The organism is Nakamurella lactea DSM 19367, assembly GCF_000426645.1.
Taxonomy (GTDB): Bacteria; Actinomycetota; Actinomycetes; order Mycobacteriales; family Nakamurellaceae; genus Nakamurella; species Nakamurella lactea.
This window is the reverse complement of the sequence record NZ_KE384550.1, coordinates 195,747-253,417: the sequence shown is the minus strand read 5'-3', so window position 1 is coordinate 253,417 and position 57,671 is coordinate 195,747. Positions and strand designations below refer to the sequence as shown.

General features: G+C 69.6%; 47 protein-coding genes (2 of these 47 cut by a window edge). 28 read left to right on the top strand and 19 right to left on the bottom strand.

What is annotated here, in order from left to right:
• The 3 genes in view from argG to K340_RS0124725 are tightly spaced (at most 45 nt apart) and all read right to left on the bottom strand, a layout consistent with a single transcriptional unit that may run on beyond the window.
• A protein-coding gene (gene argG, locus K340_RS0124735) for an argininosuccinate synthase (RefSeq protein WP_029138664.1) crosses the window boundary here: on the bottom strand, positions 1-500 show its 5' portion. Its footprint begins 925 nt before the window's first position; the window shows 500 of its 1,425 coding nt (coding positions 1-500); the start codon lies at positions 498-500; the stop codon falls past the left edge of the window.
• Between the two features lie 45 nt (positions 501-545).
• Entirely contained in the window at positions 546-1,583 is a 1,038-nt protein-coding gene (locus tag K340_RS0124730; RefSeq protein ID WP_029138663.1) for a hypothetical protein, read from the bottom strand.
• A gap of 37 nt (positions 1,584-1,620) precedes the next feature.
• Positions 1,621-3,603 carry a VWA domain-containing protein gene (locus tag K340_RS0124725; RefSeq protein WP_029138662.1) on the bottom strand — a complete coding sequence of 661 codons (1,983 nt, stop codon included), beginning with the start codon at positions 3,601-3,603 and terminating at the stop codon, positions 1,621-1,623.
• A gap of 179 nt (positions 3,604-3,782) precedes the next feature.
• Between K340_RS0124725 and K340_RS34805 the strand changes: the two genes are divergently transcribed.
• The gene (locus tag K340_RS34805; RefSeq protein WP_051267579.1) at positions 3,783-4,352 is read left to right on the top strand and encodes a hypothetical protein; all 570 of its coding nucleotides are present in this window, start codon (positions 3,783-3,785) and stop codon (positions 4,350-4,352) included.
• A gap of 76 nt (positions 4,353-4,428) precedes the next feature.
• The gene (locus tag K340_RS33150) at positions 4,429-7,680 is read left to right on the top strand and encodes a BTAD domain-containing putative transcriptional regulator (protein ID WP_051267577.1); all 3,252 of its coding nucleotides are present in this window, start codon (positions 4,429-4,431) and stop codon (positions 7,678-7,680) included.
• Between the two features lie 14 nt (positions 7,681-7,694).
• On the opposite strand, the gene K340_RS0124710 is transcribed toward K340_RS33150, so the two are convergent.
• The 8 genes from K340_RS0124710 to K340_RS0124675 form a co-directional block, all read right to left on the bottom strand.
• A complete protein-coding gene (locus K340_RS0124710) occupies positions 7,695-8,519 on the bottom strand; it encodes an ABC transporter permease (RefSeq protein ID WP_029138661.1) in 825 nt (274 codons plus the stop codon).
• A complete protein-coding gene (locus tag K340_RS33145; protein WP_037366625.1) occupies positions 8,516-9,499 on the bottom strand; it encodes a daunorubicin resistance protein DrrA family ABC transporter ATP-binding protein in 984 nt (327 codons plus the stop codon). Before K340_RS33145 ends, K340_RS0124710 begins: the two co-directional genes overlap by 4 nt.
• Before the next feature lie 134 nt (positions 9,500-9,633).
• On the bottom strand, positions 9,634-10,221 hold the full coding sequence (locus K340_RS0124700) for an acyl-CoA-like ligand-binding transcription factor (RefSeq protein ID WP_037366623.1): 588 nt from the start codon (positions 10,219-10,221) through the stop codon (positions 9,634-9,636).
• A 7-nt stretch (positions 10,222-10,228) separates the two neighbouring features.
• Positions 10,229-11,773 carry an MFS transporter gene (locus tag K340_RS0124695; protein ID WP_051267576.1) on the bottom strand — a complete coding sequence of 515 codons (1,545 nt, stop codon included), beginning with the start codon at positions 11,771-11,773 and terminating at the stop codon, positions 10,229-10,231.
• A 69-nt stretch (positions 11,774-11,842) separates the two neighbouring features.
• Positions 11,843-12,997 carry an acyl-CoA dehydrogenase family protein gene (locus K340_RS0124690; RefSeq protein ID WP_029138658.1) on the bottom strand — a complete coding sequence of 385 codons (1,155 nt, stop codon included), beginning with the start codon at positions 12,995-12,997 and terminating at the stop codon, positions 11,843-11,845.
• A gap of 65 nt (positions 12,998-13,062) precedes the next feature.
• On the bottom strand, positions 13,063-13,827 hold the full coding sequence (locus K340_RS0124685; RefSeq protein ID WP_029138657.1) for an enoyl-CoA hydratase-related protein: 765 nt from the start codon (positions 13,825-13,827) through the stop codon (positions 13,063-13,065).
• A gap of 32 nt (positions 13,828-13,859) precedes the next feature.
• Positions 13,860-14,417 (bottom strand): nuclear transport factor 2 family protein, encoded by a 558-nt coding sequence (locus K340_RS34800; RefSeq protein ID WP_051267574.1) that lies wholly within the window; start codon positions 14,415-14,417, stop codon positions 13,860-13,862.
• Positions 14,418-14,508: 91 nt separating this feature from the next.
• On the bottom strand, positions 14,509-15,270 hold the full coding sequence (locus tag K340_RS0124675) for a 3-hydroxyacyl-CoA dehydrogenase (protein WP_029138656.1): 762 nt from the start codon (positions 15,268-15,270) through the stop codon (positions 14,509-14,511).
• Positions 15,271-15,387: 117 nt separating this feature from the next.
• Here K340_RS0124675 and K340_RS0124670 point away from each other — a divergent pair, with 117 nt between their 5' ends.
• From K340_RS0124670 to K340_RS0124650, 5 genes are all read left to right on the top strand, one after another.
• The gene (locus tag K340_RS0124670; RefSeq protein ID WP_029138655.1) at positions 15,388-16,176 is read left to right on the top strand and encodes an enoyl-CoA hydratase/isomerase family protein; all 789 of its coding nucleotides are present in this window, start codon (positions 15,388-15,390) and stop codon (positions 16,174-16,176) included.
• Between the two features lie 92 nt (positions 16,177-16,268).
• The gene (locus tag K340_RS0124665; protein WP_029138654.1) at positions 16,269-17,435 is read left to right on the top strand and encodes an acyl-CoA dehydrogenase family protein; all 1,167 of its coding nucleotides are present in this window, start codon (positions 16,269-16,271) and stop codon (positions 17,433-17,435) included.
• Complete coding sequence (locus K340_RS0124660) at positions 17,432-18,535, top strand: acyl-CoA dehydrogenase family protein (protein WP_161632181.1); 1,104 nt, start codon at positions 17,432-17,434, stop codon at positions 18,533-18,535. The genes K340_RS0124665 and K340_RS0124660 overlap by 4 nt, the downstream gene beginning before the upstream one ends.
• 86 nt (positions 18,536-18,621) lie before the next feature.
• Positions 18,622-19,599 (top strand): acyl-CoA dehydrogenase family protein, encoded by a 978-nt coding sequence (locus tag K340_RS0124655; RefSeq protein ID WP_029138652.1) that lies wholly within the window; start codon positions 18,622-18,624, stop codon positions 19,597-19,599.
• A gap of 19 nt (positions 19,600-19,618) precedes the next feature.
• Complete coding sequence (locus tag K340_RS0124650; RefSeq protein ID WP_029138651.1) at positions 19,619-20,782, top strand: acyl-CoA dehydrogenase family protein; 1,164 nt, start codon at positions 19,619-19,621, stop codon at positions 20,780-20,782.
• 65 nt (positions 20,783-20,847) lie between these two features.
• Here the strand turns inward: K340_RS0124650 and K340_RS33135 are convergent, their stop codons facing one another.
• Positions 20,848-21,720: an SDR family NAD(P)-dependent oxidoreductase gene (locus tag K340_RS33135; RefSeq protein WP_037366795.1), complete on the bottom strand. Its 873-nt coding sequence runs from the start codon at positions 21,718-21,720 to the stop codon at positions 20,848-20,850.
• Positions 21,721-21,803: 83 nt separating this feature from the next.
• Here K340_RS33135 and K340_RS0124640 point away from each other — a divergent pair, with 83 nt between their 5' ends.
• From K340_RS0124640 to K340_RS0124600, 9 genes are all read left to right on the top strand, one after another.
• The gene (locus K340_RS0124640; protein WP_029138650.1) at positions 21,804-23,024 is read left to right on the top strand and encodes an acetyl-CoA C-acetyltransferase; all 1,221 of its coding nucleotides are present in this window, start codon (positions 21,804-21,806) and stop codon (positions 23,022-23,024) included.
• Between the two features lie 39 nt (positions 23,025-23,063).
• Positions 23,064-23,522, top strand: a complete 459-nt coding sequence (locus K340_RS0124635; RefSeq protein ID WP_029138649.1) for a hypothetical protein — start codon at positions 23,064-23,066, stop codon at positions 23,520-23,522.
• Positions 23,523-23,662: 140 nt separating this feature from the next.
• Positions 23,663-24,547: an alpha/beta fold hydrolase gene (locus K340_RS0124630; RefSeq protein WP_245599723.1), complete on the top strand. Its 885-nt coding sequence runs from the start codon at positions 23,663-23,665 to the stop codon at positions 24,545-24,547.
• Positions 24,548-24,598: 51 nt separating this feature from the next.
• Complete coding sequence (locus K340_RS0124625) at positions 24,599-25,681, top strand: amidohydrolase family protein (protein ID WP_037366622.1); 1,083 nt, start codon at positions 24,599-24,601, stop codon at positions 25,679-25,681.
• Positions 25,682-25,758: 77 nt separating this feature from the next.
• Complete coding sequence (locus K340_RS0124620) at positions 25,759-26,910, top strand: amidohydrolase family protein (RefSeq protein ID WP_029138646.1); 1,152 nt, start codon at positions 25,759-25,761, stop codon at positions 26,908-26,910.
• Positions 26,910-27,347 carry a Rieske (2Fe-2S) protein gene (locus K340_RS0124615; RefSeq protein WP_084614937.1) on the top strand — a complete coding sequence of 146 codons (438 nt, stop codon included), beginning with the start codon at positions 26,910-26,912 and terminating at the stop codon, positions 27,345-27,347. Before K340_RS0124620 ends, K340_RS0124615 begins: the two co-directional genes overlap by 1 nt.
• 11 nt (positions 27,348-27,358) lie before the next feature.
• Positions 27,359-28,669 carry an NADH-ubiquinone oxidoreductase-F iron-sulfur binding region domain-containing protein gene (locus K340_RS33130; RefSeq protein WP_051267572.1) on the top strand — a complete coding sequence of 437 codons (1,311 nt, stop codon included), beginning with the start codon at positions 27,359-27,361 and terminating at the stop codon, positions 28,667-28,669.
• Between the two features lie 23 nt (positions 28,670-28,692).
• On the top strand, positions 28,693-28,971 hold the full coding sequence (locus K340_RS0124605; RefSeq protein ID WP_029138644.1) for a ferredoxin: 279 nt from the start codon (positions 28,693-28,695) through the stop codon (positions 28,969-28,971).
• On the top strand, positions 28,958-30,187 hold the full coding sequence (locus K340_RS0124600) for a TetR/AcrR family transcriptional regulator (protein WP_029138643.1): 1,230 nt from the start codon (positions 28,958-28,960) through the stop codon (positions 30,185-30,187). Before K340_RS0124605 ends, K340_RS0124600 begins: the two co-directional genes overlap by 14 nt.
• Before the next feature lie 2 nt (positions 30,188-30,189).
• Here K340_RS0124600 and K340_RS0124595 read toward each other — a convergent pair whose 3' ends face one another.
• The 3 genes from K340_RS0124595 to K340_RS0124585 form a co-directional block, all read right to left on the bottom strand.
• On the bottom strand, positions 30,190-31,758 hold the full coding sequence (locus tag K340_RS0124595) for a long-chain-fatty-acid--CoA ligase (protein ID WP_051267570.1): 1,569 nt from the start codon (positions 31,756-31,758) through the stop codon (positions 30,190-30,192).
• A 90-nt stretch (positions 31,759-31,848) separates the two neighbouring features.
• The gene (locus K340_RS33125; RefSeq protein ID WP_051267568.1) at positions 31,849-32,787 is read right to left on the bottom strand and encodes an acyl-CoA dehydrogenase family protein; all 939 of its coding nucleotides are present in this window, start codon (positions 32,785-32,787) and stop codon (positions 31,849-31,851) included.
• Positions 32,787-33,935 (bottom strand): acyl-CoA dehydrogenase family protein, encoded by a 1,149-nt coding sequence (locus tag K340_RS0124585; protein ID WP_029138641.1) that lies wholly within the window; start codon positions 33,933-33,935, stop codon positions 32,787-32,789. The genes K340_RS33125 and K340_RS0124585 overlap by 1 nt, the downstream gene beginning before the upstream one ends.
• Before the next feature lie 138 nt (positions 33,936-34,073).
• Between K340_RS0124585 and K340_RS34795 the strand changes: the two genes are divergently transcribed.
• From K340_RS34795 to K340_RS0124545, 8 genes are read left to right on the top strand one after another with little or no spacing between them, the layout of a single operon-like run.
• A complete protein-coding gene (locus tag K340_RS34795) occupies positions 34,074-35,081 on the top strand; it encodes a phosphotransferase family protein (protein ID WP_051267566.1) in 1,008 nt (335 codons plus the stop codon).
• 32 nt (positions 35,082-35,113) lie between these two features.
• Positions 35,114-36,109, top strand: coding sequence for a DUF7065 domain-containing protein (locus K340_RS0124575; protein ID WP_029138640.1), 996 nt, complete (start codon positions 35,114-35,116; stop codon positions 36,107-36,109).
• 44 nt (positions 36,110-36,153) lie between these two features.
• Complete coding sequence (locus tag K340_RS0124570) at positions 36,154-38,232, top strand: hydantoinase/oxoprolinase family protein (protein WP_029138639.1); 2,079 nt, start codon at positions 36,154-36,156, stop codon at positions 38,230-38,232.
• Positions 38,229-40,370, top strand: coding sequence for a hydantoinase B/oxoprolinase family protein (locus K340_RS0124565; RefSeq protein WP_029138638.1), 2,142 nt, complete (start codon positions 38,229-38,231; stop codon positions 40,368-40,370). The genes K340_RS0124570 and K340_RS0124565 overlap by 4 nt, the downstream gene beginning before the upstream one ends.
• A 5-nt stretch (positions 40,371-40,375) precedes the next feature.
• On the top strand, positions 40,376-41,089 hold the full coding sequence (locus K340_RS33115) for a PaaI family thioesterase (protein ID WP_161632180.1): 714 nt from the start codon (positions 40,376-40,378) through the stop codon (positions 41,087-41,089).
• Positions 41,086-42,741 carry an AMP-binding protein gene (locus K340_RS33110; RefSeq protein WP_051267562.1) on the top strand — a complete coding sequence of 552 codons (1,656 nt, stop codon included), beginning with the start codon at positions 41,086-41,088 and terminating at the stop codon, positions 42,739-42,741. Before K340_RS33115 ends, K340_RS33110 begins: the two co-directional genes overlap by 4 nt.
• A gap of 15 nt (positions 42,742-42,756) precedes the next feature.
• Positions 42,757-43,896, top strand: coding sequence for a thiolase family protein (locus tag K340_RS0124550; protein WP_029138637.1), 1,140 nt, complete (start codon positions 42,757-42,759; stop codon positions 43,894-43,896).
• 46 nt (positions 43,897-43,942) lie between these two features.
• Positions 43,943-44,422, top strand: a complete 480-nt coding sequence (locus K340_RS0124545; RefSeq protein ID WP_037366620.1) for a pyridoxamine 5'-phosphate oxidase family protein — start codon at positions 43,943-43,945, stop codon at positions 44,420-44,422.
• Here K340_RS0124545 and K340_RS0124540 read toward each other — a convergent pair.
• From K340_RS0124540 to K340_RS0124530, 3 genes are all read right to left on the bottom strand, one after another.
• Positions 44,409-45,503 carry a CaiB/BaiF CoA transferase family protein gene (locus K340_RS0124540; protein ID WP_037366618.1) on the bottom strand — a complete coding sequence of 365 codons (1,095 nt, stop codon included), beginning with the start codon at positions 45,501-45,503 and terminating at the stop codon, positions 44,409-44,411. The genes K340_RS0124545 and K340_RS0124540 overlap by 14 nt on opposite strands.
• 78 nt (positions 45,504-45,581) lie before the next feature.
• A complete protein-coding gene (locus K340_RS33105) occupies positions 45,582-47,738 on the bottom strand; it encodes a hydantoinase/oxoprolinase family protein (protein WP_051267560.1) in 2,157 nt (718 codons plus the stop codon).
• Positions 47,735-50,056, bottom strand: coding sequence for a hydantoinase B/oxoprolinase family protein (locus K340_RS0124530; RefSeq protein ID WP_029138634.1), 2,322 nt, complete (start codon positions 50,054-50,056; stop codon positions 47,735-47,737). The genes K340_RS33105 and K340_RS0124530 overlap by 4 nt, the downstream gene beginning before the upstream one ends.
• Before the next feature lie 215 nt (positions 50,057-50,271).
• Between K340_RS0124530 and K340_RS0124525 the strand changes: the two genes are divergently transcribed.
• Positions 50,272-51,816, top strand: a complete 1,545-nt coding sequence (locus tag K340_RS0124525; RefSeq protein ID WP_161632179.1) for an acyl-CoA carboxylase subunit beta — start codon at positions 50,272-50,274, stop codon at positions 51,814-51,816.
• 18 nt (positions 51,817-51,834) lie between these two features.
• Positions 51,835-53,463: an AMP-binding protein gene (locus K340_RS0124520; RefSeq protein ID WP_029138632.1), complete on the top strand. Its 1,629-nt coding sequence runs from the start codon at positions 51,835-51,837 to the stop codon at positions 53,461-53,463.
• On the opposite strand, the gene K340_RS0124515 is transcribed toward K340_RS0124520, so the two are convergent.
• The gene (locus tag K340_RS0124515; protein WP_029138631.1) at positions 53,444-55,039 is read right to left on the bottom strand and encodes an AMP-binding protein; all 1,596 of its coding nucleotides are present in this window, start codon (positions 55,037-55,039) and stop codon (positions 53,444-53,446) included. The genes K340_RS0124520 and K340_RS0124515 overlap by 20 nt on opposite strands.
• 78 nt (positions 55,040-55,117) lie before the next feature.
• Between K340_RS0124515 and K340_RS33100 the strand changes: the two genes are divergently transcribed.
• Both K340_RS33100 and K340_RS0124505 read left to right on the top strand, forming a co-directional pair.
• Entirely contained in the window at positions 55,118-56,965 is a 1,848-nt protein-coding gene (locus tag K340_RS33100) for a carboxyl transferase domain-containing protein (RefSeq protein WP_051267556.1), read from the top strand.
• 30 nt (positions 56,966-56,995) lie between these two features.
• On the top strand, positions 56,996-57,671 hold the start of the coding sequence (locus tag K340_RS0124505; protein WP_029138630.1) for a class I adenylate-forming enzyme family protein. Its footprint extends 941 nt past the window's final position; the window shows 676 of its 1,617 coding nt (coding positions 1-676); it begins with the start codon at positions 56,996-56,998; its stop codon lies off the right edge, out of view.

Here is a 57,671-nt window from a genome sequence, read left to right as displayed (position 1 = left end):
CCGAGTTCGGCGACGAAGTCGGCGTCGAGCCACGGCTTGTAGACCCGCAACTGCGGGTTGGCCATCAGGCCGTAGCGGTAGAACCGCTCGATGTCGTTGCCCTTGAAGGTGGATCCGTCACCCCAGATCGACACCCCGTCGTCCTGCATGGCCCTGACCAGCAGGGTGCCGGTCACCACCCGGCCGAGCGGCGTGGTGTTGAAGTAGGCCTTGCCGCCGCTGCGGACGTGGAAGGCGCCGCAGGCGATCGCCGACAGCCCCTCCTCGACCAGGGCGCTCTTGCAGTCGACCAGTCGGGAGATCTCGGCGCCGTACTGGCCGGCGCGACCGGGCACGGTGTCGATCTCCGGCTCGTCGTACTGCCCGAGGTCGGCCGTATACGTGCACGGCACCGCGCCCTTCTCGCGCATCCAGGCGACAGCCACCGAGGTGTCGAGGCCGCCGGAGAAGGCGATCCCGACTCGTTCACCGACAGGGAGGGAGGTCAGTACTTTGGACACCCTGCAACTATATACGACGTAGCGTATAGATATCCAACGCACCCGTCAGTCGACGTGCAGCAGCGGGATGCCGATGGCCACGGACAGGTCGCGCGCCGGATGGCCGTCCGCCGTCGAGGTGCCGCCGGGCACGGCGACGATGTTCACCGGGGTGCCGGCGACCACGCCGTGCCAGTCCTGGCGCTCGACCAGGGACTGCTCGATCCGGCTGCCGACCGCGGTGCGCACGGCCGGAGTCAGGAACGGCAGGCCGCTGCGGACCCACTCCGCGGCCGGTTGACCGGCGGCCGGGGTATCGGTTCTGGTGCGCAGGCGGAAGCCGATGGTCACGATCTGATCGTCGAAGGATTCGAAGTCGACGACCTGATTGTCGCCGGCCCGGTAACACGACGTCGCGCACCCGAAGCCGGCCGCGGTCAGCTGTCCGATCGCGTCGCTCAGCGTGGTCGCATAGTGGCCGCCGTCGAACGGCCAGCTGCGGTCCTGCAGGCCGGGAGTGCGCACCCGCAACGCGAGTGGCCACCCGGTGTAGAACGACAACAGCGACCAACTGGCAACGGACGTGCGCGCCTCATGAGTCAAGTACTGATCGTCCGGATCGGACGGCGGCAACGGGCGGTTGCCCATCAAGGTGTGCGGCCGCGCGTTCTCGACCAGGCCGGCGATCACGCTGCGCTGCTGTGGCCACAGCCGAAGAAACGAGGCGTCCAACAGGGTCCACATCCGGTCGGCCGCATCGGAGGACGGCAGGTCGATGTCGGCATATAGCAGGTCGCCGTTCGCGGCGACCTGCAGGTCGATCCGGACGCCACGATCGTCGCGGACGTCACCTCCGGCCGAACGACAGGCGATCTGCACGGCAGCGACGTTCCGACGCGGCTGCACGCACCAGTACCCGATTGATCGCAGTCCGGCGACCACCGTGCGGGCCTGGCCGGCGACAACGTCTTCGGTGGCGACCGAGGACTCGGACAGTCCGGCGTGGTCGTACGGGGCCGAGGGGCCGTTGACGGGGGCATGGGCCATCGTTACCCAGGTCGCTGCGATACCGCCGCCGAGCAGCACCACCACCCAGACGATCACCGCTGCTCGTCGGGTTCGCCACCTGCGATTCCCCACCTCAGCCCCCGGCCGACGGCGGCGCACCGGACCGCACGGTCCGGCGGCGGAGCAGCGCGACCAGCGCGGCGATCAGCAGGGCGGCGGCCGCGCCGGCCAACCCCCACACCCAGCCCGGCGTTGCCGACCCCGCGACACCGGCGGCATCCGCAGCGGTCCGGTCATCCGTCGCCATGGGGCTGACGGACGTCGGCGGGGTGCGGGTCCGGCCGGAATCCTCGGCCGGCAGGTACTGCGGGGCGGCTTCGGCCGCCTGCGGGTCGGTCGGGGTGGCAACGGTCAGGGTGAACGGCACGGTCAGCTGCGCCGCCTCGTCGGACGGCGACAGGCTCAGCACCAGGTAATAACTGCCGGCCACGGCGAAACCGCGAACCTTGTCGTCGTCGGCCGAGCGGTTGCCGTACCGCACCGCGGTCGCCGAACTGCCGTGCAGGCCCTGCGGCACCCCGTCGCCGTCGAGCTGGTAGCGGAACGATGACGATCCGTCCGCGCCGACCGCGACCGGGGCGCGCAGCGGGTTGCGCAGCTGCACCGACACCGTCTCGCTCGCCGCGTCGACCGGGGTGCCGACCCCGGTCGGCGTCAGCCGGTAGTTCAGCCGTTGCCCCCAGTCCAGCGGTACCGCGTAGAAGCGGGTCTCGCCGGCCACCAGGGTGTCCGAGATCGTGCTGCCGGGAGCCAGTCGGACGGCGGAGCCGAAATCGCTGCCTCCGGTGGCCGGCGCGACCTGCCCGCCCGGCTCCGGCGGGTCGAGATCGTCCTGCACCGAGCCCGGCTCCAGAGCGTCGTCGCCGGCCACGCCCGGCTCGGCCCGGAACTCCAGCTCCACCGGCAGTGCCGCACCGAACCGGTACTCGCCCAACCGTTCTGCCCGCAGGTACACCGGCGTACCGGCGTTGCAGGCCTCGGCCCAATCGTCACTGTCCGGTCGGACACCGCCGACCTGCGCGGTGAGCAGCGGCAGCGGGTCGGACCCACCGGGGGAGGTGGATCTCTCCACGGCCGGCAGGCACGGGTCATCGGCGCCGTTCACCAGCGTCAGTCGCAGGCCCAGGCTGTGGTAGTCCTCGCCGCGGACGTCGCCGATCAGCGTTGCCGAAGCCCACGGCGTCATCCCGGCGGCGAACGGAACCCGGTAGTACCGAACGGTTCCGCGCTTGGTCTCGCCGTCGGCGCTGTAGCTGCCGCGGGTGAACGAGCCGTCCAGATAGCTGCCCGGGGTCATCACCGGTGCGGCATCGGACGACTCCGGGGTGCCCTCGATCGGGATACCGGACGGACGCAGCGGCACCGGTTGACGCTGATAGCCCGCCGCCAGCGCGGGTCCGAGCTGGTCGGTGATGGTGCCGTCCGCGGGGTCCGCGTCGAGGTAGCGACCGCCGGTCGCGGCGGCGATGCAGCGCAGTTGGTCGGTGTCACCGCTGTCGGCGTCGATGCCGAGGACGTGGATGGTGAGTTCCGGTGCCACCTCGGCGAGTGCCCTGGCGGTGTCACACGGCTCGGGGGTGGCGCAGTAGTCGTAGCCGTCGGAGACCAGCAGGATGGTGCGCTTACCGGTGTCCGGCAGCGCGGCGGCGGCGGTCTGCAGCGCCTGTCCGATCGGTGAGTAGCCGGACGGCTCGATGGCGTCGATGGTGTCGCCGGCCGCGTCGGCATCCAGCGGCGCGACCGGCTGCAGGACCGAGACGTCCCGGCAGCCGAGGTCCCGTTCGGACGCGTTGGGCCCGGTGTTCGTGCCGTAGGTCTCGATGCCCAACCGGGCGTCGTCGGGCAGGGCGCCGATCAGCTGCCGGACAGCGGATCTCGCGGTGTCGATCCGTGGTCGGCCGTCGGCGTCGTCGAGCGCCATCGATCCGGACGCGTCCAGCACGATCATCAACGGGGCTCGGCCGGTGTCGTCCGGGTCGGGCGCGGCGGCGGCCAGGCCGGTAGACCCGCCGAACAGGCCGCCGGCCAGCAGCAATGCGGCGACAGCACGGCGCACGGCCGGAACCTCCTCGGATGCCAGGGCGACGGCCCCACCGTCGGTGGGGCTCTGATCACTATCCCGGTCGGGCGGGCCCCAGGAGGCAGAATCGGCGGATCGAGGTGGGGCCCGAGATCCGGGGGTATTCAGGGTCGGCCGGCCTGCTCGGCGGCGCCCCGGCACGTACCGTACACGGTATGACCGCACCCCAGGATCCGTCAGCGCAGAGCACCCCGGCGGCCGAATCCGCAGCCGCCTCCGAGGAGCCGTCAGACACCATCGAGCGGCCCGGCGAGCCGGACCACGGACCCGGTGACGAGGTGGTCGACGGTGAGGTAGTCGACGGTGAGGTGGTCGACGGTGGTGAGCAGCCTGACGAGGCGCCGGACGCCGCAGGGGATGACGGGGATGACGAAGCGGTGGATGCCGACCTGGTCGACGCCGCCCCGGGGGAGACGGCCGACGTTCCCGCGGAAACGTCCGCCGGCCAGGTCACCAGCCCCGTCGCCGCCCCGGTGGCGGCCCCGACCTTCGTCGCCCCGGTCGCGCCGCCCGCATTCGACTACACCGACGAAGGAGTGCCGACACTCGACTACGTCCGCGACAAGATCGAGGGTCGCTGGGGTACCGCGATGGGTAGCACGGAGCTGGCGCAGGAGTCCCAGGCCGGCCGAAAGCTGCAGGACGCCGCCGACGAACGCGCCAGGTTGGCCGCGGAGAAACTGGCCGAGCTCCGGCGCCAGGTCGACGGTGGCAGCAAGGGCTGACGCACGGCTGACGGGGACAACGGGCTGACGAGGATATTCGCCGAAGCAGCACCATCCGCTGTGCAACAGTGGTCGGGTGCAGGTCGGAATACTCGGGCCCCTGACGGTCGAGCTCGACGGTCGGGTCGTCCCGGTCGCCGGCGCCCGGCTGCGCGCACTGGTCACCCGGCTGGCCCTGGCGGCGCCGCGCGCGGTGTCTTCCGACGAGCTCGTCGACGACCTCTGGGGTGACGCGCCACCCGCGGATCGTGCGAACGCCCTGCAGTCGCTGGTGTCGCGGGCCCGCCGGGCCCTGGGGAGCGGGTCGATCCTGCAGGTCGGGAACGGCTATCGACTGGCCGCCGCGCGCGACGACGTCGACGCCCACCGGTTCTCCGCGCTGTGCCGGCAGGCAGCGCCGGAGGTCGCGTCGAATCCGGCTGCCGCCTCGGAGCTGCTGACGGCGGCGCTGCGGCTCTGGCGCGGTGAGCCGCTGGCCGATGCCGGGGCAGCGGACTACGCCCTGTCCCCGCGGCATCGACTCGGCGAGCAGAAGATCAATGCCGAGGCCGACCGGCTCAGCGCTGCCGTGACGCTCGGCGAGAGCGCGGCGGTGCTCGCCGAGGTGCAGGAGATCGCCGCGGCGAATCCCTTGTCGGAGAAGCTGATCGCCTTGCACATGCGGGCGCTGGCCGCCTCCGGCAGTCCCGCGGCGGCACTCGACGCGTACCAGCGGGCCAGGAGCTATCTGGCCGACACGCTCGGTGCCGACCCGTCATCAGAGTTGCAGCAACTGCACCTTGACCTGTTGCGCGGCAACGGAACGACGGACGTTTCCGCAGCCGCGCCGGCGCCAGCGCGGGACAACCTGCCGGTGGCGCTGACCGGGTTTGTCGGGCGGGCCGATGAATTGGCCAGGATCGACGTGCTGCTGGAGCAGTCCCGGCTGGTCACGGTGATCGGCCCGGGCGGGGTCGGCAAGACCCGGTTGGCGGTCGAAGTGGCCGCCAGCCGCGCCGATCGGCACCCGGACGGCAGATGGCTGGTGCCGCTGGCCTCGGTCACCGATCCGGCGGGCATCGTGCCGGCATTCCTGGACGCGCTCCGGCTGCGCAGCGCGCCGAGCATCGACCGGCCCGAGGGCGCGATCCGGGACGGCAGCGAGCGGCTGATCAGCGGGTTGCGTGCAGCGGACGCGCTGGTCATCGTCGACAACTGCGAGCATCTGATCGCCGAGGTGGCCGAACTGATCGCGGTGATCGTCCAGAATTGCCCTGGGGTGCACGTCCTGGCCACCAGTCGGGAACCGCTGGGTCTGCTGGGCGAGGCTTTGTATCCGGTGCCGCCGCTGGCGGTTCCGCCCGATACCCCGACCGTTGAGCAGGCCAGGCTCTCGCCGGCGGTACAACTGCTGGAGGCCAGGGCCGCTGCGGTCCACCCCGGCTTCGCAGTGACCCAGCAAAACCTGTCGGCCGTGCTGGAGATCGTCCGGCGGCTGGACGGCCTGCCGCTGGCCATTGAACTGGCGGCCGCCCGGCTGCGGTTGCTGCCCGCGGCGCAGGTGGCTGCGCTGCTCTCCGACCGGTTCCGGCTGCTCTCCGGCGGCAACCGGGCCGCACTGCCGCGGCACCGGACCCTGTGGGCGGTCGTCGACTGGAGCTGGGACCTGCTGGACGACACCGAACGTCTGGTGGCCGAACGACTCTCGGTGTTCGCCGGGGCGTGGACCGTGCCGGCAGCGGCGGCCCTGTGCGCCGGACTCGGGTTGGACCAGCCGGCGGTCAGGGACATCCTGCTGTCGTTGGCGGACAAGTCGCTGTTGGAGACACCGGACGGCGCGACGTTCCGGATGCTGGAGACGATCAGGGACTACTCCCTGGTGCGGTGCACCGAGAACGGCGGACTGGACGCCGCCAGGCGCGCCCATGCCGCGCACTACGACGACCTGACCCGGCGGCTGGCGCCCAGGTTGAGGAGCGCGGCACAGCCACAGGCGTTGGCCGATCTACAGGAGGCACACGCCGACATCGCCGACGCCATCAGGTATCTGACCGATTCGGGCGAGACGATCAGGGCCAGGACGGTGGCCGGCCGGCTGACCTGGTTCTGGATCATCACCGACCGCGGCTTCGAGCTCATCGAGCAATTGGGCGAACTGGCCAAGGTCGAGCCGATCAATGACCCGGTGGCCCTGACCCTGTCGGCGTTCTGCCTGATGGCCGACATGGCCGTCGGTGTCGAGATCGGTGACGTCGAGCAGCGACGCAGCCAGGCCGGCGATCTCGCCCGGCGGATGACGCAGGCCGGCCCACTGACCGGCTCCGCCGCCATGTTCGAAGTGTTGCTCTACTACTTCTCCGGCGATCTGCCGACCGCGATGACCCTGACGGACCGGCTGGTCCGACATGCCGCGGGCGGCTGGTCGCGGGGGACGGCCCACCTGATGTTCGCCATGTTCGCCGAGAACACCGGCGACCTCGAGGAAGTTCGCCGGCGGCTGGATTTGGCCTGGCGCGAACTCGACGGGCATCCGGACCGTTGGGCCAGGGCGGCATTGATCAACCTGCGCGGACGGATGCGCCTGCTGGACGGCGACCTCGATGGCGCGGTCGCGGACGCCGAGAGTGCGCTGACGGTCTCGATCGGGCTCGGCGCCAGGGACGACGAGCTGCAGACCCGGTTGCACCTGAGCCAGTTGTACGCGAGCCAGCAGCGGTTCGAGCTGGCCCACGAACAGATCGATCTGTTGGAGCAGATGTTCCTCCGCTCGGCCATCTCGTTCCCGTCGGCGATGGGCGGCTGGGAGGTGTCGGTGCCGGTCGGCCGGTTGGCGATCCTCGAGCTGCAGGCGGATGACGAGAGAGCCGGGCCGATCCGTGAGTACCTCGATGCCACCCTGGCCACAATGCCGCGCCCCGACGGTCATCTCGCGGCCATCGGCTGGTGCGTGGTGGCCATGTCGTGGGCGCGGATCGGCGAGCAGGACAAGGCGCTGCGGGCGCTGCGGTTCGGCTTCCCGATCGCGGCAGCCACCGACGACCGGCCGATCATCGCCACCTTCGGTGAGTCGGTCGCGGTGGTGGCGGCCGCGGCCGGTGCTGCCGAGGAGACGGCGGAGATCCTCGGCGCCGCAGCTCGGTTGCGCGGCGGGCAGAACGCCAACGACCCGGTGCTTGTCCCGGCATTCGCGTTCGCCCGGAAGGCGCTGGGCGACACCGCGTTCGATGCTGCCTACCAGCGCGGCCGGCAGCTGACCATGGAGCAGGCGATGGTCCGGATCGATCCGGCGACCGGGACGGCCGAACCGGCGGCCCGGGAATCCCGGACCGCCGGCTCGATATCGCGGTAGCTGCTGGGCTCTGCTCAGACCCGGCGCTTGTAGGCGCGCAGCGCCAGTGGCACGAAGACCACCAGCAGGCCTGCCATCCAGATCAGGGTCCACATCAGCGGGGTGGCCACCGGACCGCCGACCAGGAGCCCGCGTTCGGCGGATCCCAGCTGGGAGATCGGGTTCACGTTCACGAATCCACGTAGCCAGCCCGGCATGGTCGACGGATCGACGAAGGTGTTGGAGCCGAACGACAACGGCAGCACCAGCATGAACATGATGCCCTGCACGGCGCCCGGGGTGCGGGCCTTCATGCCGACCCAGACCGAGATCCAGCAGAAGCACAGCGCGAAGGCGATGGCGAGCGCGACACCGGCCACCGCCGAGATGAAGTTCGTCTCGATCCGGAAGCCCATCAGCGCGCCCACCCCGAGGGTGACGACCATCAGGATCAGGTACCGGACGATGTCGGCGGCGACGGCGCCCACCAACGGCACCGATCGGCCGATCGGCAGCGACCGGAATCTGTCGAAGACGCCCTTCTCGATGTCGGCATTCAGGTTCTGTCCCAGCGCGACTCCGGCCATTGCGATGGTCTGACCGAGCAGCGCCGGCAGCAGCAACTGTAGGTACTCGTGCTGGGAACCGCCGGCGATCGCCCCGCCGAAGACATAGGTGAACAGTGCCAGGAAGATCAGTGGCTGCAGGGTGACGTCGATCAACGCCTCTGGGGTGCGGATGGTCTTGATCAGGCTCCGCTTGGCAAGGGCGAAGATGTGCTTGAGATAGGCGCCGGGCGGCGCGCTGGGCGGTTCGGCGGCGACCTTCGCCGCGGTGGGTCCGTAGCTGGTGAGGGTCATGCCGCCACTCCTTTCGAGGTGGAGCCGGGAAGCTCTTCGGTGGTGTGCCCGGTGAGGGTCATGAAGACCTCGTCGAGGCTGGGCAGATGCAGGGACAGTTCGCTGACGCCGATGCCTTCCGCGGCAAGGCGTTCCACCGTCGGGGTGAGCACCGACTCGTCGGCGACCGGGACGGTGATGGTGTTGCGGGCGGACACCTCGGGAGCCGAGGTGCCGACGGCGGTGAGCACGCCGACGGCGCGTTGCACGTCAGCCGCGTCGTTGGTGCGGATCCGGATCCGGTGGCCGCCGATCACCCGTTTGAGCCCGTCCGGGGTGTCGTGGGCGATCACCCGGCCGGAGTCGATCACGCTGATCTCGTCGGCCAGTGCGTCGGCCTCGTCCAGGTACTGGGTGGTGAGCAGCACGGTGGATCCGTCACCCACCAGACTGCGGACGACGCCCCACATGTCCTCGCGCTTGGCGGGGTCGAGACCGGTGGTCGGCTCGTCGAGGAAGATGACCGATGGCCGGCCGACCAGGCTGGCCGCCAGGTCGAGCCGGCGGCGCATGCCGCCGGAGTAGTGCTTGGCGACCCTGCCGGCCGCATCGGACAGGTCGAACCAGGCCAGCAGTTCGGCGGCCCTGGCCCTGGCGTCCCTGGTGGACAGGTTGAGCAGTTGCCCGATCAGCACCAGGTTCTGGGTGCCGGTCAGATCCTCGTCGACCGACGCGTACTGGCCGGTGAGGCCGATGGTGCGCCGGACGTCGGCCGGGTTGGCCGCGACGTCGAAGCCGCCGACGGTCGCGTGGCCGGAGTCGGCCTGCAGCAGGGTGGCCAGGATCCGGATGGTGGTGGTCTTGCCGGCGCCGTTCGGGCCGAGCACGCCGAGCACGGTGCCCGGGCGGACGGCCAGGTCGACGCCGTCAAGGGCCTGGGTGTCGCCGAAGCGCTTGCGCAGGCCCTCGGCGACGATGGCGAAATCGGAATTGTGGGTCATGGTTGATCTCCTTTTCGGTACGGAGATCACGATGCCTGCCCCCGCTGGCAGCGCGCTGGCATCCCGCTGGCACGGCCCGAGGTAGCGCTGACAGTGGCTGACAGGCCGCTATCGGCGCAGGTCGCGGCGGGTGCCTACGCCTGCAGGCCGTGCTGCAGTACCGCCAGCGCGTGGTCGACCGTCTCGGCCAGGTCATCCGTGCCGCCGCCGGCGGCCCACCGCCGGAGCGCTGCGGTCATCGCCGCGGTCATCGCCGCCACCGTCACCGCGATGTCGAAGTCGTCGGCGTCGCGGCCGAGCCGTTCGGCCAGTCCCTCGGCGAACAGCCGCTCGGCGGCGTCCATGCCGTCCATCATCCTGGCCCGGACGGCCGGCACCCCGAGAGCCAGCTGCACCCGCTGATACACCTTGTCGCGGTCGGCCGCATCGATCGCCCGGAAGGTTTCGCGCAGCGCTGCCCTGGTAGCATCCAACGGGGCGAGATCGGCGCGCTGGTGCTGGATCGCGGCCAGCAGCATCGGGTCGTACTCGTCCTGCAGGACCGCATCTTCCTTGGTCGGGAAGTACCGGAAGAAGGTGCTGGGGGAGACGTCGGCCGCGGCGGCGATCTGCTCGACCGTTGTGGCCTCGTAGCCCTGTTCGGCGATCAGCCGGAGCGCCGAGTCCTGCAGTGCGCGGCGGGTCTTCGCCTTCTTCCGTTCGCGTAACCCCGGGGCGGTCATCCCTCGATCATTGCAGGTTCGCAGCGGGCGGTCCGGCCGGCAGCGCGACCGCGAGCAGCGCGGCGGTGGCCAGTGCGACCAGCGCGCAGGCGAGGGTGACGTGGTGCATTCCGGTGACGAAGGCCGTGCCCGCGGCCTGCCGCAGGTCGACGCCGGCGGTTCCGCCGAGCTGGTCGGCGACGGCGGCGGCGCCCTGCACCGACCCGCGGACGGCCGCGGCGGCGGCCGGCGGAACGGACGCCGCGGCACCGGTGACCCCGGCCAGGTAGGCCGAGCTGAGCAGACTGCCGAGCAGCGCGACACCGAGCGCGCCGGCGAGCTGTTTGACCGCGTTGTTCAGCGCGGTGGCGGTGCTCTCGGAGTCGGCGGGCAGCGAGCCGAGCATGGCGTCCATGGCGGGCGGCATGGACAGCCCGAAACCGAACCCCACCACGAACAGTCCGCAGAACAGCAACGGGTAGCCGGTGTCCACCCCGACCCACAGCAGCAGCACGCAGCCGGCGGCCGTCACCACCAGGCCGAGGCAGATCAGCACCCGGATGCTCAGCCGCCGCTCGGCGCGGGCGGCCAGTCCGGAGCCGATCACCAACGCCACCATCAGTGGCATCAGCCGGACTCCGGTGGCCAGCGCGTCCAGCCCGCGGACCGCCTGCAGGTACTGCGGGACGACGAAGATCAGGCCGAGCAGCACGAACGACGCCAGCGCGATGGCGACCGTCGGCCAGACGAACAGAGGGGTACGCAACAGCTCCCGGGACGCGATCGGTGCCATCGCCCGCCGCTCCACCGCGACGAATGCTGCCAGGGTGAGCACCGCGACGCCGAGACAGATCAGCGTCACCGCCGAACCCCAACCCGCGGTGGGCGCGCGGACGATCCCGTAAACCAGCGCGGTGAACCCGACCGCGGACAGGACCAGCCCGGCCGGGTCGAGCGGCCGGCGAGCGGTCTCCCGCGAGTCGGGGATCACGATCAGGCCGGCGACCAGCGCGACGGCCACCAGCGGCACGTTGATCAGCAGGGTCGAGCCCCACCAGAAATGGTTGAGCAGGGCGCCGCCGATCAGCGGGCCCAGCGGCATACCGAGTCCCATGGCGACCGTCGTCATCGCCACTGCCCGGCGGCGCTCGGCTGCGCCGAAGACCGTGGGAATGATCGACAGGGCCAACGGCATCACCGCCGCGGCGCCGAGCCCCATCACTGCCCTGGCGGTAATCAACTGTGCCGGAGTCCTGGTGAACGCGGCGGCCGCGGAGGCCAGCACGAAGACCGTCAGCCCGGCCGTCAGCACCCGTCGGCGACCGATCCGGTCGCCCAGCACGCCGGCCGGGATCAGGCAGACCGCGAACGCCAGGACGAAGCCGTTGACGATCCATTGCAGTTGACCGGTGCTCGCCCGCAGGCTCTCCGCGATCGGGGTCAGTGCCACGTTGAGCACCGTGGCGTCGAGACCGACGACCAGCATGGACAGGCAGAGCGTGCCGAGGATCCACCAGCGGCGGCGGTGCGCGCGGCTGGTGGCGATGGGCAGCAGCGGTTCGACAGCGGGCATGGCGACTCCTGACAGTGACTCTCGTTTGGGAGAGACTACCAAAAGAGAGTTACTGTCGTAAATCGCCGGTCACAGGCCGATGGACTTCGAGATCACCGTCTTCATGATTTCCGAGGTGCCGCCGTAGATGCGGGTGATGCGGGCATCGGCGAAGCGCCGGGAGATCGGATACTCGGCCATGTATCCGTAGCCGCCGTAGAGCTGCAGGCAGCTGTCCACCACGCGCCCCTGGAGTTCGGTGCAGAAGTACTTGGCCTTGGCGGCGTCGGCCGCGGACAGCTCCCCGGTGTTGAGGCGGTCGACGCAACGGTCGAGGTAGGCCTGCGCGATGTCGATCTCGGTGGCGATGTCGGCCAGCACGAACTTGGTGTGCTGGAAGGCCCCGATCGGGCGGCCGAAGGCGCTACGACCCTTCACGTAGCCGACCGTCTCGTCGAGGGCGGCCCGGGCCTCGGCGACGGCGGCTACGGCGATCGATGTGCGCTCCTGCGGGAGCTTCGCCGACAGGTAGTCGAAGCCCTGACCCTCCTCGCCGAGCAGGTTGGCCACGGGTACGCGGACGTCGGTGAACGACAGCTCGGCGGTGTCCTGGCTGTGCAGACCGAGCTTGTCGAGGTTGCGGCCGCGCTCGAACCCGGGCATGTCGCGTTCGACGACGAGCAGGCTGAGGCCACGCCGCCGATCGGCATCGTGCTGGCCGGTGCGGCAGGCGACGATGACGAGATCCGCATTGATACCGTTGGTGATGAAGGTCTTTGCCCCGTTCACCACGTAGTGGCCGCCGTCCCGCCGAGCGCGGGTGCGCAGGCCGGCCAGATCCGATCCGGCGCCGGGTTCGGACATCGCGATCGCGGTGATCTGCTCACCGGAGGCGATGCCGGGGAGCCAACGCCGGCGCTGCTCATCGGTGCTGTAGTGCAGGAAGTAGGGCAGGCAGATGTCGTTGTGCAGCGAGATTCCCAGGCCGGCGCCGCCGATGCCCGACCGGCCGATCTGTTCGCCCAGGACCTGGTTGAAACGGAAGTCGGCGGTGCCGCCGCCACCGAACTCCTCGGGTATCGCCATGCCGAGGAAGCCGCCCTTGCCGGCCGCGGTGAAGACCTCCCGCGCAACGATCCCCGCCCGCTGGTAGTCGTCGAGGTGGGGCAGCACGGAGCGGTCTATGAAGGTACGGAAGGCATCGCCGAAGTCGAGGTGCTCGGTGTCGAAGTGCTTGCGGTCCATGGTTGCTCTCTCGGATGTTGAACGATGCGGTGAGCTGGGACGGCGATCCACCGTCGCCGGCGGCGTCAGCGCCCGGTCCAGACGGGCGATCGCTTCTCGGCGAAGGCCCGCGCGCCCTCGGCGGCGTCCCGGCTGCCGAACACCCGCCTCAGACTGTTCCTGGCCAGGTCGTCCGCCCCGGCCGGATCGCCGCCGCCGACGAGTCGCATGGTCTTCTTGGTGGCGGCCACCCCCAGCGGCCCGTTGGCGCCGATCCTGGTGGCGTAGTCCTGCGCGGCGCCGAGTACCCGTTCCGGCGGCACCACCTGGTTGACCAGGCCGAGTGCGAGCGCCCGACGGGCGTCGATCGGATCGCCGGTGAGACCGAGTTCCAACGCGACGGTCAGCGGGATCCGGGCCGGTAGGGTGTATCCGCCGCCGCCGGCGAACAGCCCGCGCTTGACCTCGGGAAGGCCGAAGACCGCCGTCTCGGACGCAACCACCAGATCGCAGGCGAGTACCAGTTCGAAGCCGCCCGCGACCGCGGCCGCGTTCACGGCCGCGATGACCGGCTTGTCGAGCCCGCCCAGCAGGGACTCGAAGATGTTCGCGGCGTCGGCAGCGTCCGACCCGATGTCGTTGGCGGCGAACGCCTTGAGATCCATGCCGGCACAGAACGCCCGGTCGCCGGTGCCGGTGAGGATGACGGAGCGCACACCGTCGTCGGACCCGGCCCGGCCCAATGCCGCGGACAGCGCGGCGATGAGTTCGGGGTTCAGCGCGTTGCGTTGTTCGGGACGGTTGAGGGTCAGGATCGCCGTCGAGCCGACCCGCCGCTGTTCAAGGACCATCGGAAACCCGCTCTCTGACTCGCGTTCGACTCTCAGTCGAGGTCGGCGAACACCGTGTTGGAGGGGTCGGCCGAGCCGCGGCCGCCCTTGAGGAAGCCTTCCGGGGTGGGGACGACGTGCTGCCAGGGTTCGCCGAAGATGTCGTTGAGCGAGAAGTCGGAGGTGACGAGCCGACGCTTGATGCCCCAGACGTCGTTCTCCCGCACGAGGGAATCGACGTAGCGGCCGGACATCAGCGCCATCCGCACCTCACCGTCGTCGTCCCGATGCGGATGGATCGCCAGGAAGTAGGTCTCGGCGCGGGCAGTGTCGCCGTCGACCTCGATCAGGATGTTGGTGATGTGGTGATTGCCGACCACGTCCGGTAGCTGCCGGCCGCCGGCTGCCACGTGTTCGGCGAATATCGTGCCCGGCCCGTCGAACAGGCCGTGCTTGTCGGTCCCGCCCTCCGCGTACACCGACGCGATCCGGCCGGCACTGGACCGGTCGACGCCGCGGGCGTACCGGTACATCAACTGCCGGATCTCCTCGTGGTCGCGCAGCCGCCGAAGCTCAGCCAGTAGTTCCGTGGTGTCAGGGGTGTCGGCCATCCCGTGCTCCTTCGTCAGCGCTGGTCGGTGTCCGCAGACCGAGAGTATAACCAAATACTTGGTTGGCTACAGGGCAGGCTGACGACCCCGCCTACCTGGGAGCCATCCGGATGGCACCGTCGAGCCGGATCGTCTCCCCGTTGAGCATCGGGTTCTCAACGATGTGCCGGGCCAGCGCCGCGAACTCGGTCGGGTCGCCCAGTCGCGACGGGTGGGGGACCTGCGCCGCGAGAGCGTCGAGCATCTCCGGCGATGCCATCGCCATCATGGGCGTGCGGAAGGTTCCCGGTGCGATGGTCAGGACCCGGATCTTGCTGGACGCCAGGTCGCGGGCCAGAGGCAACGTCATGCCGGCGACGCCGCTCTTGGAGGCCGCGTACGCCGCCTGCCCGATCTGGCCGTCGAAGGCGGCCACCGAGGCCGTGTTGATGATGACGCCGCGCTCTCCGTCGACCTCATCGGTCTCCGAGATCGCCTGCGCACCAAGCCTGATCACGTTGAAGGTGCCGATCAGGTTGACATTCACCACGCGGACGAATTCGGCCAGCGGATGTGGCCCCTTGCGGCCGGCGGTGCGGATCGCGACACCGATGCCGGCGCAGTTCACCACGATGCGCAGGTCTCCCCGCGCCGTGGCAGCGGCGACCGCGGCCTCGACCTGCTCTTCGCTGGTCACATCGGCCGGGCAGAAGGCCGAGTCGCCGCCGAATCCCGCTGCCACGGCCTCGCCCGGCGAAGACGGCAGGTCGACGATGACGACGGTGGCCCCATGACGGTGCAGCGTTTCCGCCGTGGCCAGGCCCAACCCTGATGCCCCGCCGGTGACCAGTGCGACGGTGTTGTTGATGTCCATGCGATTCCCCTGACTCGTCCGAACCGGATGTCGGCTCTATTTGGCTGTCCGTGTCGGTGTGCAGGATAGAAGGTCGAGCGCGCCCAGCTGTCACCAAATATATGGTTGGCTACGTGCGTGAGTGAGAACGTGCTGACCGAGGAACAACCGGCCCCTGGTGTGTTGCTGGTCCGGTTGAACCGACCCGATCAGCTCAACGCCCTGAGCGCCGAGCTGATGGACGCATTGGAAGCCCTGTGGCGCGAGGTCGCGGGACGGCAGGATGTCCGGTGTGTGGTGCTGACCGGGAACGGCCGGGGCTTTTGTTCCGGGGCGGACACCGGGTTCTTGTCCGCGGATCGGGCTCCCCGCGGCGAAGGCGTCGACGGTGAGCTGTCCTTCCTGCCCGGCCGCACCCTGGACGTTCCGGTGATCGCTGCCGTCAACGGCGTCTGCGCCGGCGGTGGGCTGCACTTCGTCGCTGACGCCGACTTCGTCATCGCGGCGCACCGGGCGACCTTCCTCGACCCACACGTGGGTGTCGGTCAGGTCAGTGGGATCGAGCCGCCCTCGCTGGTGCTGCGGCTGCCGGTGCCGGTGATCGCCCGGATGGCGCTGCTCGGCACTGCCGAACGGCTGACCGCGCAACGGATGTACGAGCTGGGCCTGGTCACCGAGATCGTCGACACCAGCGACCGGCCCGAGGCCCTGGTCGCCAGGTCGGTGGAGTTGGCCACGGCGGTGGCCGCGGCCTCACCGGCGGCGGTCCGGGCGACCCGGCGCAGCCTGCGGCGGCTCACCGATGCCGCCACCGAGCCGTACCTGGCGGCCGGCTGGGCAGAGGTCCAGCAGCACTGGTCGCACCCGGATTCGGTGGAGGGCCCGCAGGCGTTCGCGGAGAAGCGTCAGCCCCGCTGGGATTCGTGAGGCTGCCGTGGTGACGGTTGTTCCCAACTGTATGGTTGACTTCGGCCGATTCCCGACCTAGCGTCGAGCTCAATGGAACCTGAGGATGAGGTATGAAGACCGTCATTGCCGACGAACAGCTGACCTTCCTGTCCGACCTCCGTGAATACCTCGACGGGCTCGACCCTGAACTCGTGGCGGCGGCACGGGCGGAGAACATCGAGGATCCGATGCAGCCGCGGACGCACTGTCAGGCGTTCCTGCGGCAGTTGGGCGAGGATGGCTGGCTGGGCATTTCGTGGCCGAAGGAGTTCGGCGGCCAGGGACGCACCGACATCGAGCACTGGCTGTTCGCCGAGGAGCTGTACAACCGGCGGCTGCCCAACGGTCTGCTCACCTTCAACGTTGTCGGTCCGACCATCATGTTGCACGGCAACCCCGATCAGCGGCGCGAGTACATCTCCCGGATCATGGACGGCGAGATCATCTTCGCGATCTCCTACAGTGAGCCGGACGCGGGAAGCGACCTGGCCTCGCTGCGCACCAGGGCAGTGGCGGACGGCGACGGATACCTGCTCAGTGGCCAGAAGATCTGGTCGACGGGCGCCTCGATCGCCACCCACCTGTGGGTCGCCGCACGCACTGGCCCACCGGAGGCTCGACACCGCGGGCTGAGCCTGTTCATCGTTCCGGCCGACAGCCCCGGGATCACCATCACCCCGATCATCACCCAGGGTGGTGAGCGCACCACCTCCATCTTCTTCGACGACGTCCGCGTTCCCGCCACCCAACGGGTTGGTGCGGAGAACGACGGGTGGAAGACGATCACCGCGGCGCTGAACTTCGAGCGGATGTTCTACCACAACGAACCGCGCTGGGAACTGCGCCAATTGGCCGAATGGGCCGACGGAGCCGGGCTGCTCGACGGCAGCACCGCTGAGTCCTACGAGCTGCAGACCGTGATGGGCGAACATGCGGTGGACGTCGAGGTGTGCCGGCTGATGGCGCTGCGCGGCGCGGCCATGCTGGCCGCCGGACAGGTTCCGTACGCCGAGGCCTCCACGAACAAGATCTGGTGGGGGGAGCTCCGGCAGAACATCTGCAGCACCGGACTGGACCTGATCGGCGCCGAGGGAACGGTGGTCGACACCGACGGGGCGCCGGCCAGCGGCCATCTGGTGCACGGGCTGATGTCGTCGCCGGTGTGGCGATTCGGCGGTGGCACCAACGAAATCCAACTCGACATCATCGCCAACCGCGGATGGGGAATGCCCCGATGAAACATCCCGACTACACCGACGACGAGACCGCCCTGGCCGATAGCGCCGAGGGGTGGTTGAAGTTCGTCGACAACGGGTATCTGAACAAGCAGGAACAGACCGACAACGGGTACGAGGAGCAGCGGTGGAGCGAGCTCACCGACCTGGGCTGGGCGAGCATCGCGCTGCCCGAACGGGTCGGCGGAGCGGCCGGGACCTTGGCGCAGGTCGGGGTGGCGCTGCGGGAATGCGGGCGCGCGGGCTATGCCACGCCGCTGTTGTCAACGGCCCGCGCGGTCACGCTGCTCGACCTCGTGCAAGGACGGGACACCGTCTTCGACGGGGTGTTGCGCGGGGTCGTCGCCGGCAATGCCCTGGCGCTGGTGGCGCCGCCGGACGGGCAGCTCGGCGTTCGCCCGGATGGCGACGGATACCTGCTGGAGGGTCGCGCATCGACCGTGGAGTGGTTGGCGCAGGCCGACTCCGCGGTGTTCGCCGTACCCGTGGCGAACACCGACGAGGTGCTCGTCGCCGTCCTGCAGACCGGCGGCCTCGACATCACGCCGGTCCCGAGCATCGACAACGAGCTGCAGGCAACGCTCACGCCGGGAGCCAGGGTCGGTGCCGATGTGCCCGCGGTGGTGGTTCCGGCTGCGGCAGCTGCCAGGGCGTTGGGCCGCGCCGACCTGTTGCGGGCGAGCTCGATGGTCGGCGGGTGCGAGGCGGTGCTGGACCTGACCGCCAAATATGCGTTGGAGCGTCACCAGTTCGGCCAGCCGATCGGAGCATTCCAGGCGGTGCGTCAGCATCTGGGCCGGATGTCGATGGCGTTGGACGCCGCCCGGTTGTCGACCAACGAAGCCTTGAGCCTTGAACCGGAGTCGCCGGCCCGGCCGGCGGCGATGGATGCGGTGGCGCTGTTCGTCGCCGGTCGGTCGTACGTGGAGGTCGCGCTCACCGCCGCCCAACTGCACGGCGGGATCGGTACCACCGTCGATCACGTGCTGCACCACCACTACCGGCGGGCCAAGGGCATGCAGCTGCGATCCGGACGTCCGGCCAACCGGCTGCGCGAGATCCACCGGTCTCTGGTCGTCCGCGGCGACGGCGGCCTGTGGTGACGTGATGGCAGTGAACCGGCCGCTCCGCGATCACCGGCGTGCCCGTGCAGTAGTCAGTTCCTGACCGAGACTCACCAGGAGAACACGTGGACCTGCGGCTGTCCGACGATGAGCAGGCGATCGCCTCGGCGTTCACCGACCTGTTCGCCCGTGAATCGTCCCGCGACCGGGTGCGGGCGGCACAGTCCGCCGGCTTCGACCCGGCACTGTGGTCCGCCCTGGTCGACATCGGGCTGTTCGATCTGGCGATTCCCGGGCCGGACGGTGGTGGTGCGTTCGTCGACATCGTGTTGGTCGCCGAGGCGGCCGGCCGGCACCTTGCCTGCGCGCCGATCGCCGAGACGATCGTGGCCCGCCGGCTGCTGCAGCGGCTGGGACACGATGACGTGCCGGCCGGGGCGCCCATGGCGTTCTCGCCGCTGCCCGCCCAGCAGGGGAGATTGCCGATGGTGCCGGGTGGCTCGGTCGCCGACCTCGTGCTGGGTCTGGACGGCGACACGCTCGTGCTGGTCGCCGGAAAGTCGTCGGGGGTCGAGGATTTCGGGTTCCTGGCCGCGGCGGATCGCTCCCTCGATGGCGGCGACCGGGTGGTCCTGGCGGCCGGACCGCCGGCCGCGCAGGCCCATGCCGTTGCCGCCGCCGAATGGCGCCTGGTCACCGCCGCCGGCTGTGCCGGGCTCGCGTTGGAGGCCCTGGACGTCGCCGGCCGGTACGCCCGTGACCGCCACCAGTTCGGAGTGCCGATCGGTTCGTTCCAGGCCGTGCAGGAGCGGCTGGCCACCGTCGCGATGGCAGCGGACGGCGCCCAGCTGCTCGTCCGGGAAGCAGCCTGGTGCTGCGATGCCGGACTGCCGTGGGAAGCGGCGGCAACGGTGGCCTACGCCTACGCCGCGCAGACGGCGATCGAATCCGTCGAGGCGGCGTTGCACGTCCACGGCGGATACGGCTACACCCTGGATTACGACCCGCAGCTGTTCCTGCGCCGCGCGCACGGCTTGCGGCTGGCCGGCGGCGACCCGGAGGCCGTGTGGACACAGGTCGGCGCCGACAGGGTCAACGGCTGAGGGCGAAGGGACGACACCAATGGACTTCTCGATCAACGGCGCGAGCCAGGAGTTCCGCCGCGAGGCGCGCGAGATGATCGCCGCCGAACTGACCCCGCAGATGCAGGTCCGGGCGGCGGAGACGGGAACGTTGCACGACTGGGGCTTTCATCGCAAGCTCGCCGAACGCGGTTGGATCGGACTCGCCTGGCCCAAGAACGAGGGCGGCGCCGGCCTGGACCAGGTCCACAAGGACATCCTGTGGGAGGAGATGACGCTGGCCGGTGCACCGGCGCTCGGCCTGTCGATCACCCTCATCATCGCGGAAACCATCCGCCGGGTCGGCACGCCCGAACAGCGCGCGCGCATTCTGCCGCGGGTGCTGGCCGGCGAACTGGTTCTCGCCCTGGGCTACTCCGAGCCGGAGGCGGGCTCGGACCTGGCGTCGGTGCGTACCAGGGCGACCCGCGAAGGGGACGGCTGGCTGATCAACGGACAGAAGATCTTCACCACCCTCGCCCACGAGGCCGGCTACATCTTTCTGCTGGCCCGCACGGACCCGGACGCGCCGAAACACCAAGGTATGACGATGTTCCTGGTGCCGACGGATGCGCAGGGGTTCGCGGTGACGCCGATCTTCACGCTCTCCGGCGAGCGCACCAATGCCACGTTCTACTCCGATGTACACGTCGGCGACGACGCCCGGATCGGCGAGGTCGGCGACGGCTGGAAGGTCGTCACCCTGGCCCTGGCGTTCGAGCGCGGCCCGGAGTTCGCCGCCCAACTGCACCGGCTGGTCGATGCGAGTCGCGAGGCGATCGTGGGATCGGGCCGCCAGTTGAATGCCGGTGTGCTGAGCCGGTTCGGCCGTCTGGTCGCCGACACCGAGGTGTCGCGGCTGCTGGGTGAGCGGGCGAGTGCGGCGCGCAACGATCCCGGCGCCGGCTATGTCGAAGGGGCCATGGCCAAGGTCTTCGCCACCGAGGCACTCATCCGCGATGCCGGCATGATGTTGGCCGCCACCGGACCCGCCGGGGCTCGCCCGCCGGGTGATCCAGCTGCGCCGGCCGGCGGCGAGATCCAGCAGATCTACCGCGAGGCGCAGATCGCCACCATCTACGGCGGCACCTCCGAAGTGCTCCGCGGCGTCGTCGCCGAACGGCGGCTCGGCCTGCCCCGCAGCCGGCGGAGCAGCAGGTCCTGACGACCGGGCGGCACCGCCGGCCGCCGAGGACGCCGGTCGGCGGACAGATCCGGATCCCGAAGGCCTCAGACCTGCGGCAACGCCAGGGATTCCGAGGGGATGGACCAATGCCGGGTGTCCATGATCTGCTCGAGGTTGGCGGCGATGTCCTCGATGGTGGCCTCGGTGTTGGTGTAACCCTCGGTCTCGATGATGATGTCCCGGGCATAGCGCCCCGCGACGGCGAAAAAGATCTCGCCGGTCACCGAACAGGTCTCGTGTGCCAGATAGCCGACCATGGTGGAGACCCGGTCGGGCGACATGGCCTCGTGCATCTCCTCCGGCAATTGCGCAGCGGTCATCGGGGTGGCGGCGCCGGGAGAGATGATGTTGACCTTGATGCCCTTACGGGCGCCCTCGATGGCCAGGGTGCGGCCGAGCCCGACCAGCCCGGCCTTGGCCGAGGAGTAGTTGGCCTGGCCGAAGTTGCCGAACAGTCCGGCCACCGAGGTGGTGACGATGACCCGCCCGTAGCCGGCCTGCACCAGGTGCGGCCAGGCCGCCTGGGTCAGCCGCAGCGAACCCAGCAGGTGCACGTCCAGCACCTCGGTGATCTCCTGCTCGCTCATCTTGGCGAACGACCGGTCGCGGACGATGCCGGCGTTGTTGACGATGATGTCGATCCGACCGAACGCGTCCAACGCGGACTGCACCACGGCAGCGCCGGCGGCCGGTGCGGCCACCGACACGTCCACCGGCACCGCGGTGCCGCCGGCGGCTTCGATCTCCGCGCACACCACGGCGGCGGGGGTGCGGCCATCCGTGCCGGGGCGATCGATATCATTGACGACGACCTTGGCGCCGCGGGATGCGAGCAGCAGGGCGTGGGCGCGGCCCAGGCCGCCGCCGGCCCCCGTCACGATCGCCACCCTGTCGTCAAACCGCAGTTCCTCGGTCACCTTGACTCCCTCGCTCCACCGTTTCGTGCTGCTGACCTTCGCAGGGTAACCCACCATCCGGTTGGGTTGCTATGGTGGCCGGCATGGACAACGCCTACATCGTCGACATCGTGCGTACGCCAAGGGGCAAGGGGAAGGCCGCCGGCGCACTGCACGGGGTGCACCCGCAGGAGCTCCTGGCCGGAGTCCTGCAGTCGCTGCAGCAACGCACCGGGCTCGATCCGGCGGCCGTCGACGACGTGCCGACCGGCTGTGCCAATGACGCCGGAGACCACGGCGACTGCATCGGCCGGCTCGGGGTGCTGGCCGCCGGCTGGCCGGACTCGGTGTCCGGCTACACGCTGAATCGGAACTGTGGGTCAGGACAGCAGGCCTACAACAATGCCGCCGCGATGATCGCCGCCGGCCAGAGCGACCTGGTGGTCGCCGCCGGAGTGGAGATGATGTCCCGCTACCCCGGGGGCGGGCGACTCACTCTCGATGGCGGCAATCCCGCACTGCGGCAACGGCATCCGATCATCCCGCAGGGCGTCTCCGCCGACCTGATCGCCACCGTCGGCGGCTTCGGTCGGGCCGATGTCGACGGCTACGCCGCCGAGTCCCAGCGCCGGGCGGCCGCGGCGATCGCCGAAGGACGCTTCGACGCATCGATGGTCCCGGTCACCGCCGGAGGCAAGCTGGTGCTCGACCACGAGGAACTGCCAAGGGCGACCACCGCCGAGTCGCTGGCGGCCCTGAGGCCGTCGTTCACCGAACTCGGGGCCACGGTCTTCGACGGCTTTGCCGAATCGTTCGACGACATGGCCCGCCAGGTGTACCCGGAGGTCACCGGGATCGACCACGTCCACCACGCCGGGAACTCCTCCGGCCTGGCCGACGGCGCGGCCGCGGTGCTGCTGGCCGGCCAACGATCGGTCGAGGAGAACGGCTGGAAACCCAGGGCCCGGGTGGTCTCGACCGCGGTGGCCGGCGCCGAACCGGTCATCATGCTCACCGCACCGGGACCGGCCGCCCAGAAATGCGTGCAGCGGGCCGGGATGTCGCTCAAGGACATCGATCTGCTCGAGGTGAACGAGGCCTTCGCGGCCGTGGTGCTGCGGTTCCTGGCCGAAACCGGCGTCGATCACGACAAGGTGAACGTCAACGGCGGGGCCATCGCCCTCGGCCACCCGATCGGGGCCAGCGGCCCGATCCTCCTTGCCACCCTGCTGGACGAGCTGGAACGCCGGGACCTGCAGACCGGGCTGGTCACCATGTGCACCGGCGGCGGGATGGCCACCGCGACCGTCATCGAGCGCCTCTGATCCGGCGCGGGGACGACCAGGTCGCGGGAGACACCCGACATGCGCACCGCGGTGATCAGGGTCGGCGTCGATGCCGCCGGTGAGCTGACGTCGGATCGTTATGCCGACGGGATCCGGCAGCTGCGAGGCCTCGGCTACCAGGTGGTGGCGCCGCCGTCGCAGACCCCGCCGGGGCACCGGCGGGAGATCGAGGTGGTGGTCCAGACCGCCGATCCCGGGGCGCTGGCCGACACTGTGGCGGCGGCGGCCGGCACCGCATTCGGCACCGACTGCACTGCGGGGGTGATGACGTTCGTCAGCCGGGGTACCGACGACGACGTGCTGGGGGTGCTCGCCGGGTTCGGTCTGGCCGGCGTTGTCCACCGGTCCAGCACCCCCGATGGCGAACTGGTGACGGTCACCCTGCCGGCGACCGAGCAGGACCGGGTGCCGGAGAGCCGGGTGCACACCGCACTGGTATCGGCGCTGAACAGCGAGGTACGACTGGTGTTCGGTTGACGGAGGTGCCGATCAACGGTTCCGTAAACCGACCACCTGGTGGATAATGAGGCGACGGACACCCCTGCCCGACGATGTGAACAAGTATTTGGTTCGGCTGCCACCCGACAGCCGGCGCAACGGAGCGAGAACAGGTGGCGATGCATGTGAGCAACCAGCAGGTCGAGATCAACGGCGGCGTGGTCGTCTACGAACTCCTGGGACCAGAGGACGGCCGGCCGGTGGTGTTGACGCCGGGCGGCCGGTTCTCCAAGGACCAGGGGGGTGTCCACGAACTGGCGGAAAAGCTGGTTGCCGGCGGCAAGCGGGTGCTGTTGTGGGACCGTCCCAATTGCGGGCAGTCCGACATCCAGCTCTTCGGCGACAGCGAGTCGCACATGCGGGCCGAAACGCTGGCCAAGCTGCTGGACGCCGTCGGCATCGAGAAGCTGGTGGTGGCAGGTGGTTCCGGCGGAGCCAGGGACAGCATCGTCTTTGCCCTGCAGTACCCCGAGCGGGTCGAGAAACTCGCTGTCTGGCACGTAGTCGGCGGCACCTTCTCGACCATGTCGCTGGCCGGCGTGTACATCCTGAACGAGATCCGCACGGTCAAGGCGGCCGGGATCGAGGCCGTCATCAAGATGAAGGGCATCGCCGGTAGCTGGTCGGAACTGTGCCAGAACAACCCGCGCAACGCTGACCGGTTGCGCGCCATCGGGGCCGACGAGTTCGAACGCACCATGTACCGCTGGCTGAACGCCTTCATTCCCAAGCCGAACGAGGCGATCCCCGGGGTGCCCGACTACCAGTTCGCGGACCTCACCGTGCCCACCATGGTGATCCGCGGCGGCGAGAACGACATCGACCACCCGAAGCGGACGTCCTACGAGGTGCACGCCCTGATCAAGGGGTCGAAGCTGATCGAACCGCCATGGCCGGAGGACGCCTGGGAGCAGGCCGTCAAGGGCGTTGTTGCCGGCACCGGCAGTCACTTCGACCCGTGGCCGGACGCCGCCGACGCCCTGCTCGACTTCTTCGACGAGTGACGCCGAACCGGCGATGACGCCAAGACCTCCATCCAGCAACAGGAGTCGACGATGAGTGACACACCGGTCATCGATGCCAGCGTCGGTGTCTTCTTCGCCTCGGACAAGGATCTGCGCGGCCACCTTGCCGAGCCGTTCGCCAGCCGCGGCTACCCGCACACGGACGTCAGCTGGTTCGCCCCGGTGGCCGGCCCCAGGTACACGCCGGGCAGCGAGCTGCCGAAACGCGCCCACCCGGGTTCGGACCCGGTGGCAACCGGCAAGGCAGTACTCGACGAGCAGGGCGCCGACATCGCCGTGCTGCACCCGATGACGGCCGCGTCGACCTTCCCGGACTGGCACCTGGGGACCGCGGTGCTCGCCGCCACCAACCGGATGCTCGTCGAGCGATGGCTGGACGACGGACCGTATGCCGACCGCTACCGCGGAACCATCAGGGTCAACCCCAACGACATCGACTCCGCCGTTGCCGAGATCGAGAAATGGGCCGACCACCCCCGGGTGGTGCAGATCGGCATCCCGATGCAGTCGCAGGCGCCGTACGGCAGGGCACAGTTCCGGCCGCTCTGGCGGGCGGCCTGCGAGGCCGGGCTGCCGGTTGCCGTGCACATCGAAATGGGTACCGGGACCCGATTCTCGCCGACCCCGTCCGGGATCACCAGGACCTACGCGCACCTGGCCGCCTACCAGCCGCTGACCTTCGTGTGGCACCTGTTCAACATGATCGCCGAGGGCGTCTTCGAGAGTTTTCCCGACCTGAAGATCGTCTGGACCGACGGCGGCGCCGATCTGCTCACCCCGATGAGCTGGCGGTTCGACACCTTCGGTCGGCCACACCTGGAGCAGACCCCCTGGGCGCCAAGAATTCCCAGTGACTACCTGCCAGAACACGTGTTCTTCGTCCAGGGCATGGCGGACGGTCCGCCGGAGGCCGACTTCGCGGCCGAATGGCTGGATTTCACCGGCAAGGCCGACATGCTGATGTTCGGCTCGGCCTACCCGAGCTGGCAGCACACCACGCCCGACAGCCTGCCGTCGGCGTGGACCGCGCAGCAGCGGGCAAAGGTACTGGGCGGCAACGCCGCCCGGCTCTACGGCATCGAGTTGCCCAGCGTCACCGTCAGCACCACCTGAACCGCTGCACCACCTGAACCGCTGCACCACCTGAACCGCTGCACCACCCGAACCGCAGCACGCGAAAGGAGACCGTGATGACCGTCCAGGCCGAACAACCTCGGCAGCTCGGCGAACAGACCGTTCCGCTGCGCGTCGTGGACTGCGACGTGCACCCCACACCGAAACGCGGCGAGTTCGAGCCGTTCGTCCGCGAGCCGTACCGCTCACTGCTGTCCGATCGCAAACGGATGGCCGGCAACGGGGTGTACTACGACGCGCCCGACTATCACCACGCGATGGCGATGCGGACCGACACCTTCCCGGGTGACGGCAACTTCGCCGGCTCGGACCCCGAGCTGACCTTCCGCCAGCTGATCCTGGAGGCGGGTTCCGACATCGCGATCCTCGGTCCGCTGCCCGAGCGGGGGCAGACCACCGAGGAGGTGGTGGCGATGACCGAGGCCACGAACCTGTGGCAGGACTCCTGCTGGCTGGATGCGAAGCACAACTGGCACCAGCGCTATCGCGGATCCATCTGTGCGGCCATCGGTTCGCCGCCGGATGCGGTCGTCGAGATCGAGAAGTGGGCCGGGCACCCGTTCATGTCCCAGATCCTCATCGACGCCGAGCCCCGCCCGGCCTGGGGCGACCCGAAGTACGACCCGGTCTGGGCGGCCGCCGTCAAGCACGGTATCCCGGTGGCGTGTCACCTCGGCCGCGGCGAGCACGAGCAGCTGCCGATGTCGCCGGTCGGGTTCATGACCTACAACCACGACCTCATGGTCACCTACTCGATGCTCGCGGTGAACCAGGTGATGAGCCTGATCTTCGACGGTGTCTTCGACCGGTTTCCGGAGCTGAAGATCGTGTTCATCGAACATGCCTTCAGCTGGATCCTGCCGGTGATGTGGCGGATGGACGCGATGGCAGCCGCCCGCAGCGGTGAGCTCGGGCTCAAGCGCAAGCCGAGTGAGTACGTCAGGGACAACATCTGGTTCACCACCCAGCCGCTGGACTATCCGGAGAACAAGCTGGAACTGACCAGGGCGCTGGAGTGGATGCAGGCCGACACGATGCTGCTGTTCTCCTCCGACTACCCGCACTGGACCTTCGACGACCCACAGTGGCTGCTCAAGCACATCCCCGCCCGGATGCGTGAAAAGGTGATGTTCGGCAACGCCATCGAGCTGTTCGGACTGCCCACCGAGGTGCCGGCGCTGGCCGGGCAGAAGAGGGTCATCCAGTGATGTGCGGTCCGTCCGAAGCCGCCGTCACCAGCAGCGACGGCCGCCGGACCCGCGGCGTGGTCGCCCACCCGCTGCCCGCCGGCCGCGAGCATGTAGTGGCGACGGTGGCCGAGATCCCGCCCGGGCAGCACAAGATCGTCCCGATCGGCCGCTACGGCGTCGGCGTGTACAACGTGCGTGGCCGGTTCTACGCGATCGCCAACTACTGCCCGCACGAGGGTGGCCCACTGTGCCTGGGCCGCACCCACGGGCGATCGGTGGTCGACCCGTCGGCCCCCGGCGGTGCCTCCGAGGCCCGGGAGGGTGAGTTCATCTATTGCCCTTGGCATCAGTGGGGATTCGAACTCGCCACCGGGACCACCGCCGTCAAACCGGAGTGGAGCATCCGGACCTACCCGGTGCGCGTCGACGGTGACGACGTCATCGTGATGGCCTGAAGGGACAGCAGATGACCGTGGTGACCCCCGCCGACCTGCGGCCGGTGGTTGCGGCCTTCCCGGGCGCCGAGGGTCGGCTGCTGGCCGGCCCTGACGGATCCGACCTGCCGGAGAGCCTGGCCGGCTATGCCGGACGGGGCGGCTACCGGGAGCTTGCCGACCCGGACGGCCTGTTCGACCAGGTCAGGACGCTGGACCTACGCGGCCGGGGAGGCGCGGCATTCCCGCTGCACCGCAAGCTGTCCGGGGTCAGGGACGAGGTGGCTCTCGGCAGCGGCCCGGCCGTCGTGGTGGCCAACGGGGAGGAAGGCGAGCCGGCGTCGATCAAGGACAGGTGGCTGCTGCGTCACCGACCGCACCTGGTGCTGGACGGGCTCCGGCTGGCCGCCGCCCTCGTCGATGCGGCCACCCGGTACGTCTACCTGTCCGACCCTGCCGCTGCCGACGCCGTCGGGCACGCCCTCGCCGAGCTCACGGACGACCCGCCGATCCGCGTGATCCAGGTGGATCCGGGGTACGTCGCCGGTGAGGAGACCGCGGTGGTGCGCGCCATCGACGGCGGTCCCGCGCTGCCCACCGACAAACCGCCGAGGCCCTATCAGGAGGGGGTGGACGGCCGGCCGACGCTGGTCAGCAATGTCGAGACGCTGGCGCAGCTGGCCCTGATCCACCGGATCGGTGCCGACGCCTACGCCGCGGTCGGTACCGCGACGTCCCCGGGAACGCTGCTGGTCACGATGGCCGGGCGGACCGCCCCCGGGTTGTTCGAGGTGCCGTTCGGGGTGACGGTGCGCGACCTGCTGTACTGGCGCGGGGAAGACCCGTCGACGGTGACCGGGGTGCTGATGGGCGGCTTTTTCACCGGCGTGACCGGCCCCGCCCTGCTGGACGTGCCGCTGGACCCGTCGGCCCTGCGCGCCGCGGGCAGCGGGCTGGGCTGCGGCGCCGTCGCCCTGCTCGGGCCGACCGACTGCCCGGTCGTGCTGACGGCTCAGCTGATGGCCTACTTCGCTCGGGAGAACGCCGGCCAGTGCGGCTCCTGCTTCAACGGGACCGCGGCGATGAGCGCAGTGCTGTCCGCCCTGGCCGCCGGGGAGGCCGACGCGTCGAACCTCGACCGGCTGGCCTACTGGTCGGGTTTCCTGACCGGCAGGGGAGCCTGCGGCACCCTCGACGCGGCGACGAACATCGCCAGGACCCTGTTGGCCGAACACCCGAAAGCCGTGCAGCAGCACCTGTCCGGGCACTGCGACGGGTGCGGCCCCGCCGGCTCGGTGACCGTCACCCCGGATGCGGCGGCGCCGTTCGCAGCGGTACTGTGACGCGCCGCGGGAAGGATGGGACGATGAGGATCGCTGTGGATCGCACGCTGTGCGACGGCTTCGGGCTGTGCGTGGTGCACGCGCCGGAGACCTTTTCCGCGGACGAGTGGGGGTACGTCAGCCTGGCGGCCGGCGATACCGTCGCCCCGGAACACCAGACGGGCGTGCGCCGCGCCTTGCTGGACTGCCCGGTGCACGCCATCGTGGAACTCGATGCGCAGGGACGCCCGCCACGCCGGCCACGCACCCGGCCGGTGGCCTCCGGCGAGCGAGCCGAGCCGGCCGCCGATGCCAACGCATGACACCGGCACGGCCCGGCGCGCCGAGGTGCTGGCCGCGGCCGCGGACCAGTTCGCCGCCGCCGGCTATGCCGGCAGTTCGCTCCGGCAGGTCGCCGAACGGGCCGGCATCCTGCCCGGCAGCCTGTACCACCACTTCGACTCCAAGGAAGCGATCGCCGTCGAGCTGGTGCAGGCGATGGCCGCCGGTCTGGTCGGGATTCGACGGCGGGGCCTGCGGCGACGCGGCGACCCGATTGCGGACCTACGGGCCTTCGTCACTGACTGTGCCGCGTTCTTCGCCCGGCACCGGGCCGCGCTGGCCCTCTGCCTGCTCGAGCCACCCGGCACCGCGCGCGCCGGGCTGACCGATCTGGTGCGCGCCCAGCCTGCCGGTGTCGGCAGCGCCATCGGCATCCTGATCGGGCGGGCCGCCGATGCTGGGCGGCTGCGGACCGGTATCGACCCCGGCCTGTTGCGGGCCGCGCTGCGGCACGTCGCCGTGACCGGCAGCGTCAGTGCACCGGACCGTCCACCGACGGAACTGCCGGCGGCCTTCTGCACCCTGGTCCTCGACGGTCTGTGCGCTCCAGCCGCGAGCGGGACAGTTCCGCAGACCGATCGGCTGACGCGGGTGCTCGCCGACATCCGGGCCCGGTGGGCAGCCCCGGAAACTCCCGCCGGGCGACGGGGCGAGATCCTGGAGGCGGCCAGGATCGAGTTCGCCCGCCGCGGGGTCGACGCCACCACCATGCGGGACATCGCCGAGACCGCCGGTTTTCCGGCCGCCGGCATCTACCGGCACTTCGCCTCGAAGCGCCAGATCGTCACCGAGATCGTCGGCGGGTTTTCCACGGAACTGCTCGCCGGCACCGATCGGATCATCGACGCCACCACGGATCCGGTGGTTGCTCTCGACGGCCTGTGCGGCCTGATGGGGCTGGCCGGGCCGCGATTCCGGCGCGAGTACGCCACCGTGCAGGTCTGGTGGCGCACCGCTTCACCCGACGACGCAGATCAGGCGATGAGCGGGAACCGCCGCCGGTTGCAGGTGCTCACGGCGATCCTGACCAGCGGCCTGAGAAACGGGAGCTTCTCCTCGGACACCGGCATCGACCTGCTGGCGCTGGGTGTCCGGGAGTTGCTGTGGGTCCCCTTCCAGGTCACCACCGGTGGCACCCGGGTCCAGGACTCGCTGCACACCATCCTGCACGGCGGGGCGGCACAGCCCGCGCGCTGAAATCAGATCCGCCGCTCCCGGCCGGCCCAGAACGGTTCCCGCAGTTCACGTTTCAGGATCTTCATGGCCGCCGACATGGGCAGCGGCTCGGTCCGCAGGTCGACCGACTTCGGCACCTTGTAACCCGCCAGCGACTGCCGGGCGTGATCCTTCAGCTCGTCCTGGGTCACGTTTTCTCCCGGCCGCAGGTAGACCACCGCATGCACCGCCTCGCCCCACTGCTCGGACGGAATGCCGATCACCGCGACCTGGGCGACGGCCGGGTGTGCGGCCAGTGCGTTCTCGACCTCTACCGAGTAGACGTTCTCGCCACCGGAGATGATCATGTCCTTGACCCGGTCGGTGATGAACAGGTAACCCTCGTCGTCCAGGTACCCGGCGTCCCCGGTGTGGTACCAGCCGTCGCGCAACGCCTTGGCGTTCTCCGGTGGCCGGTTCCAGTACTCCTTCATGACGACCGACGACTTCATCACGATCTCGCCGACGCTCCCGGTGGGCAGCAGTTCGTCGGTGTCCGGGTCGTGGATCTGCACCCGAACGCCCGGAATCGCCCTGCCCACCGAGCCGATCCTGGCGCCACCGGCGCGATGATCGGCCGGCGTCAGGCAGGTGACCGTCGCCGATCCCTCCGTCATCCCGTACAGCTGCATCATGTCCGCGGCCGGGAAGTAGCGCATGAAGCGGGATTGGATGCTGCTCGGCAGCGGTGAACCGCCGTAGCCGACGATCCGCAGCCGGGAGAACTTCTCCGGGGCGAAGTCGCCGTGGTCCATGATCATGCCGAGCATCGAGGCGACAACGCCGACGATCGAGACCCCGTATTCGTCGGCCGCGGCGATGGTCCGGCCGGCGTCGAAGGTGGGCTGGATGACGTTGGTGCTGCCCGCGGCCGGGATGCCGAAGACGCCGAAACATCCGGCGGCGTGGAACATCGGCGTGTTCACCAGGTAGACGTCGTGGTTGGTCAGGATCCGGTAGGCGTAGTCGAGGTGGTAGACGTTGCGGGCGATGGTCCCCAGCGACAGCAGCACGCCCTTGGGGAGTCCGGTGGTGCCACCGGTGTACATCAGAACGGCATCGTCGTTCTCGTCGGGTTCGTCGGGGGCGGCCGGTTCGTGGGCGGCCAGCAGGTCCTCGTACCGCATGTCGTGCGGGGAGTCGCTGTCGTCCAGCAGCACGACCTTCTTGATCCCGACACGAGACCGCAGCTGGTCGACGACCGGTGCGAAGGTCCGGTCGGTGAACACGATGTCGGTGTTCGAGTCGCCGAGGATGAACTCCAGCTCGGCCGGTGCCAGCCGGGTGTTCAGCGGGTTGATCACCGCGGTCCCGAAGGCCGCGGTGTGCCACAGCTCCAGGAACCGGTGGCTGTTGCCGGCCAGTACCGCGAATCGCTCGTCGGCGGCGACGCCGAGGCCCTGGCGCAGGGCGGACTTCAGCCGCAGCACCCGGTCCAGGTGCTGGGCGAAGGTGGCGCGATAGCCGCTGCCGTCGTCACAGATCACTGCGGTCGCGTCCGGGGTCCGGTCCGTGACGCCGACCAACATGCGGGGATAGGTCAGCTCCAGCATCGCCGGGTGTGCTCCCGTCCGTTCAGGGTGGTCGCCGAGCCGGCGACTGCGGTGTCGTCCTTCGAACTGTATCCAACTGGTTAGTTGGAATCAACGGGCGTGGGTTGACGTCCCGTCCAGCCCGGTGAACGAGCCGTCCCCGATGGCCGGGGCGAGTTCCCTGGCCAGGGCGTCCACGCCGGCCGGCAGCCGCAACAGCGGTTGCAGGTGGGTGTCAAGGATCGACACGTCGGTCTCGTCGCAGAAGCCGACAGCCCCGTGCAGCTGGTGCGCCACCCGCAGGGTCGAGATGGCCACGTCGACAGCGTGCAGGCGGACACCGATCGCGTCGGCGCGGGCCTGCGCCACCGCGACCGACGGCAAACGCCAGGTCGCGTATTTCGCCGATTCCTCCAGCCCGCGCAGTCGTACGTAGCCGTCCGCGACGGTGAACCTGACGGTCTGGAACCCGGCCAGCGGGTGCCCGAACTGTTCGCGCTCCAGCACGTGGGTGCGGGTGTGCTCGAATGCGGCCGTGGCCGCGCCCAGGATGCTCCAGGACTCCAGGAGCAGTTGCCGGGCCAGATCCTTCGGGTCGGCAGCCTGCTCCGGTTCGGACAGTGTTGCTTCCCGAAGGAACGGCGCCAACCGCTTGGTCACCCTTTCGCCCGGCTGTAGCTGCCATCTCCGGCCGGACAGATCCAGCCCGGCCCAGCCGGGTCCCAGGTCGCCGTGGTCGACCATCGGATGCCGTGGGTCCACCAGGGCACTCCATCGGGAGCCGATGGCCAGCAGCCTGGGTGCCACCGGCGCCGGCAGCATCACCGACCCGGCCGCCCGGCACAACAGCGCACCGGCGATCAGTTGCTCACCATCGGCCCGGACGTCCAACTCGTCGACGCCCAGGTCGTCCAGTGCGGCAAGGGCTTCCGATCGGACGTCGGGCCGGTACTGAGCACGGCGGGCCAGGCCCACCGCGCCGGCCGCGGCGAACCGGGAGGTGGCCGCCTGCTCGAAATCCCGGGCATCGTCGGGGATCCGGTTGTCCATCAGCGGCCTCCCAGCACCTGTCGGGCGACGAGCATCTTCTGCACCTCGATGGTTCCGGAGGCGACCGTCGCCGCCTGGGCGTACCGCCAATGGTCCTCCGCGGCGCCGTGGATCGGGGCGTCGGCGCCCGAGCGCAGCCCGTCGCCGCCCATGATGTCCATCAGGAGTTCGGCGACGGTCTGGTCGCACAGCGTGGTGGCGATCCGGGCGGCGGCCGCCGCCGCCGGGTCGATGCCGTCATCCTGATCCGCGACGGCGGCGTAGGCCAGCAGTCGGGCCGACCTCAGATCCACCTTCGCCCTTGCCCAGCGGGTCAACAGGCTGTCCGGCAGGGCGGCGAAACTGTCGCCCAACTCGGCGCGGATCCGATCCAGCAGCGACTCGCACCGGGCGTAGCGGGCGATGCCCACCCGCTCGTAGGCCAGTGCATCCCGGATGATCGCCCAGCCGTTGCCTTCGACCCCCAGAATCTCGTCGGGACGCACCTCGACCTCGTCGAGGAACACCTCGTTGAGGTGGTGCGGGCCGAGCATCGCCGGAATCGGGCGGACCTGGATGCCGGCGCGGTCCATCGGGATCAGGAACAGCGACAGCCGCGCCGAGGTCCGGGCCTGCGGGTCGGTGCAGGCCGCCAGCACGCACCACTGCGCCATGGTGGCGTACGACGTCCACACCTTCTGCCCGGTCACCCGCCAGCCGCCGTCGCTCTGCGGCACCGCCCTGGTCCGCAGCGACGCCAGGTCGCTGCCGGCCTCCGGTTCGGAGAAACCCTGGCACCAGATCACCTCGCCGCCGGCGATCGGCGGCAGATGCTTCGCCTGTTGCGCCTTGCTGCCGTGCCGGATGATCGCCGGCCCTACCCAGTTCACTCCCATGTACTGGGCGCCACGCGGCTCGTGGGCGGCCCACATCTCCTCTCGCACAACGGTTTGCTCCCAGACCGAGCCGTCGTTGCCGCCGTACTCCGCGGGCCAGGTCAGGCACAGCAGCCGCTCGGTGGCCAGCAGCCGACAGAACTGCTCGGTGAGTTCGAGGTCGGCCGGGTCGTCGGTGAAGGCCCCGAGAAAGGTCGGCGGAAAGTGCTGCCGTACCAATGTGCGCAAACGCTCACGGAGTTCGTCCGCTCGCGTCCCCAGCTCGAAATCCATCGAGGCCGCCTCTCTCCCGCCGTGCTCGCTGCCACCGGCCGGTCGCACCACACGATAGCAACCCAACCATCTAGTTGACATCGCGCGGGAATGGCGGTCTGATGGGAAGACCCGACGCGGAAGGATCGTGACGACCCGATGGTGCAAGTGAGGGTGTCGGCCTGGCTGGCCGAGATCCTGCCGGCAGCGGTTCCCCCGTTCGACATCGTCGACTTCCCTGGCGGCCGCAGCATGCTGACCAGCCGGCTCACCGACTCCACCGGCGCTTCGTGGGTGTTGCGCAGGCCACCAGCGAAATCCGCGCGCGGTGGCGCCCATGACGTCGGCCGGGAAGCGCGGGTGATGGCAGCGGTCCGCGACCATGGCGTGCCGGTTCCGGCCCTGCGGTACGTCGGCACCGGGGACGATCCGCTCGGGGTTCCGTGTCACATCACCGACTTCGTCGATGGTCGGGTGCTGGAAGGCCGCGATGTGCAACCGCCGGCGCCGGCCGTGATGACCAGGGCAACGCAGCAGATCGTGGACGTACTCGCCCGGCTGCACGCGATCGATCCGGATGCGGTCGGGCTGGGCGATCTCGGACCGCGCACCGATTACGTGGCCCGGCAACTGCACCGGTGGCGTGGCCAGATCGCCGGTGCCGCGGGCTACGGCGACGAGCTCAGCAGGGAGTTGGACGCCATCGCGGCGGCCCTCGACGCGTTCGGATTCCCGCAGTCGTCGCCGCGTATCGTGCACGGCGACTTCCGATTGGGCAATGCGATTGTGGCTGCAGACGGTGGCATCGCGGCCATTCTCGACTGGGAGCTGTCCACGCTAGGTGAGCCGCTGGCGGACCTCGGAATGCTGACGGCCTTCTGGACAGCGCCGCCGTCGGCGATGCTCGGCGCGGTGATGCCGACGTCCTTCGCCGGATCGATCGGCACCACCGAGGTCCTCGACCGGTACGCGGCGGCGAGCGAGCACGAACTCGGCGACTTCTCCGGATACCTTGCCCTGGCCTGCTGGCGATTGGCCTGCACCGGATACCTGGCCCGGTCACGCTATGCGGCCGGTGTGATGAACGACCGCATCGACTCCTCGACCTTCGAGGCGGCGGTGGCCCGCTGGGCAGCCGCCGCCCGCGAGGCGCTGGCAGCGCGGTAACCACTTGGGAGGCACCTGTGACAACGACAAAGATGACCCAGCGGATCGGTCCGGAGCACGAGGGCCGGCACCTCGCCGACGACGACCCGGCCTACAACGAGAGCTCGTACTACAACTTTGCGGACGCCGGCTCGGGCGTCACCGGATGGGTGCGGATCGGCCTGCAGCACAACAGGAACGCTGCTCAGGCCGGTGCCCTGTTCTTCCTGCCCGACGGGCGGACACTGTTCGCCACCGACAATGTCGAGACCTCGCAGCAGGACACGCTGGCGGCCGGGCCGCTGACCCTGGAGATCGCCGAACCCCACGTGAGGCAACACATCCGGTGGGACGGGCCAACCAGCGAGTTCACCGATGCCCGGGCGCTCACCGACCCCCGGTCCGCGTTCGCCGCGGCACCGCGGACGCCGGTGCGACTCGACCTGACCTGCTCAGGGCGCGGTGACTCGTTGGGTGCGGACGGCGAGACGAACGTGCTGGAAGAGACGATGGCCCGCGGCCACTACGAGCAGTTCATCCGGGTCCAGGGGACCCTGGCGGTCGGCGAGGACACCTTCGCGGTGTCCGGCGCCGGTCTGCGGGACCATTCCTGGGGTCCGCGGGACTGGGCCGGGCCGGTGCGCTATCGGTGGGTCACCGCGGCGTTCGCGGACGAGAGCCAGCTGATGCTGCTGCTGGTGAACCGCCAGGACGGCGGCACCACCCTGGAGGCGATGGAGTGGCGCGACGGCACTCTGCGCGATGTCCGGTTGGAGGACATCGCGGACAGCTGGACCGACGACGGGTTCATCGAGAAGGTGACCTGCCGGATCGTCACCGACCGCGGCCCGGAACGGATCACCGCCACCGTCCGCGACCGTCGTCAGCACACCCCGTTGCGGCACCGTCGTCCGGACGGTGCCGGTGGCGAGCTGATCACCAGAATCGGTTACGGCCCTTACTCCTTCACCCGCGACGGCAGCGCGGGAGCGGGCATCGTCGAGTCTCTTGACCAACTCATCGACGGTAGACCGGTGAGCATGCCGTAGCCGTCGACAGGTGCCACAGACTCATCTCAACGAGGAGACAACGGATGACAGCACTCGACACCACCAGCAGTGCCACCTGTATCGGAGTCGATGTCGGCGGCACGTTCACCGACGCGATCCTGTCGGACGGCAGCACGAGCTGGCGGGCAAAGGCGCCGAGCACCCCTGGCAATCTCGGTGCCGGCGTGCTGGAAGCCTGCGAGCGGGTCGCGCAGCGGGCCGGCACCACCCTCGACGCGTTGTTGCCGAGCGTTGCACGGTTCGGGCTGGGCACCACCGCGGTGACGAACACCATCGCCTCCCGCACCGGTCGGCGGCTCGGTCTGATCACCACCGAAGGCTTCGAGGACCTGGTGCCGATGGCACGCGCCATGCGCATCCATGCCGACGGCTGGCTGGTCACCCCGGATTCGCTGGTGGACCGGGAGCGCATCCGCGGCGTCGCCGAGCGCATCGACAGGTCCGGCACGGTGCTCACCGCGCTGGACCCCGCGCAGGCGGTGACCCAAGCGCGGTGGCTGGTCGACAACCACCGGATCGAGGGGCTGACGGTCTCCTTCCTTTGGTCGTGCGTCAACGACGACCACGAAAGCGCTGCCGTGGCGGCGATCCGCGCGGCATTCCCGGACCTGCCCGTCACCTCGGGCTCGGATCTGCTGCCGGTCGTCAAGGAGTTCGAACGCACCCAGTTCGCGTTGCTCAACGCCTACACCGGCGGGGCGCTGGACGGCGTCGATTCGCTGGCGGCCGAACTGGCCGATCGGGGGCTGCGGGTGGCGCCGCTACTGGTGCACTCCGGCGGCGGCTCGATCACGGTGGCCGAGGGCCGCCGGCTGCCGGCCACCATGGCCGAGTCCGGTCCCGCGGCCGGTGTCATTGCCGCCCAGGCGGTCTGCGCCGCCACCGGCATCACCAAGGCCGTCACCGGCGACGTCGGGGGTACGTCGTTCGACGTCTCGTTCATCTCCGACGGGGTAGCGGCCCGGCGCAGTACCGGTGAACTGATGGGCATCTGGACCGCACTGCCGATGATCGACATCAACTCGATCGGCACCGGCGGCGGGTCCATCGGCTGGGTCGACTCGTTGAACATCCTCCGGGTCGGGCCACGGTCGGCCGGTGCGGATCCCGGTCCGGCCTGCTACGGCCGCGGCGGAACTGCACCGACCGTCACCGACGCGCTGGTGGTCCTCGGCTACATCGACCCTGGGCACTTCCTCGGCGGCGAGATGACCCTGGACAGCGACGCAGCGCTACAGGTGTGTCGGGAGCTCGGCGAGCGACTCGGCATGAGCGCGATAGAGGCTGCCTGGGGTATCTGGGAAGTGGCCAAGTCCAGCATGACCAGGGCATTGCGCGCCCGGTTCGCCGAGCAGGGCGTCGACCAGCGGGAATTCTCGCTGATCACGATGGGCGGTTGCGGCGCCCTGTCCAGCGCCGAGATCGCCCGGGAACTGGGGTTGCGCGGGGTCGTCATCCCGGAGCTCGCCTCGGTGCTGTCCGCTTTCGGGGCCGCCACCTCCGATGTCCGGCGGGAGCGCAGCCGGGCGGTGTCGGTGCTGCTGCCCGACGACGGAGCGGTGCTGGTGCAGACCGCGAAGGAACTGGCCGAGGAGGTCCGCGCTGACCTGGCGGCCGACGAGGTGCCGGAGAAGGACATGACGATCGGGCTGATCGCCGATGTGCGCTTCTTCCGGCAGCACTACGAACTGCAGATCCCCTGGCACGGCGAGCTCGACGAGGCCGGCCAGGCGGACCTGGTGCAGCGGTTCACCGACGAATACGTGTCCCGGTACGGCTCCGGCGCCGTGTCGACCGGTGCGCCGGTGGAATTGGTGACGCTGCGCGCCTACGGGCTCGGCGCGACCGTACGGGCCACCATGACCCGCTACGACGACGGGCCCGGTGGCGCACCGCGGTCCGCCGGAAGCCGGCGGATCCATGTCGGCCGGGTTGGTGAGCCCGATGACGTGCCAACGGTTCTCAGTCGGGAACTGCAACCGGGGCACCGGCTCGACGGTCCCGCCGTGATCGACGCCGACGACACCACCATCTGGATCCCCGCGGGATTCACCGCCACCGTCGACTCCTACCGCAACCTGCACCTGGAGGCAGTGAAATGACCGTCACCGACGCCGGGTTCGACCGCGCCGCCGCAGACCCGATCGCCCTCGAGGTGTTGCGATCCCGGCTGCAGGCCGTCGCCGAAGAGGGCGCGATCACCATCGAGCGGACCGCGATCAGTCCCATCATCATCGAGAGTCGGGACTATTCCTGCACTCTGCTCGAGGCGGACGGCTCGATGATGGTGGCCGGCGGGGCCATCTCCCACCACTTCGGCATCTGCGGGCCGGCGGTGCACGTCACCATGGCCACCCACGCCGGCAGCATCGCCCCCGGCGACGTCTTCCTGTCCAACGACCCGTACAACGGCGGCGGCCTGCACCCGCAGGACGTCGTCGTCCAGATGCCGGTGTTCCACCACGACACGCTGATCGGCTGGGTGGTGAACTCCGGCCACCTGATCGACCTGGGCGGCATGGTGTTCGGGTCATGGTCCCCGGCGGCCACCGAGTGCTACCAGGAGGCGCTGCGGTTCCCACCGGTACGGCTGTTCCGTGCGGGGGTCGAACAGCCCGATGTCTGGGGCATCCTGCGCACCAACGTGCGCCAGTCCGCCATGGTGGAAATGGATCTGCGCAGCCTGGTGGCCGGCTGCCAGGTGGCCGCGGACAAGCTGATCTCCATCGCCGACGGCATGGGCACCGCCGGTTTCGTCGACGGGGTGGCCGAGTTGCGCCGGCTGGCCGAGGCGGAGATGCGCCGGCGGATCCGGCAGCTCGCCGACGGCGAGTACTCCTACGACATGTGGGTGGAGTGGCACGACGAGCTGTACCAGGTGCCCACCCGGATGACGGTGCGCGGCGACGAGCTGGTCTTCGACTTCGACGGCGCACCACCGCAGGCGGACCACTTCTTCAACACCCAGCCGCACATCGTGACCGCCGGGGTGGTCGGCGACATCTCGGATGTGCTCACCTACGACCTGCCGCTGAACGAGGGCATGTTCGCGCCGGTCACGGTGAACTGCCCGGCCGGCACCATCATGCACAGCGCGCCGCCGGCGCCGGTCGCCTCGGCGCACTGCGACGTCGCGCTGGCGGCATCGACCGCCGCCACCGAATGCGTGATGATGGCAATCGCGGCCTCCCAGGACAGTGAAGTGGCGCACCTGGCGACCGGGCCGATCGCGTCGACCACGCTGGCCATCCAGATCTGGGCCTACGTAGGACCTTTCGGCCCGGACGGCTGGATGATGCTGGACGGGGCGATGGGCGGGGCGGCGGCGGCGCACGACCACGACGGCATCGACCTGTCGAACTTCATGGTGTCCCGCGCGCAGATCATGGAGGCCAGCGACGTCGAGTCGCTGGAGGCGGCCTACCCGATGCTCGTCGACTTCAAGCGTGCCCGTGGCGGCGCGTTCGGCGAGGGCACCTTCCGCAGCGGCGGCGGTGCGCACATGCAGCTACGGCCGCACGGCGTACCGCAGATCGTCGGTCAGTGTCTGGCCATCCGCGAGGACATCCCGCTCAACGGGGCTGCCGGCGGATTTCCGGGCGGGGTCTGCGAGTTCACCCTGCACCGCGCCGACGGCACCAGCACCGCGCTGCCGGGCAAGAGCAGTGATGTGGTGCTCACCGACGGTGACGCGGTTGAATTCGCGCTGGCCACCGCCGGCGGCTACGGCGATCCGCTTGACCGTGACCCGCAGCGGGTGGCCCGCGACGTCCGGTGCAGTCGGATCACTGCTGAGGTGGCGCTGGCGTCCTACGGCGTTGTCATGCACGACGACGGCAGTCCCGACCCGCAGGCCTCCGACCGGCAGCGAGACGAGATCCGCGCCGAGCGCCTGCTGGCGGCCCGGCCGGCGGCGACAGCGGTGGCCGGCCCGGCCCGGCCCGGTGATCTGGACCTGCCCCCGCAGCGATTGTTCGTCGGGGTGCAGCGGCGCGGCGCCACCGCGGTGGCCGAGCAGAGCGGCGCGATCCTGGCACACGCGCCCGATTCGTGGACCTCGGGATGCCCGACCCTGGAACGGCAGGTGGCGCCGGCGATCATCGAGCGCACGTACCTCGACCCGCGGACCGGGCGGTCGCTGTTGGTCGAGGCGGTCCCGTCCGGTTCGCCGTTGAGTATCGTGTCGTCGCCCGATCACTGGACCCGCGCGGCACGCGAAACCAACCATATGGTTGGCTGAGTCGCATGACAGACGCGCCCGGCGTGCCGTCGATGATGGCCTTTCGCCGGATCTCGACGACGCGGGATCAGACCGCCGAGTCCGATCGCCTGCATGCGGAGCTCACCCAGTCCGTGCGCCGGTTGTCCGAGGCGCAGATCCTCACCGAGGTCGACCTCGCCGAGATTGCCGAGATCACCGAGCAGGTCAGGGTACTCACCGATCGGCTGCGGACCAGTGCCCGCGAGGACTGGTTCGGCATGGAACTCGACCATGACGGCGGCGGCCGTGAGCACGGCAACGCCGTCCTCGGGCTGCGCAACCCGTTCGCCTGCGCCACCGGCGCACAGGCGATCCGCTGGACGCCGGACGGCGCGCGGGCAACGCTGGACCTTGGCCCGCTGTACGAGGGACCCCAGGGCTGCGTGCACGGAGGCATCATCGCGATGGTCTTCGACCAGCTGTTCACCGAGGCGGCCGCTTCGGTGCAAAGCCTTGGCATGACGGCGAACCTGTCGGTGAGCTACCGGCGACCCACCCCGTTGGGTCGAATAGAGTTCGCCGGCCGGATGGACCGGGTCGACGGCTCGAAGCGGACTCTTGCCGCCACCTGTCACGACGCGGACGGGGTACTCACAGCCCAGGCGCAGGCACTGCTGATCATGCCCAGGTGGATCTCCGAGGATGCGGCGTGGCCGAAGCGGGAGATCGACCCGGCGCTGGGGATCGGAGTCTCATGACCGGGACCGAGGACGCGCTCGGCAGCCCGCTGCCGGCGCCTGGCCCGCCGACCACCGTCGATGCCGCGCTGCGGCAGCGGGTCGAGCAGGATCCGGACGGCCAGTTCGTCTGCTGCGACGACGAGCTGAACTGGTTCTCCGCGGCCGAAGTCGACCGGCGCAGCGACCGGGTGGCGGCAGGACTGGCGAGACTGGGCGTCGGCCAGGGCGATCGGGTGGCCTGGATCCTCCCGAACCGGATCGAGACCATCGACATCCTGTTCGCCGTCGCCAAACTCGGCGCCGTTCAGGTGCCGCTGAACTACTTCCTCAAGGGCGACTTCCTGTCCTACCAGCTGGACGACTGTGAACCGAAGGTGCTGATCGCCGACGCGGTCGGGTTGGCGGCCGCCGACGGTTATCTCGAACGGGCCGGTGTGCAGCAGATCGTCACGGTCGGTGTTCCTGAAGGTGCGAACGAGCCGGCCGGCGACGCGGTTCCCTTCTCCCGGCTGCTGGACGACGAGGGCGCCTACCGGCGGGCAACCCCGGATGCGTCGGACCCGATCACGCTGATGTACACCTCCGGTACCACCGCGGCGGCCAAGGGCTGCGTGCTGTCCACCGGGTATTACGTCAACGTAGGGCGCGCTTACGGCATGCGCGGCTGGGTGATCCCCGGCGACCGGGTCTACACCGGCTTCCCGATGTACCACTCGAGCGGCCAGATGGTCGCCTTCATGAGCGCGCTGGTCAACGACGCCTCCTTCGCCGTCGCCTCCGACTTCCACGCCTCCACCTTCATGGCCGACGCGGCCCGCGCCGAGGCGACCATGCTGGTCGGTGTCGGGGTGATGGGGGCGATGATTCTGGCGCAGCCGCCCCGGCCCACGGACGGCGCGCGGTCGTTCCGGATGGCCACCTGGGTGCCGCTGCCCGAGGCGCAGCAGCGGGAGTTCGCCGAGCGGTTCAAGACCCCGGTGATGGCCGAGGGATATGGGCAGACCGAATGCGTGCCGGTAACGAACACCGACCCGAACAGCCCCAGGGACCCGTCGACCTGTGGACAGCCTTCACCGTTGCTGGAGGTCCGCATCCACGACGAGTTCGACAACGAGGTGCCGCTGGGTGGGGCGGGCGAGATCGTGGTGCGTCCCAAGGTGCCCAACGCCATGTACTCCGGCTACTGGCGCAAACCCGAGGAGACGGCGATCGCCTGGCGGAACCTCTGGCACCACACGGGCGACTTCGGCAGGATGGACCAGAGCGGCGCGGTCAGCTTCGTCGACCGGAAGAAGGACATCGTCCGCCGCCGGGGCGAGAACATCTCGTCGCTGTCCATCGAGCTGCTCATCAGGGAGCTTCCGGCGGTGGCCGACGTCGCTGTCAGCGCCGTGCCGGCCGACGTCGGCGACGACGAGATGAAGGCGAGCGTCGTGCTGGCGCAGGGGGCGAGCATGGAGCCGTCGGACCTGATCGATCACCTCCGCGACCGGGTCGCCTATTTCGCACTGCCGCGGTATCTGGACATTCGAGAGTCATTGCCCGCCAATGCGCTCGGCCGGATCATGAAGCACGTGCTCCGCGCCGAAGGAACGGCCGGTAGCGTCGATATGCAGGATATGGGCCTGGTGGGTGGTCGGCGGGACCGCCGATCAACGGATGCTGGTTGAGAGAGGAACTGTCAGATGCGTGATGCGGTGATCGTGGAGGCCGTCCGGACACCGGTCGGCAAGCGCAACGGAGGACTGTCGGGGATTCATCCGGTCGAGCTCTCCGCGCACGTACTCGGTGCCGTCGCCGACCGGACCGGGCTGGAGCCCGCGCTGATCGACGACGTCGTCTGGGGATGCGTCGGACAGATCGGTGAACAGGCCTTCGACATCGCCCGTAATGCGGTGCTGGCGGCCGGATGGCCGGAGAGCGTCACCGGCGTGACCATCGACCGGCAGTGCGGGTCGTCCCAGCAGGCAGTGCATTTCGGCGCTGCCGGGGTGATTTCCGGACAGTACGACTTCGTGGTCGCCGGTGGCGTCGAATCGATGAGCCGGATACCGATCGGCTCCAATGCCGCCGGGCAGAATCCGTTCGGTGACAAGCTGCTGGCCCGCTACGGCGGGGTGACCCCCAATCAGGGAGTCGGCGCGGAGATGATCGCCGAGCAGTGGGGCCTGTCGCGCGGCCGGCTGGACGAGTTCTCGGTGGCGTCGCACGAGAAGGCGGCAAAGGCGCGCGCCGACGGACGCTTCGACTCCCAGATCACTCCGGTGCCCACCGCTACCGGCACCGTCACCGCCGACGAGGGCATCCGGTCCAGCACCCTGGAGAGCCTGGGTCGGCTGCGGACGGTGTTCGCCGAGGACGGCGTCATCACCGCCGGCAACAGCTCGCAGATCTCGGACGGCAGCGCCGCCATGCTGATCACCACCAGCGAGCTGGCTGCCGCACACGGGCTGACGCCGATCGTCCGGGTACATACCGCGGTGCTCGCCGGCGCGAATCCGGTGATCATGTTGACGGCACCGATTCCGGCGACCCAGAAGGCCTTGCAGCGCTCCGGTCTGTCCATCGACGACATCGGCGCGTACGAGGTGAACGAGGCGTTCGCGCCGGTGCCGTTGGCATGGCTCGCCGAGCTCGGCGCCGATCCGGCCCGGCTCAACCCCAACGGTGGCGCTATCGCCCTGGGTCACCCGCTCGGCGGCTCCGGTGCGCGCCTGATGACCACCCTGGTGCACCACATGCGGGACAACGGGATCCGGTACGGGCTGCAGACCATGTGCGAGGGTGGTGGCCAGGCCAACGCCACCATCCTCGAGCTGCTCTGACCCGGGCCGGCAAGTGTCACAGCAACGCCGCGGCCGTCGGATTGCCATGTCCGAGGCCGAGCGGGACGAATTCCTCGCCACGGAGCGGACCTGCCGGGTGGCGACGGTCGGCGCGCACGGTCCACATGCCACCGCGCTCTGGTTCCTGTGGCACGGCGGGAAGGTCTGGATCTATTCGCTCACCCGCTCGCAACGGTGGGCCGACGTGATGTCCGATCCCAGGATCGGCCTGGTGGTCGATGCCGGACACGAGTATGAGCAGCTGTGTGGCGTCGAGATCACCGGCCGGGTCGCCCAGGTCGGTGAGGTACCCCGGACCGGCGAGCCGGTCGCAGCACTCGAGATCGTCGAGAAGATGTTCTCCGCCAAGTATTTCGGTGGCGCTGCTGGCGGTGGAACGGCCCCCGACGGCACGGCGATGAACTACGACGGCAAGCACGCCTGGCTCCGGCTGGACCCGGACAAGATCGTCAGCTGGGACTTCCGCAAGATCCCGGCCGGCCCGGACGTCGCTACCTCGGGCTAGCCGTCCAGCCGGCGAGCACGCCGGGGACGTCGGTGTCGGCGGGCTTGAGCGGACCCGGGGCGCCGGGGGTGCGGGAGAACCGCGGTGACGGGGCCACCTGCGGGTGCCCATCGTGGGTGACGATGATCTCGCGGGCCGCGATGTGCGGGTGCTGCGCCGCCTCGCCGAAGGCGAGAACCGGTGTCACGCAGGCGTTCTTGCCATCGAACTCGGCCGCCCAGTCGTCCCGCGATCGGGTCGCGAAGATCGCCGTGAAGCGCTCCGTCGTTTGCGCCCAGTGGCTCCTGTCCATCTGCTCGGGCAGGTCCGCGGGCTCGATGCCCAGGCCGGCGAGCAGGGCAGCGTAGAACTGCGGCTCGATCGCGCCGACTGCGACGTCCTTACCGTCTGCGCAGGCGTAGCAGCGGTAGAAAGGTGCGGCCCCGTCGAGGAGGTTGGCGCCGCGTTCGTCGGCCCATCCGCCGGAGGGCAGCATCGCCCACAGCATCTGGGTGAGGGTGGAGGCTCCGTCCACCATCGCGGCGTCCACCACCTGACCCTGGCCGGACCCGCGGGCCTCCAAGGCGGCGGCCAGGATGCCGATCACCAGCAGCATCGACCCGCCGCCGAAGTCGCCCACCAGATTGAGCGGAACCGTCGGCGGCTCCCCGGGTTTGCCGATGGCGTGCAGCGCGCCGGTGAGTGAGATGTAGTTGATGTCGTGGCCGGCGGCCAGCGCGAGCGGCCCGGTCTGTCCCCAGCCGGTCATCCGCGCGTACACCAGGCGCGGGTTGCGGGTCAGGGCATCGTCGGGGCCGACGCCGAGTCGTTCGGTCACTCCCGGTCGATTGCCCTCGATCAGGACGTCGGCGTTCTCGACCAGATCCAACACGGCGCGACGGCCCGCGTCGGACTTCAGATCGAGCTCGATCCGGCGCCGGCCGCGCAAGGTCGGGTCGACCGGTGGCAGGAAGTCCGGCCCACCGCTCGGCCGTTCCACCCGGACCACGTCGGCGCCCAGATCGGACAGGATCATCGCGGCATGTGGTCCCGGGCCGATCCCGGCCAGTTCGACAACCCGCAATCCCTGCAACGGACCCATTCCCACTCCTTGCAATCCCAACTAGGCGGTTGATAACACTGTGACACTACCGCACCGGGCGGGTCGCCCGAGGTCGGCTCAGGTCCGCACGACGATGCTCTGGTACGGGTCGACGATCGCGCGCTGGTCGTGCCGGAGCACGAGCGTGGTGTCGACGAACTCGACGATTGCCGGCCCGATCACCTCGGACCCGACACCCAGATCCGCGCCGTCGTAGATCGGTGTCGGTACCGGGTTCCTACCCAGCTCGTACCAGATCACCTCGCGGGTACCTGTGGGTGTGACCTGGTGCGGGGCAACGGCATCCGATGCCGGCAGGTGCACCTCGGTGATCCGGGCGTGGGCGTTGATCCGGAGCGAGGTGATCATGAACCCGGCCAGTGGGTAGCCGCTGCCCTGGCCATACAGCCTGACGTACTCCGCCTCGAAGGCGTCCACCAGTTCCTGCACGGTCTCGGTGGTGTACTCCCCGCCGGGTGCCGGTATACGCAACTCGTTGACCTGCAACGTGTACTTCATCTCGACAAAGCGGTCGAAGACCGGGTCGGCGTCGAGCATCGAGGTGGGCAACGACTTCCGGACCGTCGCCTCCAGCTCGCGCCAGGCGTCGTTGAGCGCTTCCGGATCGAACGGTGAGGCCGCCAGCAGCGGCAGGTCCTGGACCAGTTGCGCCTCGGAGGCTGCCACCCCGAATGCCGACCAGCCGGCCGCCAGGTCCGACAGCGGGATCACCAGGGTGGAGATGCCCAGGCTGCGCGCCACCTGCGGACAGTGCACCGCGCCGGCGCCGCCGTACGCGTACATCACGCAGCTGCGCGGGTCGTAGCCCTGCTGGATGCTGGACAACCGGATGGCATCGGCCATCTGGTCGTCCACGATGCGGGCCGCGGCGGCCGCGGTCTCCTCGGCGCTGAATCCCAGCGGACCGCCGGCCGCTTCGAGCGCGTCGCGGGCGGCCTGTACACCGAGAGTCAGGTTGCCTCCGAGGAAGTTCTCGGGATTCAGGTAGCCGAGCAGCAGATCGGCGTCGGTGACGGTGGCCTCGGTGCCGCCCCGCAGGTAGGCGGCCGGACCCGGCACCGCGCCCGCGCTGCGCGGACCCACCCGCAGGCTATGCGTGTCCGCGTCGAAGGCGACGATGCTGCCGCCGCCGGCGCCGACCGACCGGACGTCAAGGGTCGGTACGAAGTACTCGAACTGGCCGTGCCGGGTCTCGGTCCTGGTGACAGGTTCGCCGCGCCGGATGACTCCGACGTCGAAGGTGGTGCCACCCATGTCGCCGGTGAGCACATTCACCGCGTCGAGGGCGCCGGGGTCGGCGTCACCGGCAGCCGTTCTGGCCAGCTTCCCGGCCCCGATCAGGCCGGCCACCGGGCCGGATCCGATGGTGAGCAACGGCAGCCGCCTGGCCCGGTCGACGTCGATGAGACCGCCGGTGCAGCTCATCACCGACAGCTCGCCGGCGTAGCCGATGTCGCGCAGCCGTTCGCCGAGCCGGGTGAGGTAGGCGCTGGTCACCGGGCCGATCATGGCGTTGATGACGGTGGCGACGGTGCGCTGGTACTCGCCGGGGCGGGGCACCACGTCACTGGACAGCGACAGGAATGCCTCCGGCGCCTCCTCGCGCACCAGTTCGGCCAGCCGGCGTTCGTGGGTGTCGTTGGCGGTCGACCACAGCAGGGCGATCGCGAAGGTGTCGGCGCCGGCGGCGACCCGCTCCCGGATCTGTGCCCGCGCCCGGTCCTCGTCGAGCGCGACCACCACCGCGCCGTCGGCGCCGACCCGCTCGTCGATCTCGACGATGTGCGACTTGGCGACCAGCGGGGCCGGCTTGGTGTGCGCCGGTCCGGCCAGATGCGCGATGTCACGCGCGTTCTCACCGGCCAGCCGGCGGCCGCCCTGCATGTAGTAGAGGGTGTCGGCGTGCCCGGCGGTGGTCAGCAGGGTCGCCGTTGACGTCCGATTCTCCACCAGCGCATTGGTAGCAACAGTGCAGCCGTGCAGGATGGCGCGGGCGCCGGCGATGAGTTCTTCGCCGGTGCTACCGAGCTGTCGGGCCGCCACGTCGATCGCGGCGATGAATCCCTGATGGAAGTCGGGCGGCGTGGACGGCGCCTTGCCGATGACGATCCGGCCGTTGCCGTCGATCGCCACGCAGTCGGTGAAGGTTCCACCGATGTCGACGCCGATCACGCACCCGGCGTGGTCTGTTCCCGATCGCTGTGCGGCGCTCATGCGAATCGGATCTCCTCTCCGATCGGGTCGCCCGATCGGGCGATCTCGGTGGTCATCAGGGTCTGGCAGCCCGGACAGCAGTACCTCCGGAACTCCATCTCGGCATCGAGGAAGAACCTCGGATCCTTGACCCGGGGCAGGATGTCGAGGGTCGCGATATCGACCAGCAGGCCGTGTTTGTAGCTACCGCGGTAGTCGGACAGTGGGCGCTCGCAGTGCCGGCAGGCCAACACCCTGGACGGACCGTCGTCGCGCGCGGTGAGGTGTTCGCCGACATGCCGGGGTGCCTCGCCCGTCGCCGGCGTGCTGGTCGGCTGATCGGCGACCGGAAGGGCCTGCGGGACCGCGGGCCAACCGGCTCGCTGCGCCCGCACCGATGTCCGCAGCTCGGCCGTCGCCGCCGGGTCCAACCCGTCGGCGGTGACGGCCACGCCGTAGAGCGCCCGGGCCGCGGCGGCCGAGACGTAGCCGAGTTCCACGTCGGTGGCCACCAGTTGCGGTTCCCGGTCGAGCGGGTCGCCGTAGCCACCGCCACCGCAGACGGTGCGGGTCAACACATCGCCGGGCAGGATCGGCGTGCCGTTGGACTTGCCGCGGATCACTTCCTCGCGGTCCGCGGACAGTTCCGGGATGTCCGTCGGCATGTGCCCGCCGGCGAACTGCTCGCCGACGTCGGTGCCGAACAACATCCGGTACTCCGCGGTGGGCGAGGGGTAACCGCCGAAGATGCCCATCGCCTGATTGGTCGACACTCCCTGGCCACCCGCATTGGTGACCATCTCGATGGAACGGGCGTGGTACGGCGTCAGGCCGACATCCATCCCGACCCCGCCGCGCCGGCGCCCGGCCCCGCCGGTGTCGGTGGCCTCGCGTCGGTACATCACCAGCAGCGGGTAGAACTGCTCGACGGATTCGATGTTGGCCATCCGGATCATCGGGATGTACGACGATCCGCTGGTGTTGGGGCCATCGCTGTGGGCGCGGGCGCCACCGCCGAATCCGCCGGCATCGGTAAGCGCGGTACCGAACACGTTGCCCCGCTCGTCACTGCCGGAGATCACCACCAGCGGTACGTCGGGGCCGGACACCACGATGTCGGCCTGCTGTTCTGGATCGCACGCCTGCAGCCGGCCGATGATGTTGTGCAGCCGCATGTATGCGCTGCTGACGTTCAGCACGCTGCCACTCACCGCGGCCGGATAATCCACGCACGACAGCGTTCCGGGCAGCGGCCGGAAGTCGATCTGCCGCTCGGCTCCGCCGAGCGAGAAGGTGTGCTCCCATAGCATCGTCTGGCCGATCACGCCCAGCACGATGCCGGCGAAGTTCATGTAGGTGAAGCCGTTCGGTCCCTCGATCTGCGCGTCGGTGCCGAGGTTGTCGACGATCAGCCGGTCGCCGCGCTTGGTGATGTTGAACTGCACCTTGTACGTTCCGCGGTCGCCGGGCAGCTTCTCGTCGAAGTAGAGCACGTCCGAGACCGTGCAGTCCGGAATGGCTTCGAGCTTGCGGGCGAAGGAGGCCTGCGCGGTATCCAGCACGCGGCGCATGGCCGCCTTGACGGTGTCGGCGCCGAACTCATCGCAGGTCTCCTGCAGGCGTTTCACCGCGAACCGGCAGCCGGACAGCTGGGCGCGCAGGTCCAGCGCGACCATGTCGGGCAGCCGCGACTGCCGCCGGTACATTTCCTCGAGATCGGGGCGTAGCACCCCCTTCTCGACGAGTTTGAACGGCCGGAAGATGATCGGGTCGCTGTAGATGTCCGGCGCATTCTGTGGCCAGCCGCCCGGCACGATGCCGCCGAGGTCGTACTGCTGCGCGGCGTTGGAGACCCAGCCGAACAGCTCGCCGTCGACGAACACCGGGGCGGCAATGCACACGTCCATCTGGTGCGAGGCGCCGATCCACGGATCGCTGGCCAGGAAGATGTCGCCCTCGCAGATGCCGGGGTTCTCCGACATGTGCTCCATGAGATACCGCACCACCAGCGGTGATCCGGTGTTCAGGTACTGGATGAACGGGGCGCTCATCACGATCTCGCCGTCCTCGGTGAGGATCGACATGTTGAAGTCCAGTGCCTGGAAGATCGGCGACCCGGACATCCGCGACAGCGTGTCACCGTGCCCGAGGTTGATCGTCCACAGCCGGTTCCGCAGTACCTCGAACGTCACCGGGTCAAGGTCCGCATCGGCGCTCTCGGCCACCTTCAGCCCGGGGGAGACCCGGGACCTCCAGTCCGGCGACGGCCGGTAGCTGTGGATCACGCCGTCCCAGGCAATGCTGTTGTAGGAGTTCAGATCGAAGTCGGCGGTAGTCATCGTCGGCGGTCCTCTTCTCGTCGTCGAGCGTCACGTCCGGGATGCGGCCGGCCGGGCCCATGGTTGCCGATGGACGCGTTGTTGCCAACCGATCCGTTGACAACCAGTCAACGGGTAGCGGCGGCCGCTGTCAATGCCGACCGGGCCAAGGCGAGCCAACCGGATGGTGGAGTATGGTCGCGACATCATCACTGATCGGCGATCAAGGAGACAGGTTGGCAGCCGGGTTGCCGGTCACCGACGAGTGGCACCGGAGCATCGGGGACGGCGCACGGGCCGATGCTGTGGCCGCTGTCCATGCCAGGGACCGGCTCACCGCGCGGGAGCGGATCGCCCTGCTGTGCGACGAAGGTTCGTTCACCGAGATCGGCGGGTTGGTCCGGGATCCGGTGGTCGGGGAACGGGCACCGGCCGATGGAGTGGTGACCGGATCGGCGCGCATCGACGGTCGGCCGGCACTGGTGTTGTCGCAGGACTATTCGGTCTTCGGCGGCAGCGTCGGGCACCTCGGCGGCGCCAAGACCGCCCGGCTGATCGACATCGCCCTGCGTGACGGCTGCCCGCTCGTCATGCTGCTGGACGGCGGTGGGCACCGGATCCAGGACGGGCAGAACTCCCGGGACTACGCCAATGCCGGGAACCTGTTCGCGCAGCTCGCCCGGCTGTCCGGTTACGCCCCGATCGTCGCGGCGGTGCTGGGGCCGGGCTTCGCCGCGAATACCAACTTCGCCGCGCTGGCGGACTTCGTGGTGATGCGGAGTGGCCACGGCACCATGGGCATCGCGGGGCCGGCACTGGTCGCCGCCGCCACCGGCGAACAGCTGACGTCGCAGCAACTGGGTGGCACCGAGGTCCAGGTGGACCGCCAGGGCCTGGCCGATCTGGCCGTCGACGGCGAGCAGGAATGCCTGGACGCGCTGCGGACCTTCCTCGGTCTGCTCCCCGGCAACGCGACGCAGCCGACGCCGGCGGCGCCCGCCGACCCCGCCGACGACGACCCGGCCCGCGGCCTGCCGCTGCGCGAGCTGGTTCCGGATTCGTCCCGGCGGATGTACGACATCCGGCCGGCCGTCCAGGCCATCGCCGACGCCGGCAGCGTCTTCGAGCTGAAGCCGACGTTCGCCCGCAATCTGGTCAGCGCGCTGGTCAGGGTCCGCGGCCGCACCGTCGGCGTCATCGCCAACCAGCCGCTGCACAAGGGCGGCATGCTCGACGCGAACGCCTGCGAGAAGGCGGCGCATTTCATCGGCCTGTGCGACGCCTATGGGATTGCGTTGGTATTCCTGATGGACGTTCCCGGCTTCGCGATCGGGTCGGCGGCGGAGGCCTCCACCCTGGGGCGGCGCAGCGCCAAGATGCTGTTCGAACTCGGACATGCCACGGTGCCGCGGCTGTCGATCGTGCTGCGCAAGGGGTATGGACTTGGCTACGTCGCCATGTCCGGCAGCCAGGCGTTCTCCGGAGATGCCTGTCTCGCCTGGCCGACGGCCGAGATCTGCGCCATGTCCGTCGAGGGATCGGTGGACGTCGCCTACCGCAAGGACTATCAGCGGGCCGCTGACCCGGACGCCCGTCGGGCAGAGCTGATCGAGCAGATCCGGGCGCAGGTGGGGCCGCTGCAGGCGGCCGCGGGATTCGGGGTGGACGACGTGATCGACCCGGCCGAGACCAGGGCACGCATCGTCGAGGTGCTCGACCGCGCGCCGACCCGGCGTCGGTTGCCGATGCCACCGAAGGTCCGTGGCATCTCCCCGATCTGACCCGCTGCGGAGGAATCGATGACGCTACCCGAGTTGTCCGAACGAACGCTGTTGCGCGCGTATCGGCGCGCGCTCGAGGCCACGCCGGACGCGATCGCGCACATCGACCCCGATGGCGAGTGGACCTTCGAGCAGAGCTTCACCCGCAGCAGCCGGTTGGCCGGCGGACTGGCGCACCTGGGGGTCGGACGCCGGCACCCGGTCGGCCTGTTGCTGGACAACTCGGTCGACAACGTGCACCTGTGGATGGGGGTCGCGCTGTCCGGTGCCATCGAGGTGCCGATCAGCACGGCCTACAAGCATCGGTTCCTCACCCATGTGCTCAATGACTCCGGGTGCGAGCTGCTGGTGGCCGAGGCGGACCTGGTCGAGCGGTTGCTCCCGATCGCCAAGGATCTGACCCGGCTGCGGACGGTGGTGGTCCGCGGGGACCTCGACGCAGCGGCCGCCCTGCGCGACCGGTTTGCGGTGGTGCCGTGGGCGGAGCTGGAGGCCCATGGGGAAGCCGATCCGGTGGATGTCGACCCGGCGGAACTGCTGGCGATCATGTACACCTCCGGCACCACCGGCGCGTCCAAGGGCGTGATGTGTTCGCACGCCCACGCGTATACCTACGCATCCCAGCAGGACGACCCGAACCACCGGCCCCGGCAGGGCGACCGCGTGCTGCTCACCCTGCCGATGTTCCACATCGGCGGCCAGTGGGCCTGGGTCTATCGATCACTGATCCACCGGTCGACCTGCATCCTGGAGCGCGGCTTCTCGGTCTCCAACTTCTGGGACGTCGTCCGGCGACGGAACATCACCGTTACCGGGCTGCTCGGCAGCATGTCGGAGCTGCTGTGGCGGCAGCCTCCGCGGCCGGACGACGCCGACAACCCCTTGGAGATAGCCATTCTCGCCCCGGCTCCGTCGGACCTCGATGGCTTCCTGGAGCGGTTCGGGGTGCAAGCGATGACCGGATACGGAATGAGTGAGATCGGTCAGGTGACCTCCGGCCCGGTCGGATCGGTGATCGGCAACGAGGGCGGGTTCCGGCGAGGGATCTACCAGTTGCGGTTGGTCGGCGACGACGGGCAGGACGTCGCCGACGGCCTCGGGGGCGAGCTCTGGGTCAAACCCGACGAGCCACTGACGGTGACGTCCGGGTACCTCGGCCTGCCGGAGGCCACGGCGGCGCTGATCGATCCCGAAGGCTGGCTGCACACCGGCGACGTGCTGCGCCGCGACGAGAGCGGTCGCTACTACTTCCTGGACCGGGTCAAGGACGCGCTGCGCCGTCGTGGCGAGAACGTGTCCAGCTTCGAGGTGGAGAGCGTCATCAATGCGCACCCTGACATCGTGGAAAGCGCCGTGGTGGCGGTGCATTCGGAGCTGACCGAGGACGAGATCAGGGCGGTCGTCGTCCTTCGCGAAGGTGCAGTCTTCGACCCGATCGGCATCACCGGGTATCTGGTCGAACGGTTGCCGTACTTCATGGTGCCGCGCTATCTGGAGACCGCGGCGGAGCTGCCCAAGACACCGTCGCAGAAGGTGCGCAAGGCGCAGCTGCGCGACGCCGGGCTCGCCGCCGACACCTGGGATCGCGAGGCGGCCGGCATCAAGCTGGGCAGTGGCCGCACCCGGGTCAGAGGCGGTCACGTTTGATGCTGATCCCCGCCGCCTCCCGGTCCCAGGTATCGGGGGTGACGCCATCGGCCCGCAACCGGTACTTCTCCACCTTGTTGGTCGGGGTCGCCGGCAGCGCGTCGACGATCCGGAGGTATCGAGGGATCATGAAGTGCGCCATCCGGTCCCGCAGGAACGTGATGATCTCGACGAAGTCCAGCTGCGCCCCGGTGACCGGCGCGATGACGGCCAGCACCTCGTCCTCGCCGTGCTCGCTGGGCACCGCGACCACGGCCGCCAGCCGGACGCCGGGGTGGGCCTGCAGTTCCTTCTCCACCTCGAACGACGAGACGTTCTCGCCGCGCCGGCGGATGGCGTCCTTGAGCCGGTCGACGAAGTAGTAGTTCCCTTCGGCATCCCGGCGCAGAGCGTCGCCGGTGTGCAGCCAGCCGTTCCGCCACAGCGCCGCGGTCGCCTCGGAGTTGTTGTGGTACCCGGTGGCCAGCGCCCACGGCAGGTCGCTGCGCAGGATCAGCTCGCCGGTCTGTCCGTCCGCCACCTCCAGGTCGTTGCCGTCGACCAGCCGGGCCTGGAGCCCGGGCCGTATCCGCCCGGCGATCCCCGGTATCGGCGGATTGACCTCGCTGACGATCGGCGTCGGCGTTTCGGTCATGTTGAAACAGGTGTAGATGTCCACACCGAACCGGTCGGCGAACGCCCGCGGGTCGTCCGACAGCGGCATCATCACCACCTGGTCCAGTCCGTGGTCGCGATCGTCGGCCGCCTCCGGCTGCTTCAGCAGGAAGGTTGCCATCGCACCGACCAGCACCCCGGAGGTGATCCGGTATCTGCGCACGTCCGCCCAGAAGCTCTGCGTGCTGAACGATTCGAGCATCACCAGCGAGCCGCCGTTGATCAGCGAGTTGTGCACCACTGCAGCACCGCTGGTGTGGAACATCGGGCCCACCAGCATCATTCGGGCGCCCCTGCGGGTCGGGATGGCGGTGATTCCGGTGTAGCCCTGAAGGTAGGTGGTGACCACCCCCTTCGACGGGCCGGTGGTGCCGGAGGTGTACATGACACAGTGCCGATCCCAGGGTTCGATCGGCTGCTCGAGCCCGGTGAGTGCGTCCGGATCGCCGTCCAACGCCGCCTCGGGCAGCACCCGGATGCCCTCGACGGCCGGCGACTCGCCGATGGCGATCACGGTGTGCAACCCGCCGTGCTCGACCGACGCCAACCGGTCGAGCAGACGGCTGTCGGCGATCAGCACCGAAGCGCCGGAGTTCTCGATCACGTGCTCGAGCAGTCCGCCGCGGTACGCGGTGTTGAACGGGGTGTAGACCGCACCCAGGTAGCTGATCGCGGTATAGGCGACCAGCGCGGCAGGTCCGTTCGGCAGCCACACCGCCACCAGATCACCCGGCCGGATCCCCAACTCGTGCAGGCCGGCCGCAACAGACCTCGTGCGACGCAACAGCTCGGCGTTGGTCCACTGCTCGCCGGTCCCGTCGAAGACCGCGAACACCTCGTCCGGTGCCTCTGCGGCCCTGGTGTCGATGAGGTTCCGGATCACGCACTCGTCGCGAGTCGGCATGTCGGTCAATGCCGTCATCTCCTTGCGGTCGGATAATTTCAACCAAATGGTTGGCATAGTCTGGCGGACAGGGCTGTCGAGTTCAAGGAGGAGACAGTGGAGCTCACCCGGCCGACAACGCTGGTGTCGCCGCTGGGCGGATCCGTCGTCGCTGTGGGCGTCACGCCCGGCGACCAGGTGGGCGCCGGCGACCTACTGGTGGTGATCGAGGCGATGAAGATGGAGTATCACCTCGACGCCGAACACGCCGGCATGGTCCGCGGCGTCCACGTCGGTGTCGGCGATGTGGTGACCGAAGGGCAACCGCTGGTCGACGTCGACGGCCTGCCGGACACCGCCGGCGGAGCCGGACAGACCGAAGAGATCGGTCCAGGTGGCATCCGCGCCGATCTGGCTGCGGTGCTGGTTCGGCGGGCCATGTTGCGGGACGAGGCACGCGGGGCGGCGGTGCGCAAACGCCACCGATCGGGGATGCGCACCGCCCGGGAGAACGTCGCCGACCTCACCGATGGCGGGCTGCTGGTGGAGTTCGGCGGGCTGGCCGTTGCCGCACAGCGCCGCCGACGGGACATCGCCGATCTGCAGGCCGAAACGCCCGCCGACGGCATGGTCACCGGCATCGGCCGGGTGAACGGCGCTGTCTTCCCGGATGATCGGACCGCTTGCGCGGTGTTGGCCTACGACTACACGGTGTTGGCCGGGACCCAGGGCTACTTCAACCACCGCAAGACCGACCGGCTGCTCGAGCGGGCATACACCGATCGGCTGCCGGTGGTGCTGTTCGCCGAAGGCGGCGGCGGACGGCCGAGCGACGTGGACATCCCGATGGTTGCCGGCCTGAACGTGCCGACCTTCTCGTCGATGGGTGCGCTGGCCGGCCGCGTGCCGACGGTCGGCATCGCCGCGGGACGATGCTTCGCCGGAAACGCCGCCCTGCTCGGGTGTTGTCACGTGGTCATTGCGACCACGAACTCCACCATCGGGTTGGGGGGCCCCGCCATGATCTCCGGCGGTGGGCTCGGGGTGTACGCGGCGGAGGAGGTCGGTCCGATCGACGTGCAGACCCGCAACGGCGTGGTGGATATCGCGGTCGCGGACGAGGCCGGGGCGGTCTCGGCGGCCAAGAGGTACCTCGGGTACTTCCAGGGCGGGCTGCCCACCTGGGAACACGCCGATCAGCGCCGCCTGCGGGAACTCGTTCCGCAGGACCGCAAACGCGCGTACGACGTCAGGGCGGTGATCGACACGATGTTCGACACCGACTCGGTTCTGGAGCTGCGAGCGGCGTTCGGCGCCGAGATGGTCACCGCGCTCGCGCGGATCGAGGGTCATCCGGTCGCGGTGCTGGCCAACAACCCGGCCGCGGGCGGCGGTGCGATCTCCGCGGACGGCGCCGACAAGGCTGCGAGGTTCCTCCGGCTGTGCGACACGTTCGCGTTCCCGGTCGTCAGCCTCTGCGACACCCCCGGGTTCCTGGTCGGCCCGGAGTCGGAGAAGACCGCCGCGGTACGACATGTCGCCCGGCTGTTCACGCTTGGCGCGCACCTGACAGTCCCGCTGCTGACGGTGGTGTTGCGCAAGGCATACGGTCTGGGCGCGATGGCCATGGGCGCCGGCAATTTCGGCACCACCGCGATGACCGTGTCCTGGCCCACCGGCGAGTTCGGCGGCATGGGGGTGGAGGGCGCCGTCCGGCTCGGGTTCCGCGACGAGCTGGCGGCGATCGATGACGAATCGGCCAGGCGGCGACGCTTCGACGAGTTGGTCGCCCAGTCGTACCAGCGGGGCGGTGCGATGAACGCCGCTTCGCACCTGGAAGTGGACGACGTCATCGACCCGGAACGGACGAGGGCGACCATCGCGGGTGCGCTGCTGTCCGCCGGCGGCCCGGCCAAGGACGGCTGGGTGAATCCCCATGCCCGCAATTACGTCGACACCTGGTAGCCCCGCAGGATCAGCGAAAGGAAGAATCGGATGTCGCAGTCACAGCCGGAGCTCGCCGCCGGACGATCGGAATTCCTGCCCAACGATCCGGAAGTCCCGTTGCGGGTCACCATCGGCACGGCCCTGCGGTCGGCGGTGCAGCAGTGGAGCGCCGAACCCGCCTTCCACCAGGTCGTTTCGGGCCGCTTGCAGCCGGTGAGCTATGCCGAGCTGCTGCGGCGCGTCACCCCGATCGCCGATGCGCTGACGGCGGCGACCGAACCGGGCGAACGGGTCGCGGTCTGGTCGCAGAACTGCACCGAATGGATCCTGTTGGAGTACGCGTGTGCGCTGTCCGGGACGATCCTCACCCCGTACAGCACGGCCTGGTCGGACGGTGAAGTTCGGCACGCCACCGAGCTGACAACGCCGGGCCTGGCCTTCGTCGGCACGGATTCCCGCGGTCGGTCGGTCGCCGGGCGGGCACGCTCGATCCTCGGCGGCGTCGCCGTCCATCGGCTGGCCGATCTGGCGGAATGGGCTGCCGCCCAACAGGTTGCCGTCCAACAGGTTGACGGCAGTGAGCCGGATCGCCTGGTGTCGCCCGATGATCCCTTCCTGATCCAGTTCACCTCGGGGACGACGGGCCGGTCCAAGGGCGCCCTGGTCAGCCACCGAGCCGGCCTGAACGCTGGGTACCTGCGCGCCCGGCACGACCGGGTCGTAC

What these genes read in the sequence shown, in the direction of transcription:
- K340_RS34805 (WP_051267579.1), top strand. Translation starts at nt 3,783, where the DNA reads ATGACCGCACCCCAGGATCCGTCAGCGCAGAGCACCCCGGCGGCCGAA.
- K340_RS0124710 (WP_029138661.1), bottom strand. Translation starts at nt 8,519, where the DNA reads ATGACCCTCACCAGCTACGGACCCACCGCGGCGAAGGTCGCCGCCGAA.
- K340_RS33145 (WP_037366625.1), bottom strand. Translation starts at nt 9,499, where the DNA reads ATGACCCACAATTCCGATTTCGCCATCGTCGCCGAGGGCCTGCGCAAG.
- K340_RS0124700 (WP_037366623.1), bottom strand. Translation starts at nt 10,221, where the DNA reads ATGACCGCCCCGGGGTTACGCGAACGGAAGAAGGCGAAGACCCGCCGC.
- K340_RS0124695 (WP_051267576.1), bottom strand. Translation starts at nt 11,773, where the DNA reads ATGCCCGCTGTCGAACCGCTGCTGCCCATCGCCACCAGCCGCGCGCAC.
- K340_RS0124690 (WP_029138658.1), bottom strand. Translation starts at nt 12,997, where the DNA reads ATGGACCGCAAGCACTTCGACACCGAGCACCTCGACTTCGGCGATGCC.
- K340_RS0124685 (WP_029138657.1), bottom strand. Translation starts at nt 13,827, where the DNA reads ATGGTCCTTGAACAGCGGCGGGTCGGCTCGACGGCGATCCTGACCCTC.
- K340_RS34800 (WP_051267574.1), bottom strand. Translation starts at nt 14,417, where the DNA reads ATGGCCGACACCCCTGACACCACGGAACTACTGGCTGAGCTTCGGCGG.
- K340_RS0124675 (WP_029138656.1), bottom strand. Translation starts at nt 15,270, where the DNA reads ATGGACATCAACAACACCGTCGCACTGGTCACCGGCGGGGCATCAGGG.
- K340_RS0124665 (WP_029138654.1), top strand. Translation starts at nt 16,269, where the DNA reads ATGAAGACCGTCATTGCCGACGAACAGCTGACCTTCCTGTCCGACCTC.
- K340_RS0124660 (WP_161632181.1), top strand. Translation starts at nt 17,432, where the DNA reads ATGAAACATCCCGACTACACCGACGACGAGACCGCCCTGGCCGATAGC.
- K340_RS0124650 (WP_029138651.1), top strand. Translation starts at nt 19,619, where the DNA reads ATGGACTTCTCGATCAACGGCGCGAGCCAGGAGTTCCGCCGCGAGGCG.
- K340_RS0124640 (WP_029138650.1), top strand. Translation starts at nt 21,804, where the DNA reads ATGGACAACGCCTACATCGTCGACATCGTGCGTACGCCAAGGGGCAAG.
- K340_RS0124635 (WP_029138649.1), top strand. Translation starts at nt 23,064, where the DNA reads ATGCGCACCGCGGTGATCAGGGTCGGCGTCGATGCCGCCGGTGAGCTG.
- K340_RS0124630 (WP_245599723.1), top strand. Translation starts at nt 23,663, where the DNA reads ATGCATGTGAGCAACCAGCAGGTCGAGATCAACGGCGGCGTGGTCGTC.
- K340_RS0124625 (WP_037366622.1), top strand. Translation starts at nt 24,599, where the DNA reads ATGAGTGACACACCGGTCATCGATGCCAGCGTCGGTGTCTTCTTCGCC.
- K340_RS0124620 (WP_029138646.1), top strand. Translation starts at nt 25,759, where the DNA reads ATGACCGTCCAGGCCGAACAACCTCGGCAGCTCGGCGAACAGACCGTT.
- K340_RS0124615 (WP_084614937.1), top strand. Translation starts at nt 26,910, where the DNA reads ATGTGCGGTCCGTCCGAAGCCGCCGTCACCAGCAGCGACGGCCGCCGG.
- K340_RS33130 (WP_051267572.1), top strand. Translation starts at nt 27,359, where the DNA reads ATGACCGTGGTGACCCCCGCCGACCTGCGGCCGGTGGTTGCGGCCTTC.
- K340_RS0124605 (WP_029138644.1), top strand. Translation starts at nt 28,693, where the DNA reads ATGAGGATCGCTGTGGATCGCACGCTGTGCGACGGCTTCGGGCTGTGC.
- K340_RS0124600 (WP_029138643.1), top strand. Translation starts at nt 28,958, where the DNA reads ATGCCAACGCATGACACCGGCACGGCCCGGCGCGCCGAGGTGCTGGCC.
- K340_RS0124595 (WP_051267570.1), bottom strand. Translation starts at nt 31,758, where the DNA reads ATGCTGGAGCTGACCTATCCCCGCATGTTGGTCGGCGTCACGGACCGG.
- K340_RS33125 (WP_051267568.1), bottom strand. Translation starts at nt 32,787, where the DNA reads ATGGACAACCGGATCCCCGACGATGCCCGGGATTTCGAGCAGGCGGCC.
- K340_RS0124585 (WP_029138641.1), bottom strand. Translation starts at nt 33,935, where the DNA reads ATGGATTTCGAGCTGGGGACGCGAGCGGACGAACTCCGTGAGCGTTTG.
- K340_RS34795 (WP_051267566.1), top strand. Translation starts at nt 34,074, where the DNA reads ATGGTGCAAGTGAGGGTGTCGGCCTGGCTGGCCGAGATCCTGCCGGCA.
- K340_RS0124575 (WP_029138640.1), top strand. Translation starts at nt 35,114, where the DNA reads ATGACCCAGCGGATCGGTCCGGAGCACGAGGGCCGGCACCTCGCCGAC.
- K340_RS0124570 (WP_029138639.1), top strand. Translation starts at nt 36,154, where the DNA reads ATGACAGCACTCGACACCACCAGCAGTGCCACCTGTATCGGAGTCGAT.
- K340_RS0124565 (WP_029138638.1), top strand. Translation starts at nt 38,229, where the DNA reads ATGACCGTCACCGACGCCGGGTTCGACCGCGCCGCCGCAGACCCGATC.
- K340_RS33115 (WP_161632180.1), top strand. Translation starts at nt 40,376, where the DNA reads ATGACAGACGCGCCCGGCGTGCCGTCGATGATGGCCTTTCGCCGGATC.
- K340_RS33110 (WP_051267562.1), top strand. Translation starts at nt 41,086, where the DNA reads ATGACCGGGACCGAGGACGCGCTCGGCAGCCCGCTGCCGGCGCCTGGC.
- K340_RS0124550 (WP_029138637.1), top strand. Translation starts at nt 42,757, where the DNA reads ATGCGTGATGCGGTGATCGTGGAGGCCGTCCGGACACCGGTCGGCAAG.
- K340_RS0124545 (WP_037366620.1), top strand. Translation starts at nt 43,943, where the DNA reads ATGTCCGAGGCCGAGCGGGACGAATTCCTCGCCACGGAGCGGACCTGC.
- K340_RS0124540 (WP_037366618.1), bottom strand. Translation starts at nt 45,503, where the DNA reads ATGGGTCCGTTGCAGGGATTGCGGGTTGTCGAACTGGCCGGGATCGGC.
- K340_RS33105 (WP_051267560.1), bottom strand. Translation starts at nt 47,738, where the DNA reads ATGAGCGCCGCACAGCGATCGGGAACAGACCACGCCGGGTGCGTGATC.
- K340_RS0124530 (WP_029138634.1), bottom strand. Translation starts at nt 50,056, where the DNA reads ATGACTACCGCCGACTTCGATCTGAACTCCTACAACAGCATTGCCTGG.
- K340_RS0124520 (WP_029138632.1), top strand. Translation starts at nt 51,835, where the DNA reads ATGACGCTACCCGAGTTGTCCGAACGAACGCTGTTGCGCGCGTATCGG.
- K340_RS0124515 (WP_029138631.1), bottom strand. Translation starts at nt 55,039, where the DNA reads ATGACGGCATTGACCGACATGCCGACTCGCGACGAGTGCGTGATCCGG.